This window comes from Paenibacillus sp. SSG-1 (genome assembly GCF_002224835.1).
Taxonomy (GTDB): Bacteria; Bacillota; Bacilli; order Paenibacillales; family Paenibacillaceae; genus Paenibacillus_AQ; species Paenibacillus_AQ favisporus.
The window spans coordinates 7,040,384-7,098,054 of sequence record NZ_MBRK01000001.1 but is presented as its reverse complement, the minus strand read 5'-3'; the positions used below and the strand labels follow the sequence as shown (position 1 = coordinate 7,098,054).

Sequence of the window (57,671 nt, the reverse complement as noted above, 5' to 3'; positions counted from 1 at the left end):
GATTCGTTTAGCCCTCGTTTCGGGCTTCTTGGCGCTCTGGACCCGGAATAAGACGGCGTATTTGTTGCGGCTGTCCAGCGTCGCAAAAAAGGCTGCCGCATCCGGATGCTCCTCGAACTTCCGCTCCAGATCCTCGGGAATTTGCGACCGGCTCTGGGATGCATAGGCCTGCTCCCACTGGCCTTTTTGTTTGGCTTCCTCGATCGCCGCAAGACCGGCCGGCTTCATCCGGCCTTCTGTGACAAGGCGCTCCGCCTTCTCCTTGTTGATCTTGGACCAGATGCTCCTCGGTCCGCGCGGGCCGAACCGCTGAATCCAATACGTCTCGTCCCAGGACTCCTTGCGGCTGTCGATCCAGCCGTAGCAGAGTGCAATCTCTAATGCTTCGTCATACGTGATGGATGGGATGCCGGATCCCTTCTTGGCCATCTGCAGCCGAATGCCGCGTGAATCGGCATGATGCGCTTCGAGCCACTCCTCCCATGCCTGCTGACTCTCAAAAAAGATCACGGGCAGTTCTTCCCGCCCTTCTCCTGTTTTACTGGACATAAGTCGGTCTGCTCCTCCTTTAATCAGGAATGTGCCGAACGCCTGCTTCCCTGTTTATTTCCACGCCCGCGGATGCGTATCCTGGACCATATCGAGGTCCGCAGCGGCCGCATTGGCCTCGACCTGCTCCGGGCTCTTGCAGCCCGGGATCACGCAGTCCACGGCGGGGTTCTGCAGACACCATGCCAAGGCCCACTGGGCCATGCCCACGCCTTCGGGCACCTCGGTCCGCTGGATTTCCTCCACCTCGCGGAGGCGGGCATCGATGTTGTCGCGCTCATGCCGTTTGCGCACGTTATCCTGGAACACGGCGCCGGGCTTGTACTTGCCGCTTAGATAACCGCTGGCCAGCGGCACTCTCGCAAGGACGCCCAGATCCTGCTCGGTGCAGGACGGAAAGACACGCTCTTCCGGTTTCCGGTCGAGCCGGTTGTACACGACCTGAATCGCTTTGGCGTTCAGCTCCGTCGCCCGGGAAGTCTGCTCCAGGTTATCGTTGCTGCCGATGGAAATGCCGAGGTTGCGGATTTTCCCGGCCTGCACCTGCTTGTCCAGCAGTGTCCACAGATCGTCGTTGTGAAATACTTCATCCGAGCCCGAGTGGAACTGGTACAGGTCGATATAGTCCGTTTGCAGCGCTTTCAAGGATTCATCCAACTGGACGAGAACTTCATCTGCAGACCAGGCGTTTTCCCAATGATCATGCCAGCGGTGGCCGAATTTCGAAGCCACAACCCAGTCCTCGCGGCGGTCCCGCTTCAGAAAGTTTCCGATGAGGCTCTCGGACAGGTGATGCGGACCATAGCATTCCGCCGTGTCGATCAGGTTGATGCCCAAATCCTTCGCCTTATGCAAAATGGCGTCTGCCTCCTGCTGGTTAAAGTCCTTCCCCCAGTCTCCCCCGAACTGCCATGTTCCTACACCGACCACCGATACCTTCAATTCCGTTTTTCCAAGCCGTCTGTATTTCATTCTCAAGCCACCTCTCCTGTGAATGGGTTTGCATTTTTAGCGCTGCACAGCTTCCGCCGGGCGATACACACGTTATTTTTGAAAAACGATGCTGTAATACTTGTCTGACCACGGCTGTCTGCTGAGCACCTTGAGGCCAAGCTCCTCTCCCATGCGGGCCATGTCCGATGAGGAGATGCGGTGATCCGACGGCGGTTCGCTGTCCGGATAAGCCCATTCCACGCAGAGCGCCTTGCCTCCTTTTTTGAGAACGCGCTGCACTTCCTTCAATCCCTGCTCATGCGGCTCGGCAATATGCAGGACGAGGGACAGGATCATCACGTCCACGCTTTCTTCCTCTAGCGGAATCTGTTCTGCCGTTCCCTGAATCAGCCGAATATTCGTAACGCCCCGCTCTTCCGAACGGGTCTTCAGCATGTCCAGCATCTGCGGATGGGTATCCAGCGCATAGACCGTTCCGGAAGTTCGTGCCGCCGCCGGAAACGTGAAGTAACCGCTGCCTGCCCCCACATCCAGCAGGTCTTCGTGCCCGGACAACTCCAGCAGGTCCAGCAGCTTCTCCGGGGGAAGCTTCTCCAGGCGTTCCGGGCTCTCCAGCCGCGCGATCAGCGTCGGGTCGTACTCTTCTGCAGCCACTTGCTCATCCTCCTTGTCGGATATCCCCATATGAGATATCACCCTTATTTTCTTCATCCTACCATTATCAGCCATAGAGACACAATCGCCTAGCGGTGCATGCCCCGGAGAAAGCTCCCGATCCCAAGCCTTCCTCCTGTGCAGGCCTCAAGCAAGGCGTCCAAGGGATGGGTAACGACGGTATGGATGCTCAGGCCGGGGAAATGAGATCGACTGAGAACGGCTGAAAAACTTCGGACCGGGCGGGTATTTCTAACGGGTAAAATTTTTGACGATGCAGACGATGCAGAGGATGCAGAGGATGCAAAGGATATAGAGAATGCAAAGGATATAGAGAATGCAAAGGATGCAGAGAATGCAAAGCAAAAAGGCAGCCTGTTCAGGCTGCCACTTGGAAGTTACTCCTGGTCTGCAAGTATATCCTGCGCTAATCCGGTTCTCTCTCCGAATGCTGTACCGAACCACCGGTTTCTGTACTTTGCCGCTCCGAGTCACCGGTTCCCGCATCCCCCTGCTCCGCACACGGGAAGCATTTCAACGACTGGTCCTCCAGCACCACGCCATTCAAAAAACCGTTCTCGCAATAAATGTCCCTGCCGCAATCGCGGCATTTGCCGATCCATTCGCGCATCGGGCAATCCCTCCTGACCCCGCGGATATTAACCGCGGCTGGTGTAATCCGTCTTTTCCAAGTGGAGCTAAGATCAGGTTACCTCGTTTGGAGTCCTTCACGCAACGGATATGCTGTGGATATACCATGGATATTCTGTGGATATGCTGTTATTTACTGTGGATATGATGTGGATATGTTGTGAAACACTTCGGAGGTGCGGAAGATTTTGCATCTACGATCCCCGAAATCCCCTTGTTTTCGCGACGTACGGCCGGCCGCTCGCCTCTTTTACAATTCTGCCGCCCCTTCTGCCCGATGCGATGTCCTTATGACATCGTCTGCCCTGCATCCACCGTGATGACCTGCCCGGTCAGCGAATCCTGTTCGACCACGGCACAGATCATATGGGCGATATCTTCAGGCGAAGAAATCCGGTTCAGCATCAAGGAGCCTGCCAGCTGCTCCATCTGCTGCTCGCGCCCGGCCCACCATCGGGTGGCCACCGCCCCCGGCGCGACACTGCTCACGCGAATCTCCGGGGCCAGCGCCCGGGCGAGCGAGCGGGTCAGTCCATGCACCGCGGCCTTGGACACGGCATACGGCAGCGAAGAGCCGCTGCCCGTAATGCCGGCGATGCTCCCCAGGTTGACGATAACGCCTTGTTTTTGCTTTTTCATCTCGGCAGCTGCCGCCCTGGCGCAGTAGAACATCCCTTTCACGTTGACCTGATAGAGCTCATCCCACGCCTCGTCGGTCACGGATTCCAGGTCATTCATGGCAATATACCGGGTAATGCTGGCGTTATTAATTAAAATATCGACCGAACCGAACTCCCTGGCGGCTCTGCCTACCATCGCCTGAACCTCTGCCTCTTTAGCTACATTGGCTTGGACCGCAACGGCTGTGCCGCCGCCCTCCTGAATGGTCCGAACCGTTTCCTCCGCGTCTTCCCGCGACCGGGAGTAATTGACGACCACGCGGGCTCCCCGCTTCGCCAGCTCAATGGATACCGCTCTCCCGATTCCGGTTCCCCCGCCTGTGACAATCGCTGTTTTATGCTGAATGTTCATGTGATCGCTCTCCTTTCAAATTCCTTAATTGGGTCATAAATTCATTGATGTCCTTCCGAAATCCATTCACGGGACCATCTGCGCGATGCCGTTGCCAAACGACCAGTTTTCCGCCGTATTTTCCGTTAAAATGATCATGACGTCCTGCGGCCGGATGCCCGCCGATTGCTGCAGCCTTTCCGCGATGGCGGCATACAGCGCCTTTTTCTTTGCGAGCGTCCGCCCCTCTTTCAGCGTAATCTGTATAAATATCTGTCCGTCGGACCGTTCTACGTTTAAGTAACTGCGGTCGTACAGCAGCTCCCCTGCCCCATGCCGGGTAATCACCTGAAAATAGTCGTCTTCCGGGACGTCGATCGTGTCCACCATCGCCTGATGAATGGAGCGGCTGATCACAGCCAGTTCTTCTTCCGAGGGCCCCTGCCCTACATCTATCCGCACAAATGGCATGTTCCATAACCTCCTGTAGCTTCCGTTTTCTTTCTGCTGGCAATGATATTGTAATCCCGGGGATCATATTTGTATAATTGAATTAAATAAACGATGAATTCAAAAATATTGAACTATACAGCAGGAGGCAAACATATCATGGACCTGAAAGCTGTCAAAACCTTTCACCGGATCGTCGCCCTTGGCGGCTTTAACCGGGCGGCCGAAGAATTGAATTACGCCCAATCCACCGTCACGATGCAAATCCAGAAGCTCGAGTCGGAGCTCGGCGTCCGGTTGATCGAACGGGGCAAAACCTTTCAGCTCACCGAAGCGGGCCGCCTTTTTCACGAGCAGAGCGCACATATCGTCAAGGATGTGGAGCAGCTGCAAGGCACCATGAAGGAGCTGCTGTCTGGGGAAGCAGGCCATCTCCGTCTTGGCGTCGTAGAGCCCATTGCCAGCTACCGGCTGCCGGCGATCCTCGCTTCTTTTCTGCGCGATTACCCCAATATTCGGGTATCCGTGACGATTGCCAGCTCGCCCCAGCTGAACGAACAGGTGCTGCGGGGAGATCTGGACATGACGATTTGTTCTCCTCCCCAGCTCGGTGCCGGGCTTTATTATGAACCGCTGCTGACCGAACATTTTGTCGTCCTCATGCCGGAGGATCATCCGCTGGCTTCCAGGGAGCTCGTCACGCCCGCCGATTTTAGAGGGCATCGCCTGCTGATTACGCAGGCCGACTGCCCTTACCGCCGGAAGCTTGAAATGATCATGCAGGAACCCGGAGGCCCGCCTATGGATGCGATGGAAATCGGCAGCATGGCTGCGCTGAAATTTTACGTGCAGAGCGGATTGGGCGCTGCCCTCGTGCCGCTGACCGTCCTGCAGCCTGCACCGGCCGGAACAGTAATCCGTCCCTTTAAAGGCAATGCCGTCAACATCACCTGCGGTTATGTATGCCGGTCGGCTGAATACCCGCCGCGCCTGGCCGCCTCCAGGCTCTATGAGGCTCTGCAGCGGGGGCTGCCGCAGGCAGAGGCGGAGGAACCCTCCGAGGCAACCCGGCGGAATGCATAGATTTGATCCATGACAACAATCGAGCCCACGCAAACAAGCCCATTTCCTCGAAATGGGCTTTTAACATGGAATATCCGCTTCAGTCCCCGTCCTCCTCCTCAAACAGCTCGCTCAGCACACGCTTCCGGTTTTCAAGAAAACGGCGGGTGATAATATAGTGCATCGTATCTTCATATTGAACCTCTTGGGGAGGATGAACGTCAAAATTGATGATATCCGCATCGGGATAGCCCAGCAGGATCGGCGAATGGGTCGCGATGATAAACTGGGCCTCTTTCTCCAAATCCTTGATCACCTTCAGCAGCGCCAGCTGCCGCGCTGGAGATAAGGCCGCTTCGGGCTCATCCAGCAGGTAAATAGCCTTTTTACCGAACCGGTGCTTGAACAGCGACAGAAAGGCCTCCCCCTGCGACTGCTCATGCAGAGATCGTCCCCCGTAATAACGTAAGCTGGCAGGCATGGTGTCCAGATGGCTGGCAAAATGGTAAAACGTCTCCGCACGCAGGAAAAACCCGTTCGTCACTTTGGGCATCCAGGACAACCGGATATGGTCGCCAAGCGCTGATTGGGAAGCATCCACCTCATACGCGTTGTTTCTGCTCCCGCCGGCCGTGTTGAATCCGCAACGGTCTGCGATTCCTTCCATCAGCGTGGATTTGCCCGACCCGTTTTCCCCGACAAAAAAGGTGACGTTTCCCCGAAACGAAAGGGACTCCAAATTCCGCAGCGCCGGGATGGAAAAGGGATACTCGTTCCCCTTGGTATGTTCATTGCGAAGAATGGTCAAGCTTCGTAAAAACATCGGTCTTCTCCCTTCATCATGGATCGTCCTACCCGATCTCCCGAATCACCTGCTCAATGCCGGACTCGATGTCCGGCTCCTTGACGCTGGACACATTCAGTTTGAGAAGCGGCTCTTTCACAAACGAATCAAGGTAACCTGCGTCTGCCGTTTCGACCCGAATGAACTTTTTCTGCAGCCGCTGAATCACCTGACGGGCACGGGCAGCATCCCCCAGCTTCAGATAGGTGTGGACACCCCGCTGCCGGGCCGGCTGGTAGGTAAAGTGAGACGATTGCGTACTTCCTGCATGCAACATGATCGTTTCATGCAGCAGGGCAGATCTTCGCCCATAGCAGCTGCGCATTTTTTTGCGGTGACGCTCAAACATGCCGCTCTTGAGGTACAGCTCCAGGGCCGCCTGGGAGAGCATCGAGCTGTCGATGTCCGACAGTTTTTTATATTGGTTGAAATCGTTCCGAAGCGCCTCCGGGAGCACGGCCACACCGATCCGCAGGCCCGGAAATATGATCTTGGAATAACTCTTTAAATAGACGACATGTGCGGAATCGTCGTACGCATAGATCGGGTCCTCTTTGGCATCCTGCTCCAGATCGGCCATGTAATCGTCCTCGATAACGTAAACGTCGTACTGGGCCGCCAGACGGGCGATAGCTTTCTTTTGCGACCGGTTATAGGATCCTCCCAGCGGATTGTGGAAGCGTGGCACCGTATAGAACCACTTGATCTCCCTGGTCTTAAACATCCGTTCCAGCTCATCCAGATCGATGCCGTCGCCCGACCGCCGGATCCCTTCTGCTTCCATGCCGTACGTCCTCAGGTACTCCATCAGCAGCGGATAACACGGCTGTTCCACCAAAACCCGGTGTCGGCCGTTCGGAAACGGAATACGCGCCAGCAGCCCCAGCGACTGCTGTACCCCGGACGTAATGAAGATACCGCGCTGATCGGTGAACACCTGGTAAGAGGCCAATTGGCGCTGCATCTCGCGGATCAAGGACGGCAGACCCTGAGGCGTGCCGTAAATGAACAAGTCGTTGCGGTACATATCGATCGCTTTATTGATACAATGCTGAAAATCCAGATACGGAAAAATATCCGGATCAGGCGCAGCCGCCGTAAAATCGATCCACCGGTTTCCCGGATTCTGCTTTTTTCCGGACCGCTTCATCACGTAATAACCGCTCTTGGGGGCGGCATAAATCAAATGCTTGTCCTGCAGCTCCTCCAGCGCGCGGATCACTGTGCTTTTGCTGCAATCATAGCGCTTTGACAGCTCCCGGATGGACGGCAGCCTGTCCCCCTCCTTATAGGCGTCACCCGAGATTTGCAGTTCCAAATCGTTGATCAGCTCGGCGTATTTATACATCGTAACGCCTCCTCCCCCGCTCTTTTGTACCGGTACAGATGATGATTATTGATATTGTAGCACAGCCGCGCCCCCCGTAAAATGAAACCATCAACAGGACCGGTCCATAAAGCGCGCGCAGTGATTAGGGAGGTCTGACTTTATGAATGCTTCTTCGAATAAAAAAGCGGTCGCGGCCGCGCTCATCAACGCTTTGATCATCGGATTGTCTTTTATTTTCGTCAAAATCGCGCTCAGCGTATCGGATCCGCTCGACACGCTTGCCCATCGCTTCACGCTGTCCTTTCTGGCGGCATCGCTGTTCGCCTTTCCCGGACGGGCCCGAATGAAGGAAGTCATGCCCCGGACAGCCGCGCTGCTTCCGCTGGCCCTTCTTTACCCTTCGCTGTTTTTTGCCTTACAGGCATTTGGGCTGCTCTACGCCTCGTCCTCGGTGGCCGGGATCGTCCAGGCGGTCGTGCCGGTGTTTACGATGATTCTGGCTGCGATCTTCCTCAAGGAGCACACGACGTTTGCCCAAAAAATGTTCACCCTGGTTTCGGTGGCCGGTGTTATTCTGATCTTCGCCGTGCCCGGGATCAGCATCTCCTCCGCCAGCCTTGGCGGTGTTCTGCTGATTCTCCTGTCCGCCCTGTCCATGGCGGGATATAATACAGGCGCCCGGAGGATGACGAAAACCTGGCGTCCAAAGGATATGACCTACATCATCACCTTCTTCGGCTTTGTGTTTTTCAACGCCATATCGGTGATTAAGCATGTAACTCAAGGAACGATCAGCCAGTATTTCACGCCGTTCCTGGAACCTAAATTTCTTCTGGCCGTGCTGTACCTTGGCGTGTTGTCCTCCCTGGTGACTTCGTTTCTGACCAACTATGCCCTGTCCCGCATGGAGGCCTCCCGCGTCAGCGTCTTCGGCAGCCTCTCCACCGTTGTGACGATCGCCGGCGGCGTGCTGCTGCTGAACGAGCGTCTGGACTGGTACCACTGGGTGGGAGCTGTCCTGATTATCGGCGGCGTAATGGGTGTGAACCTGAAGCGGCGACCGGGAGTGCGGGCGGATCAGAGCAAGGAGCTTGGGAGCTCCAAAGGATAATGTGTGTTGGGCTTTAACCTTAGTCAGCCACTTGGGCATGAAGGCAGTCCAAAACAAAACAGGCAGCACAGGAATCAAGGATCATGCGTGTCAGGCACTCTAACAGCAAAAAAACAGCTGCAATTTCCTGCAGCTGTTTTTCACACCCCAACTAATGATACATGCCTCCAGCTTCCCCTCAGCTTCTCCCTCAGCTGTCCCTACCAGTCGCGCCGCAGCGTAAACAGGTCCTTCAGCGCTTCGGTCGACAGCTCGGTAATCCAGCTTTCCGTGCTGGAAATGACATTATCGCTGAGCTGCTGCTTGCTCTCCAGCATCTCGTCGATCCGCTCCTCCAGCGTGCCGAGTGAAATGAACTTGTGCACCTGCACGTCCTTGGTCTGGCCCATCCGGTAGGCCCGGTCCGTTGCCTGGTTCTCCACCGCCGGGTTCCACCAGCGGTCGAAGTGGAAGACGTGGTTGGCCGCAGTCAGGTTCAGACCGACGCCCCCCGCCTTGATCGACAGGATGAACACACCCGGCTGCTCTGCTGCCGGCAGCGACTGTGACTGGAACTGTTCGATCATCCGGTCCCGCGCGGTTTTGGACGTGCTGCCGTTCAGATACAGCACCGGCTCCTGCAGCTCCTGCCCCAGCACCCGCTTAAGCATCTCGCCCATGCCGATATACTGCGTAAAAATCAGGCAGCGGTCGCCCTCTTCCCGCAGCTCCTTGACCATGGCCAGCAGCCGTTCCAGCTTGGCCGAGCGGCTGATAAGCCGTTCTGTGTCGAGCTGACCTCCTGAGGATTCAGCAGCTGTCCGTGCAGCAGCCTCATGCTCTGGCGCCTTTGCATCGGCTGAAGTTTCCGCAGCCAAGCCAACGGCATCAACTGTGCCAGCCGAAGCCCGTCGATCACTTATAGCCGCTTCGCTGCCCTCAGTCTCATGCTTTCCGGCAGTCTCCAGATTACCCGAAACTCCTGGAGCGTTTGAATCACTCAGCAGGACACTTGAGTCAGCCGCACCGTCCGTGCCTGCCGCTGCGCCCGCCGTGCCAGATCCCGCGGCAATATCCGCGGGATCCACAAAGTTGTCGACCGATTCCCCGGTCAGGAGCACCGGATGGTCGCAGACCTGCTTGAGCTGTGTCAGGGCCGACAGAATGGCCCCCTTCCGCTGAATGCCCTCCAGCTTCTGCACCCGGTTCATCAGGTCGTTGACCGTCTGATCGTAGAGGGCGCTCTGCTCGGCGGTCAGGTGGATATAGGTTTTCATCTCGTTTTTTTCCGGCAGCTCCAGCTGGATGTGCGGATCCTTCTTCTTCCGCCGCAGCATAAACGGCTTCACCAGCTTTTGCAGCTGCGCCGTCCGCTGCTCGTCCTGATCCCGCTCGATTGGCTGAATAAAGCGGACCTGGAAGCTGCGCAGGCTGCCCAAATATCCCGGGTTCATAAAATCGTACAGCGACCACAGCTCGGAAAGCCGGTTTTCGATCGGCGTTCCGGTCAGCGCGATCCGATGCCGGGCCGGGAAGCTGCGCACGGCGGCCGACTGCTTCGTCTGGGCGTTCTTGATGTTCTGCGCCTCGTCCAGGCACAGCGATTCCCAGGCGAACTCCTTCAGCAGGTCCTGGTCCAGCGTCGCGGTTGCGTACGAGGTCAGGACTACATCGGCCTCGCGTAGTTCTTCGCGGAGCGCCGCTTCTCCTGACCGGCGGCTGCCGTAATGCAGCAGCACCTTCAGCGAAGGCGCAAAGCGGCTGATCTCCTTCTGCCAGTTGCCCAGCACCGAGGTCGGGCAAATCAGCAGCGAAGGCAGGCGCCGTTCTCCGGATGCGTCCGCCGTCTCCTTCAGGTGCAGCAAATACGTGATAAACTGGATGGTTTTCCCCAGGCCCATATCGTCGGCAAGGCAGGCGCCCAGCCCAAACCGGCGCAGAAACGCCAGCCAGGAGAACCCGTCGTACTGGTAAGAACGCAGCTCGGCCTGCAGCCCGGATGGAACGTCCAGCTTCGGCCAGGCCGACTTCTGGCTGAGCTGGTTCATCAGCGTCAGAAGATGCTCGTTCAGCTCCACTTCGAGCTCGATCCGAGCCGCTTCATCCGGATCTTCGTCCGCCTCTTCTTCCTCGCCGTCCTCCCGCTTCCGGGCGCCGGCATCCTCGTCCTTCCGCTGGAGATGCAGATGCAGAACGTCCTGAAGGGACAAGCCCTGCGAGCTGTCGACTCCTTCCATCATCTGGCCGATCTGCTTGATCAGGCTGGGGTCGAGCGTAATCCATTCGCCGCGGAAGCGAACCAGCCGCTCGTTGCGGGCGACCAGCTCCTTGAATTCGTCCTCCGTAATCTGGAGGTCGCCAATCGACACACGCCAGTCAAACTGAATGATCGAGTCCAGGCCGAACAGTGAGCTGCCCTGCCCTTTGGCGGCGGCCTCCTCGCCCTCGCCGGCCTTGACCTTGGCCCGCAGCTTCGGCTTCCGCCGGCTGGCGGCTTCCCACCACGCGGGCAGCAGCACCTGCCAGCCCGCATCGAGCAGACGGCGGCTGTCCGCCGTCAAAAACTGCCACGCCGCCGCGTCGGACAGCGGCTGGCCCAGCACGTCGCTGCGCTCCGCAGCCCGCACGCTCGCCGGCAGGCTGGCGCGCAGATGCTCCGCCCACCCGGCGGAGCGCTCGCGGATGTGGGCCGTCCAGACGTCCGGCCACACGCCGGAAGCCTGTCCGTCCGCATCCAGACGGACAGGCACCAGCACCGACGGGTCCAGCTTGTCCTGCAGCACAAGCTGAAGGCGCCAGACGGGCTCGGCTTCGTCCGGCTCCAGCAGCTGCAGCACGGGCCGGAACGGCGCCGCGTCCGCTTTCCAGCCGATCGAGATGAGCCATGCCTGCTCGGTCAAGCCGGCGACGGCCCCCTCTCTCGCGAAGAGCATCGGGTACTCGCGGCGCAGGTCGGAAGCCGTCGCTTCCGTTCCATAGCATTCGCTGAATACCAGCGAAGAGAACGCGGCGCGCAGCCCCTCGGCGAACTCCGGTCCCAGGTCCCTGATCTCTTCCCGCGCTTCGGCATCCAGGCGGGATTCATCCCAGTTCCACTGAAGCTTGCCGGACTGAAACGCGGGCAGGCTCGGGTTGTACCGTTTTTCACGAACGCAGGTCATCAGCGCAGGAGCGAGCCGGATCAACGTCTCGGTCCCTTCGTCTCCCGCCCACTGGATGTGGGCAAGCAGGTCCAGCTGAGCGAAGAACGCGATGACGTACTCGGCCGGCAGAATGACCAGCTCGATGTCCTGCACCTGCTGAACGTCCAGCTGCGTACCGTACAAAGTCTCTTCATGCCAGGCGAACAGCCTATGCTTCAGGTCGATGCCGGGCACGGTTCGGCGCGTTGGCGTCGAGCCGTAGATGAGCGCGTCGCCGTACCCGCTGAGCCGGGTGTGGATCGTGATGGTGTCGGTGTATGGAATCATGGGATCAACTTTCCTTTCCGAAGCTCTTCCTGAAGCGCGCGCAGCCGGCTGTGGCGGCTGGAAAACACGATGATGAATTCTTCCCAGCGCTCCTCCCGCTTCAATTTTTTGTACAGCTTGGCCAGACGCTTGAGCAGCTTGACCGCGGCTTTGTAGCCGGAGCGGTTCTTCAGGAGGACATGCCGCTCCACGCCTTGATGGTAGAAGGGCAGCAGCAGCTCAGGCGCCTGCTTCTCGATCGGCGCAAGCACGCTGACCCGAAACTCCAGCGGGTCCTTGCCGGAGCTGAGCTGCACGTCCATCCACAAGCGCCATTTTTCGTGAGCCAGCAGGTTATCTTCATAAACTTCCTTGGAATACGGCAGCATCCCGGCGAGGGTATGCCACATGGACTCCTCCGCTTCGGGCACATGCCGGACAAAGGTATTCCAATAGGCGGCATATTCGTGCAGAGGCTCTTTCCGGTGATTGCTGAACAGAGGAGCCAGCCGCACCAGCCATTCCTGCAGGCGGGCCCAATCCTCCGAAGCGGACAGCTCGTCCAGAAAGGAGGTCAGGAAGCCGTGCGGGATGATGGAAGCCTTGTCCGCTGCCTGCAGCCAGGACCAGGCCTGCCGGTCTTCCCCCATCAGGAACGCAATACGGGCCTGGGCGAGCATCCACGGCAGCCGGGAGAGCGTATCGCCCAGCTCCTCTTCGACGCTTTGCAGTTTCCGCATCTCTTCCTCATGCATCCGGGTGTCTGTGACGTTCGGATGGATCCATTTCAGCCAGAACCGGTCATAAATATCGAACAGATAACCTTGCTGCCCCGTTTCCGTCAGCATTTGCCGGCGCAGGTAGTTCAGCGTCTTGGTCACGCGCGGCCACTGATCCGGCTCGGCGGCCAGATCGATCCCTTCGCCAAGCAGCTGCAGCATGCCTCCCCGCAGTTCATCCGCGGCCACCTGCACGTGGTACCCCAAAAATGCCGGAGACCGTCCGCCCGGCACAATTGGCTTGATCAGCTTGATCAGCATATACAGCCTGGCATGGAGCTGATACAGCTGCTCCATGGCCGGAGTCAGGTCCGGCTTGACGGCGTTGATCGCATGTATGGCGTTTCGGGCATAGTGCGAGTTCTGGCTCGTAAATTCCAGCGGAGTGATGCACAGCTTGAAGAAGGCATGCCATTCGGAGAGGCTCATCTCCGCCAAATGGGCCGCCTTCTCCCTTAAAGCATCCGCCGCACTTCCCCGCTGCACAGGCCCGAGGTCTTCTTCAGCTTCCGTCTCCGGCAGATGGTGCTGGAGCCTGACGGTCGTATGCGCATTGACAATCGCATGCACGGACCGGCCCTGCCGGCTGACATACTCCAGGAGGGCGGCGATGGAATGCTTGCATCGTTCCCCGACCGGGCAGCTGCAGCGGCTGTCCTGAACCGACTCGGGATTCAGGTGGACACGGTAAGCCTCCCCGCCCTTCACCACGGCCTCAATTTCGCCATCCCCGCCAATCGACAGCTCCGTCACCCGGCCCTGTTTATAATATTGAAATCCGCGTTTGATCGTCAGGTCGTTATAATACTCCGCAACGCTGCGGATCAGCTCTTGCCACTGTATATCGTTTATAGTTTGGTTCACACTCATGATTGTTCATCGTCTCCTGAGAGAGCGTTAGGAAAAAGCGTGAGGAACCCCCACGCTTTCCCTACAGCAGTTCGTTTCTTTTTTTCAAATACCGGTACAGCACGAAGCTGACCGCCGAGCAGATCAGGGCGCATAAGCCGATAAACGAATATCCGGCCTGCAGTCCCCGGACCAGGCCTTCAGGGGTGCCGGCACCAAAGATATGCTTTACGCCGCTCGTGATGGCGCCGATCAGATAATTGCCGATCACGCTGCCGACCCCCATCAGGGTGACGGTGAAGGTGATGGCCGTATCGCTTCCTTTCACGTAACGCTTGGCGATAACCGCCATAACAGTTGGATATATCGGAGCAATGCCGATGCCTGCGGCCGCGAACAGGAACGCGCCCCCTTCCCCGCTGACAATGGCAGCGAACGTGCACAGCCCCGAGAAGCCGGAGAGGATCATCAGCGACAGAATAAAGCCGATCCGGTCCGTTACCGGGCCCAGGAAAAGGCGTGCCAGTGAGAAACACAGGAAAAAGATCGAGAGCATGCCCGAAGCTGCGGTCTGGTCCCAGTGATAGCTTTTCTCCAGAAAATTCACCAGCCAACTGCCTACGGCCATTTCCGAAATGACCCCGAATGTCAGCAGCAGCACGATCATCCACAAAGCCCGGTCCTTGGTCAGCATCCACAGCGAGATCCGGTCCTCCTGGACGGTATCGTCGCCCGGAAACCGGCCGAGCAACGCCGGGATCATCGGAATCACCGCCAGCGCAAGCATCACCATATACATCTCACGCCAGCCGAGCGTCACGCCCAAGATCGAAACGGACATTAAACCTGAGGCGATCATCGGCGCCACGATCGAGCTGAGCCCGTAGAAAAAGTGAGACAGGTTCATCATCGTCCCGGTATTGCGCACGAAAATCCGCGCTCCCAGAATCGCCAGGCCGATTTCCAGCATGCCGTTGCCGATGTACATGAAAAAATAGGACGCCGAAAATAGAGTGTATGTTCGCGACAATAAGATGAAGACGCCCGAGAGAACCATCGATCCGAACGAGATCATGCTGACCCATTTGATCCCGATCTTGCGGGTAATATACCCTGTGAAGGAACAGGCCAGCAGATACCCGAGCGAATTGAGCGAGAGCAGGGTTCCAAGCTGCTGCTCATCGAGTCCGAAATCCGCCTGGATGCGGGGAATCGCCGGACCCTTGATATTTTCCGAAAACCCAAAAATGATGAACCCGATAAAAACGGTCGCCAGCTGCAGCATATAGTTGCGGCCGGCCGGCTTTGCCGTTTTCACGTCGTTCAATTCCGCCTGTGTCTGCAATGATAAATCTCCTTAATCATAAAGTGGATAGATTGAACTAAAGTTTTGCATTTGAACTTCCTGTTTTAACGGCCCGATACGGCCTATAACCTTCAATTTCTTTAGTTCATTCTATATGGATGAACGTTTTATAGCATTAAACCCATTTGGGGTAGGCATTCTCCAAATTCGCCCTGGACACCAGCCCCTTCTGCAGCATCGGGTGCGGCACGATCCGGTTATACGTTCTGATTTTGTCGTTAACCGCTTCGAGTTCAGCCCGAAGCTCGTGATCCGAGCGGGGATGGTCAGCCAGACGCTTCAAATCCGCGGCGATTTCCTTCCGCAGCTCAGCCCAAGGAGGCTGATAATTGTTTTTCTTCAAAATGCTGCTGAACACATCTTCGTCGTCGATCTTATGCGGCTTGCCTTTGCCCGGCAAATCGTCAAACCCGCCCCGCTTCGCAAAATCGTCAATAGCCGATTCCACCAGCCCGTACCGCGTGGACATGTTCTGGTAGCGGTCTTCCGCTTCGGCCTTTTCGTCCTGATCTTTCGCTTCTTTGTTCTGATCTTCCCGTTCCACCCCAGTCACCTCTCCTTATGCCAGGATCGCCGATCCGTTATTTGGAGCCTATCGCGTATCGTATAACCCCATTGTAGCATACCCCGGTCTTCCCTCAGCATGTCGTATTTCGAAAAGGCCGCAAATGATCTCCAGAGCTTTATAAATTCTTGATAATTGCCCCTTACCCTAACATTAACAACCAACAAGAGAGGAAGTTATTCATGAAAATAACATCTGTTCGCTCCGCGGCGGCATTCAGTGTAACTGTGCTGCTGCTTACCCTGCTGGCCAATCTGTCCGGAAGCATGAATCTCGTCGCCATCAGCCAGCTTGCTCCAATGATCACCGTGCTGCTGATGCTGATCTTTGTATCCGGAAGAAAAGATTCTCTCCGTTCATCGGGGCTCGGCACGTTTGGCGGTCTCCGCTGGTATTTTGCCGCCATCTTGTCCATCGTCCCGATTGGAATCGGGTTTCTTGCCGCGTGGGCTTTCGGGATCGTTCAACTTCCGTCAGCCGAATTCCTAAGCCAAGGCACCGCCCGCTTCACCGTTTCCGAATATGCCTGGTATATCACCAAAAGCTCCTGGGCTCCTCAGATGCTGATCAGCATGCTGATCTTTTCCTTCGGGGAAGAAATCGGCTGGCGCGGCTATCTGCAGCCCAAGCTGACCGAGGCTTACAGCATTCGAAAGTCCATTCTGATCACAGCCGCCGTGTGGGCCTGCTTCCACTATCCTTTTTATCTGAACCAATACAATACGGACGGGAATGTGTGGATCAACTTGGTGCTGTTTACCGTCATGATCTTTCCGTTATCCGTATTTATGGGCTGGGTCCGCTGGCGCAGCCGCAGTATCTGGCCGGTCGTTGTCATTCACATGGTCATCAATTTGTCTCGGAGCTGGCTGGAGCAGCTGTTCTTCGATAAAGCTTCGGGCTGGTCTTACGTGGCCGGGGAGAGCGGGGTCATTACCATTGCGGTATGGGCGGCCTGCGCGGCCGTAATCTGGATCAAGCTTGGAAAAAGCACCCGGGCTAAAAAAGCATCCGGTGAGCTGTCCGAGGTTAACGCGGGGTAATGCGGGACCCATTTTGCTGAAGTTTTTGTTGCGCTATTTCCTATACCTAAAAAACAACCGTCCTTTTTCGGACGGTTGTTTTCAGTATTAAACTGGCTTTTTCATCTTAAAAATTAAGCCTTTACCTCCCGACGCTTCCCCGCCTTCGCCCGGTACATGCGCCAACCCGTTAAGGCAGCGGCCACCAGGCAGATGCAGGCTGACGTGCTGAACACGGCGTGCATGCCGCTTAAGAAAATGTCGGGATGCCCCGGCACCAGCCCGGTCACCCGCCGGCCGGCGCGGAGGCTCATGACGTGGAACAAAATCGTCGTTGCGACAGTGATGCCGACGACCATGCCCACGTTCCGCACCAAGGAGTTGACGCTCCCGGCTGAGCCGAGCTGCGTGCGCGGCACTTGGGACATGACGAGCGAGTTGTTCGGCGACTGGAACAGGCCGCTGCCGATGCCGAGCATGGCGATCCACAGCCCGACGAGCACGAGACGGCTTCCTTCATGCAGCCAGGCCAAGCCGAATTGGGCGATCACCATCACGACCAAGCCGGCAAAGGTGAGAAGCTCCGAGCCGATTTTGTCCGACAAAGCGCCGCTCACCGGCGCCACGATGACCATGCAGATCGGGAAGAGCATCAGCAGGAAGCCGGCGGCAAACGGCGATAAATTCAGCATGTTCTGGGCGTAAAACGGCGCGATGATGTTGAAGCAGAAATTGGCCGTAAAGACGAGAAAGCCGCACAGAATGCTGATGGAGAAGAGCGGATTTTTAAACAGTGACAAATCCAGCAGCGCGTCCTTACGAACCGCTTCGGTGCGAAGGAAGATAACCAACGCCACCAGTGCGACGGCAAGAGCGAGCAGAATCCAGACGTTGCCGTATCCGGCCTGCTGGCCGAGCAGCAGTCCTGCGAACAAGGTGATGATAAATACCGCGAACAGCGAGCTTCCCGGCACGTCGATCTTGGCCTTGACCCGGATCAAATCCGCCGGCAGCACCTTCCACCCCATGATGATCGCGATCAAACCGATCGGTACGTTAACCCAGAAAATGTACTCCCACCCAAGCGATGAAATGATGATGCCGCCTAAGGAAGGCCCGGCAATGCTCCCGAGAGAAACGAACGTGCCGATCAACCCCAGCGCCCTCCCCCGCTCCTTCGCCGGAAAAATATCAGTCAAAATCCCTTGGCTGTTCGCCATGGTCATCGACGCTCCAAGCGCCTGAATGACCCGGGAGACGATCAGGAACGGCAGCGTTGTGCTGAACCCGCACAGCAGCGATCCGATAATGAAGATGATCGTGCCGATTTTAAAAATACGGATCTTGCCTGCGATATCGCCCAATTTTCCGAAGAAAAGAATGACCGCGCAGATCGCCATCAGGTACCCCGTCGTCACCCATTCGATCTGGGCGATCGGCAATCCCATCTGTTTGGACAGCACCGGCAGGGCGATGTTGACGATGCTTCCATCCAGTGTGGACATAAATGTAAATAAATTCAGAACAATGAGGATGATCCAGCGCTTCTTCTGGATATTCGCATCCTCTTGATACGTCCGCTGTATTGAACTCATGTGGTACCTCCTGCTCCTGTTCATCATTATTAGTTGCACGCGCAACTAATTGGCAGTAACAGTGTACCTTATATTAGTTGCGCTTGCAACCATTTTGAGATAAAATATTTGCTGAACTTGAGTTTATCGTTCCCGTTGTCCCTCCACTTCATGATGAAAGAAGGTGCCGATGTAATGCCAGACAAAGAACCGATTGGCAAGCTGATCTCTTACATCCATCGCCAGAACCAGAAAAGGCTCGCCAAGGAACTGGCTCCTTACGGCATCGGCGGCGGCGGACAGCACAGCTTCCTGAAGGCCATCCTGCATCAACCGGGAATTACGCAGGAACAGCTGACCCAGCAGTTGAAATTCGACAAGGCCACCACGGCCCGTTCCATTAAACAGCTGGAGGCGTCAGGTTATATCGAGCGCAAGCCGGACCCGGATGACCGGCGTTCCCAGCTGCTGTTTCCCACCTCCAAAGCCAAGGAAGTACAGCCTCAGCTGCATGCGATCCTGGATGAATCCAACCGGACTCTAGCCCGGTATCTGACCCCGGAGGAGCATGATCAGCTGATCTCGCTGCTGCACAAAGTCAGCTTGGCCCAAAAAGATGAATAAAGTAAAGGAGCCCCACGGGAATCGTGGAGCTCCTTTTTGATGCTTAAGGAAAGTATCCGCTTCGGAGAATTGGCTTCCTTATATCGCAAGCAATGCCTCCGCTAAATGCGGTTCAATCCGATATTACGAATGCTGTGATTGAGCCAGGTGCAGCCGGCTGTATATGCCGCCGGCGGCAATCAGCTCCTGGTGCATGCCCTCCTCGGCAATACCCTGTTCATTCACGACCATAATCCGGTCTGCGTTGCGGATCGTCGTCAGCCGGTGAGCGATGACCAGCGTCGTGCGCCCCTGCGACAGCTCGGTCAGCGCCTGCTGAATGGCGGCTTCCGTCTCGGTGTCGAGCGCGGATGTTGCCTCGTCCAGGATAAGGATCGGCGGGTTCTTCAGGAACATCCGGGCGATCGATAAGCGCTGCTTTTGTCCGCCCGACAGCTTCACGCCCCGCTCGCCGATGACCGTATCCATGCCCTCCGGCATGGAGCGGATCACTTCGGCCAGCGATGCGCGCTCCGCCGCCTTCCAAATTTCCTCATCGGTGGCATTCAAATTGCCGTATGCGATATTTTCCTTCACTGTCCCGGAGAACAGGAACACGTCCTGCTGCACGATGCCGATGTGCCGCCGCAGCGAATCCAGCTTGATGTCCCGGATATCGATGCCGTCGATCGTAATCCGTCCCCCATCCAGCTCATAGAAGCGCGGCAGCAGGCTGCAGATCGTCGTTTTCCCCGCTCCGGAAGGACCGACAAACGCGACGGTCTCCCCCGCCCGTATCGACAGATCGATGTTGTTCAGGATCGGTTTGGCCGGATCATAACCGAAGGTGACACCTTCGTAGCGGATATTGCCTACAACCCGATCCAATTCCACTGCATTCGGAGCGTCCGCAATATCCGGCTCGGTATCCATGATTTCCAAATACCGCCGAAAGCCCGCGATGCCTTTCGGGTAGCTTTCGATGACCGCATTGATCTTTTCGATCGGACGGAAAAAGACGTTGGACAGCAGCAGGAACGCCATGAACTCGCCCAGCTCGATCCGTCCGCTGAGGAAAAACCAGGCGCCGCACAGCATTACGAACACGGTGACGAGCCGCATCATCATGTAGGTGACCGACATGCTTTTCGCCATCGTCTTATAAGCCATCAGCTTGGTCTGGCGGAAGTTCTGGTTGTCGACGTCAAACAGCTTCTTCTCATGCTCCTCATTGGCAAAGGACTGCACGACGCGGATTCCGCCGACGTTGTCCTCGATCCGGGCGTTGAAATTCCCCACGTTCCCGAACAGCCGCCGGTACGTCGTGGTCATTCGGCCCCCGAAGTGAATGATCACCCAGGCCATGACCGGAATAATAATAAAGGTCAGCAGCGCCAGCTCCATGTTAATGGAAGCCATCAGCGCAAAGGAGCCGATCAGCGTCATGACCGCAATAAAGACATCCTCCGGCCCGTGGTGGGCCACCTCGCCGACGTCGTTCAGATCATTGGTGATCCGCCCGACCAAATGCCCGGTTTTATGATTGTCGAAGAAACGGAACGAGAGCTTCTGGATATGGTCGAACAGCTTTTTACGCATATCCGTTTCAATGTTGATGCCCAGCATATGACCCCAGTAGGTCACGATATACTGCAGTACCATATTGAGCCCGTAAATGGCCAGCAGCGCCAGACAGGCGACGACGATGATCGCCCAGTCCTTGCTGGGCAGCAGGTTATCGATAAAATGGCTGACGGCCAGCGGAAAGGCCAGCTCCAGCAGCCCGGCGAACACCGCGCACACGAAATCAAGGATAAACAGCCCCTTGTACGGCTTGTAGTACGCGAAAAACCTTCGAATCATGGATGTATCACACTTCCTTGTTGATATTTTACGGCTTGTGGGCCAGGATATTGATCAGTTTCCCAAAAGGATCCCGTACATAGAAACGGCGCACGCCCCACGGCTCATCCGCCGGACCGTATTCGATCTGAAAGCCCGCCTGCTTCATACGGTTCAGAGCTTCGTCGACGTCATCCACTTCGATGGACAGGTCCGGCACCGGGGTGCCCGAGCCCCCTTCCGATGCGACGCTGACCTGAACATCCATACGGGCATCGGTCCCATAGGTGGCGATCCATCCGTGGTCCATCCACTTCTCCAAACCGAGCACGTCCTCGTAAAAAGTACGGGCAGCCGCCAGATCCTCCGTATGAATGTTCGTGACAATCCGTTTTACTTTCATCTCCATTCCCCCTGTTCCTTTTACTTCCAAGTAACTATTCGACACTGGTCGGGAACCCCCTCCCTGTATGCCGAATTTCCTCTGCTCTGACCCACATCCGCAAGAATTCTGTATCATGGTTCGTTTAAATCTGACACCTTTTATCGTGATTTATGTAAATACTGACACAATTTTACCTTCCGCTAATGCTCGGATAACATGATGCCAACACTTCTCCCTCATCATAAAGAGGACAACATGCATTTTTCTAAGACCAGAGGGGGAGAACAACGACCATGATGAAAAAAACGATTTTGCTGGGCACGGCCCTGCTGCTTTCGGCTGCGCCGCTGTCGGCAGCCACGGCCAGCGCAGCTGCACCTGCGGGCAAAGCGCCCGCGTCCGGCATTCAAGCCAAGGCCAAGCAGGGCAGCTTTACCGGGGCTGCCGTGGAACGGGCCAAAGACGGTACGCTGACGCTGCACTGGCAGACCACCGCCAATCTGGGACCGGTTAAAGTTTACTGGAGCCAGAGTCCGGATAGCGGCTGGAAGGAGCTTGCCCGTACCTACGCCTCGTTTGGCGGCCTGCGAACGAAGGATCCGAATCCGGGCAGCCGGGTTTACTTTAAAGTGAAGGCGGCGAGCGGTGCCGCCATCACAACCGCCGAGCGTCTGCTGCCGCTCCAAGGCGCCACCAACTTCCGCGATCTCGGCGGCTACAAAACGGCGGACGGCAAAACGGTCAAGTGGGGCAAGCTGTTCCGCTCGGACGAGCTCGCCGGCCTCACGGCAAGCGATATCGCCTATTTGCAAAAGAGCGGCCTGAAGACGATCGTGGACTACCGCACGGACGAAGAAGTGAAATCCAAGCCCGATCCGGCGATTCCCGGCGCTGCCTATGTCCGCAACCCGGTCTTCGGCCAATCCGGCAGCGGCACTGACATCATGAGCTTCATGGCGAGCGGCGAATTCGACAAAATGGGCAAGCCCGGCGACGTGTTGACCGCCGCCAACCGCGACATGGTCGACTCCCCTTCGGCTTACGTGAAATTGTTCGACATGATGCTGGATCCGGCATCCGCGGCGCTCGTACAGCACTGCACCGCAGGTAAAGACCGCACCGGCCTCGGCTCGGCCTTGATGCTGCTTGCACTCGGCGTTCCGAAAGAAACCGTAGTCCAGGATTTCATGCTCAGCAACAAATACCGCGAAGCATACAACAAGGCGGCTGTGGACGCCATGGTGAAGCAGTTTAATTTGACGGACGAGAATGCGATTGAAGTCATCACAGCGTTAATGGACGTCCGCCCGGAATATATCAACGCTGCTTTCGACGAAATGGCCAAGAAATACGGCTCGATCCAGGGCTTCCTGGAAAAGGGCTTGGGGCTAAGCAAAGATGAGCAGGCAAAGCTGAAGCGGATGTATCTCGAATAGTCGCCTATCCCCGTTCTCCGGATGCGAACATAAAGACGACCTGTGTGGATGAAGCCATACAGGTCGTTCTTTTTTTAGAGATAAGAATGTGTAAACTTCCCCTATCATCCCCGACATATTTTGTCCAATGGTGGCGTATGGTACTGAACCTTCGTCGATTCGTTGAGACGGACAAACCGGAATCACGTATAATGGAGATAATTGGAATCAAGATGGAGGTTGAACGATGGGTTTGTTTTCTTTTATTAAAGGCCAATTTATCGAGGTTATTGAATGGACGGACAACACCAATGAAATCGTGCACCAGTTTCCGGTCTACGACAAAGCGATCAAAATGGGCGCGAGGCTGACGGTGCGGGAATCGCAGGCCGCGATTTTTCTGAACGAGGGCCAGATCGCCGATGTATTCGGCCCAGGCACGTATACCTTAAGCACGCAGAACATGCCGGTTCTGACGGCGTTAAAATCATGGAAATATGCATTCAATTCGCCGTTTAAGGCAGATGTGTATTTTGTAAACACACGTAACTTCACGGATCAGAAATGGGGAACGACCAACCCCATTATGATGCGGGATCCTGAATTCGGAGCTATCCGGATGCGGGGATTCGGCAGCTACGCGTTCCGCGTGCAGGACCCGGCTTTGTTTCTTAAGGAAATCTTCGGGACCCAGTCCTCATTCGGTTCGGATCAAATCGGCGGTTATCTCAAGTCGGTGATCGTGTCTGGTGTGAGCGACCTGATTGGCGAGGCCAAAATTCCGATCATGGATATTGCGGTGCAGTACGACGAGCTGAGCTCCGCCCTCCGGACCAAGCTGGAGCCGATTTTCAATGGCATGGGTCTGTCCCTGTCCGGATTTTTTATCGAAAACATCTCCTTGCCGGAAGAAGTCGAAAAAATGATCGACCGGAAGTCATCCATGAGCATTGCCGGCAATCTCGATCAGTACATGAAGTTTCAGGCCGCCGAATCGCTTCGCGATGCAGCCAACAATCCCGACAGCGGGCTTGCTGGCGCTGGGGCAAGCCTCGGGGCGGGCATGGCCATGGGGCAAATGTTCAATCAAGCGATGAAGCCTTCGGCGGATGCTGTGGAGCCCCAGCCTGCCGCTCCTGCCCATCCGGCGTCCCCCGTTGATACCGAGCCCTGCGCCCAATGCGGACACGGGCTCAAACCCTCCGAGAAATTTTGCCCGGAATGCGGTACGCCGCGGCCGGAGAAAAAATTTTGCACGGAGTGTGGGGGCAGCTTGAGCAGCACGATGAAGTTCTGTCCGAGCTGCGGCAATAAAGTGTAGAGGAGAGCGCTTATGTCCGTCGAAGCACCGATCCGCTTCCCCTGCTCGGGCTGCGGGGCGCAAATGATTTTTGATACCGAAACCCAGCAGATGAAATGCACGTATTGCGGAAGCCTGGCTCCCATTGAACAGCCCCGTTATCCGTCCGAGCCCACCGAATATGAGCTCGATTTTGCGGATGAACAAGACCAGGCCTTGAAAGACTGGGGGACCGAGCAGCAGGCGGTCCAATGCGAGAACTGCGGGGCCCAGATGCTCCTGCCTGCCGCGCAGACGGCGGCTCTATGCGCATTTTGCGGTTCCCCCAAGGTCCTGCCCCAAGGGGATCCGGACAGCATAAGGCCCGAATCCATCATCCCCTTTCACATCTCGAAGGATGAGGCGAACGCCCTGTTCCTGAAGTGGAAGAAGAAAAAATGGTTCGTGCCGGGCGCCTTCAAAAAGCAGCAGACCCGCTCGAATGTTTCCGGCATTTATGTCCCCTTCTGGACCTTTGATGCCCAAACCGATTCCGACTATTCGGCAGAGGTGGGTACCTATCATTACCGCACTGAGACGCGTACCCGAACGGTTGACGGGAAAACAGAGACGTACGAGGAGCAGGTTCGGTACACCGTGTGGCACTGGACATCCGGCTCGTACGATCGATTTTTCAACGATGTGCTTGTTCCTGCTTCCAAACAGCACGACACCCGCCTGATGGAGCAGTTTGACGATTTCAGCCTGGAGGACCTCCGACCCTACAAGCCTGAATATTTAAGCGGTTTTGTGGCCGAAAGGTATACCGTGCCCCTGCGTGAGGGTTGGAGCGACGCGGTATCCCGGATGGACGACAGCCTGGAAGATTCGATACGCCGGCAAATCGGCGGGGACGAACTGCGCAACCTCAGCATCGATACCCAATACTCCGAGCGGACCTACAAGCATATCCTGCTGCCGCTTTGGAATGCCTCTTACACGTACAAACAGAAGGTTTATCGCTATATGGTCAACGGAGAGACGGGCAGCATCAGCGGCAAGGTCCCGCGCAGCGGATGGAAAATTACGTTTTTCACCCTTTTCTGCGTGCTTGTGGCCGCCGCCATTATTTTGTATTTTTATCAATCCTAAGTGTGCCTGTTTGTCGGATTCATAACATTCGCTAATCATAAAATAGAATAAAAAAAGAGTTCAGCCTGGTTGCTGAGCTCTTTTTTTAGTTTCTCCGCGGCTTACGTCACATGTTCGAGCTTGCCTGGTTCTCGGTTGATCCCTGGATGTACCGCTCTCCCCACTGGCACATCACATCGATGACCGGCCGAAGGGATTGGCCCAGCTCGCTCAATTCGTAAACGACTTTCGGCGGGACCTGGTTGTATACCGTCCGGATGATGACCCCATCCTCCTCCAACTCTCTAAGCTGCTGAGTCAGCATTTTTTGCGTGATGCCCGGGGTCAACTTTTTCAGCTCGCTCGTTCGTTTCGCTCCATAGGTTAAATGGCATAAAATGAGCGTTTTCCATTTCCCCCCGATGACTTCCAGGGTCGCTTCTATAGGTATATTAAAAGCTTGCGGCATACTCGTTTTCATGGCACTTTTTCCCCCGATCAAAATAGGTACTTTTTGGTTCCTATATTACCTTTTGGTGAAAATGACACAAAAAAGTGCGTACTTCTGTTCCTCGATTATATGATACATAATCTCCTTGTGCCAATAAGGAAATCGGCAGACCCGATCGAGCCGGTTCCGAAAATGGATGATTATTCATAATGAGGAGGACATATCGAATGAAGGCAAACGGTCAAACGTCTCAAAGTTCCGGCAAGCTTTCCTGGGGCTTATTGTTCGTTTTGTGCGGCGCAATTTTTCTGGAAGGGATCGACGTGTCGATGATGGGCGTGGCTCTGCCCTCGATCCGTGCTGAACTGGGCATGTCGACCGGTTCGCTGCAATGGGTAGTCAGCGCCTATGTACTCGGGTATGGCGGCTTCATGCTGCTGGGAGGCCGGGCAGCCGACCTGTTCGGGCGCCGAAAAATGTTTCTGCTATGGCTCACGGTTTTCTTTGCTTTCTCCGGGTTAGGCGGATTATCGACCGAAGGCTGGATGCTGATCACCGCCCGGTTTGTTACAGGCATTAGTGCAGCGTTCATGACTCCGGCCGGCTTATCTATCATCACGACAAGCTTTGCGGAGGGGACTGCACGTAACAAGGCCTTACTCGTTTATGCCGGGACAGCGGCCGCCGGGTTTTCACTCGGTCTTGTGGTCGGCGGCATCTTAAGTGAGATTAACTGGCGTTGGGTTTTCTTTGGTCCGGTTCTATTGGCATTCGTGATTCTTCTAGCCGCGATTCGCCTCATACCGGCCTCTGGTCGGCCGGAGGCCTCCTCCAAAGGCTTCGATCTGGCCGGAGCAGTCAGCGTCACGGCGGCCATGCTGCTTCTGGTTTACGGTGTCGTGGAATCCTCCAACCTGGGCTGGAGCTGGACCGCCGGAATCCTGGCCTGCAGTGCCCTGCTTTTTGGTCTCTTCGCAACGATCGAACGACGCTCGGCTTCCCCCTTGGTACGCCTTGGCATATTTTCTGCCAGCTCACTCGTGCGCGCGAACCTGGGTGCCATGTTGTTTGCCGGCTCTTTTTTCGGGTTCCAATTCGTGACAGTGCTCTACCTCCAAGAACTGCGCGGCTGGTCATCTCTTGAAACGGGTCTTGCCCTGCTCGCCGTCGGTGTCGATTCCATACTCGCACCTACCCTGACCCCCAAGCTGGTAAACCGTTTCGGCAATATTCCGGTGATTTTCGGCGGGTTCTGCCTCGCTGCATTAGCCTACGCCCTTTTTCTTCCCATCGGTTTGGACTGGACCTATGCAGCGATGTTCCCGACGATGATCCTGACGGGCCTCGCCTTTTCGCTGACTTACGGACCTTTAACCATCGCCGCCACGGACGGAATAGCGGAAGAAGAGCAAGGGCTCGCCAGCGGTTTATTGAATACCTCCTTCCAATTTGGCGCCGCACTCGGTTTGGCGGTTGTGACCGCCGTGCAGATTGGCGCTACAGGTTTGGACAAATCCCCGCAAGCCCTGCTCGACGGCTATCGCACAGCGATGATGGTTCCGATTGCCGCTTCCCTTCTCGGGATTGGCATTACCGCCCTCGGCCTTCGTAAACGCTCAGCAGAAAAATATGTAAACAGCTAAAAATAACGGTCCGCCCTGCATCGCAGGATGGACCTCTCATTTGTCTGCTTATCTATGTAGTAACAGCTTAAATCCTCCCACTCGTATCTATCAATAAGCCTTTGTCAATATCTGTCATGGGGATTTCTTATATCTGCGGGGAATTCAGCTCCTTCACCTCTTCTTACACTGACTTCTAAAATGATATAAACGATAACTATGTCAAATATAGATAGACCGATATTGATCAAAATACAAAATGGATAATAAGATGTTCCTAATGTACTAATTTTACATATTGGGGGTATTTAAATTGGAAATCAAGCATGGCCAATTAACGACAAGTTGGGGAGCCCCGGTTGGAGATAACCAGAATTCCATGACCGCCGGCTCTCGAGGTCCAACACTCATTCAAGATGTCCATCTTCTTGAAAAGCTGGCCCATTTCAATCGTGAACGTGTCCCTGAGCGGGTTGTTCATGCCAAAGGTGCCGGTGCACACGGATATTTTGAAGTAACCCACGATGTGTCCTCATATACCAAAGCCGACTTTTTATCCGAGGTTGGTAAACGCACGCCCTTATTTATCCGCTTCTCGACGGTTGCAGGCGAACTTGGCTCTGCAGATACCGTGCGTGACCCTCGTGGATTTGCCGTCAAGTTTTACACCGCAGAAGGGAACTATGACTTAGTAGGAAATAACACGCCTGTCTTCTTCATAAGAGATGCCATTAAATTCCCGGATTTCATCCATACTCAGAAACGGCATCCTCAAACCCACCTTAAAAATCCAAACGCGGTATGGGATTTCTGGTCATTGTCTCCCGAGTCCTTGCATCAAGTATCCATCTTGATGTCTGATCGCGGTATCCCTGCTACTTTACGTCATATGCATGGTTATGGAAGCCATACGTTTAAGTGGGTCAATGCAGATGGACAAGGAGTTTGGGTAAAATACCATTTCAAAACGGAACAGGGTGTTAAAAATCTGGATGTCGAACTAGCTGCTAAACTGGCCGGCGAAAATCCGGATTATCACATTGAGGATTTGTTTCAAGCTATAGAAAAAGGAGACTTCCCCGCGTGGAAGTTGTATGTTCAAATCATGCCGCTGGAAGATGCGGATACTTATCGATTCGATCCATTCGATGTAACCAAAGTGTGGTCGCAAAAAGACTACCCTCTTATCGAGGTTGGACGTATGGTCCTCGATCGTAATCCCCAGAATTATTTCGCTGAAGTCGAACAAGCAACTTTCTCTCCTGGAGCCTTCGTACCCGGTATTGAAGCTTCTCCGGATAAAATGCTTCAAGGCCGTTTATTCGCCTATGCCGATGCACACCGCTATCGGGTTGGAACAAATCATAACACGCTTCCTATTAATAAACCCGTTACCGAAGTGAATAATAACCAGCGTGACGGTCAAATGCGTTATGATCGCAACGGAGGAAGTTCAATGTATTATGAACCGAATAGTTACAACGGGGCGACTGAGTCTGCAGCATACAAGACAGCTACGTTTGAGGTATCCGGTTCAGCCGACAGTGTCCCTTATGACCATCATGACCATTACACTCAACCTGGTGACTTGTATCGGTTACTTAGTGCAGAAGAACGCCGGCGCTTGGTAAATAATATTGTGAATGCCATGAAACCGGTTGAAAAGGATGAAATAAAACTTCGTCAAATCGCCCATTTTTATAAAGCCGATCCTGAATGGGGAAATGCGGTTGCTACGGGGCTTGGTTTAAGAGATATGGAGACTTTATCCTATTAAACAAAAAGCAGTTATCACAGCTAATCATAGCCTGTGTAACTGCTCTTTTTACGTTATCAAATGGGTGTTTCATTGCTTGATTGACTTCAATTCGCGCACTTGGATAGGTGGCAGGTTCTTTTCAATTTCAACGCGGCTGTCTTCATACCATGAAGGAAGCATGATGGCCTCGCCCAGATGATCCTCAGGCTCATCATTTGCGAAACCTGGCGGATCCGTCGCAATTTCAAACAAAATGCCGCCTTGTTCACGAAAATAGATCGCATGAAAATACTGCCGGTCAATAATCGGTGTAGGCTGTAAACCGCTGCTTTCCACATGGCTTCTCCAGGCATCATGGTCTTCAAAATCCTTGGCTCGCCACGCGATATGGTGAACGGTGCCGCTACCTGGGATCCCCCATTCCATGGGCTCCGCATTCACATCAATGAGGTTGCCGATGTCCCCTTCAGCCTTATAGCGAATAAAGTCGCCATCCTGCCCTACCCTTTCAAGACCTAAAACGTCCTCAAGTACCTGCATGGTCTTGGTGGATGCAACACTGTATAGCACGGCGCCCCCAAATCCTTTGATCGCCTTATCCGCCGGGATACCTCCGAATGACCATGTATTGAGCGCTCCGTCTTCCCGTTCAACAATTTCTAACTGCAGACCGTCAAGATCTAAAAATTCGATATAGTTTTCAGAAAAACGGGTGCTTTCCGTGAAGGAAATATCGAACGCCGTGAGGCGTGCTTTCCAAAAATCAATTGCGCCTATGGGTACTACGTACGTTGTTGTACCTACTTGTCCTCCTCCTATGCGGCCCTTGTGGGAAAGTTCGTGCGGGAAGAACGTCATTATCGTTCCGGGGCTGCCTTTTTCATTGCCGAAGTACAAATGGTACACCTCGGGTGCGTCAAAGTTAATTGTTTTTTTCACAAGACGAAGACCTAGAACTCCAGCATAAAAATCTACATTTCTCTGCGCGTCCTTCACGAAACAAGTAATATGATGGATGCCTGCCGTTTTCTTTATGATATTCCCCATCCTTCCCAGACTCCTTCTGTTAGGTATTTTCGATCCTGCTAATAACTGAAAAGTACTCCTGATTCAAATCATAGAGAAAAGAGCAGCAGCGAACCATTCCATTATTTCTATACTTGCATAGCGAATTTACTATATCTTTTGTCCGAAAAACCCATAACGCAAAAGGCCGAGGATTTTCCCAAGCCGTTGCGATGATTATAAGAAAAAGCTATATGAGACATAGAAATATCGATATTGATCGTGCGAACATCCGTTTATACGATTGTGTTACATATCCGGTTCTTGGAATTCAATATCTATAGAACTCCTTGACTGGAGAATGAATCTCGTAAAATACAAAGGAGAGTTTGGATGGGAGTACGTTTTTTAAAAATGGCTGTTATTTATATTGTTCTCGGTATTGGCATTGGAATCTACATGGGCGCAACATTGAATTTTGCATTGACTAGCGTTCATGCCCACACCAACCTTTTCGGATGGGCAACTTTGGCCCTTTGCGGATTTACTTATCTGCGCTTTCCCAAAGCCGCAGCGTCCCGTCTGGCCCAATGGCACTTTTGGTTGCAGGGCATAGGTTTGCCAATCATGTTAGTCTCTCTGTCCTTTATTGCAAACGGCTATGATCAGGAATGGTTATCAACGATTAAACGTATAGGTGAATCCGTTGCCGGAAGCGGCATTCTTGTTTTTGCTGTCAACGTGTTTTTAAATGTGAAGGAAACCAATGCAGCTGTAACAAAAGGGACGCCTGCAGAAGAAAGGGGAATCACGATTGATTAATCCAGCAAAGCAAGCGGCACCACGTTATAACCTTACGACCCTGATTCTATTCTGGTGCTCATTAATTGTCGTCTCATCCCTATATTTAACGATCCCCCTGTTTCCCTTATTTGAGGACGTATTCCAGATTTCATCTTCCAAAGCAGCTTGGGCAGGAAGCGCCTTTTCATTTGCTTTTGCCGGCGGAGGACTCCTGTTCGGGGGGCTTTCCGACCGCTACGGACGGAAAAGAATGATGATATCCGGATTATGCCTGCTCGCGGTATCAACCCCTTTTATTGGAACGGTCCATGAGTTTCAGTGGCTTATTGTGCTGAGGGTTATCCAAGGATTGGCAGCATCCATGTTTCCCCCTTCTGTGTTAGCCTACGCAATAGAGATGTTCCCAACGAAAAAAAGGGTAACGATCCTCGGATTTATAAGCACCGCCTTTTTGATGGCCAGTATCGTTGGACAGATCTATAGCAGCACCGTCATATTGGAACTAAGCTGGAGATATGTATTTTACATCCTTGGCATCGTGTATTTTATTTCGTTTTTTCTGATTACCTTATGCATACCCAAAGATATCATCCAGAAGCCGGAGGGCAATTTCTTTACTCCGTTAAAGCGCATTGGCGGTATTTTCAAGAAAAAAAGCCTGCCCTTCTGTTACATCATTTCCTCAACTCTCTTTATTGCACTCGTCGGTTTTTTCTCTACGCTTGGAAGTTATCTAAGCAGCGCTCCCTTCAGTCTGAGCCACCAGGAAATCTTATGGGTTCGCGCAGCCGGTATCATCGGCATGCTCGTTTCCCCGTTTGATGGAAAGCTCGTTGCTAGGTTTGGCGTAAAAAATGTACTATGTTGCGGTCTGATCTTGGCCGGTATTGGCCTAGGTCTGGTAGGCGCCTGGGAGAACCTTGCGTTTTTAATCTTGGCGAGTATTGTTTTTGCAGCTGGCATAGCTATGGCTCTTCCCGCCTTGTTGTCTCTAATAGGCACTTTAGCTGGAGAGTTACGGGCTAGCGCTCTTTCTTTCCATATGTTTATGCTATTTATCGGAGCCTCACTTGGCCCCATCGTCTCGGTTTATCTGACCGGCATCAAAGGTCATGTGTTCACTTTCGAGGTGTTGGCCGGATTACTGCTGCTAAGCACGATTGTCCCATTCTTCATTCGCTTGGAGAAAAAGGAAACCGCCGCCACCCCAATCCATCCGCCCAATCAAACTAACGTTGAGCATCATTGAAAAGATGGCTCCTGTTTTGATCGGGGCCGCTGATGAAATCTTCTAAATCAAAAGGTACAGTCCCCCATTTTCAATGAGGGGACTGTACCTTTTGTCTGACCTAGGATCGCCTTAGGTTTATTTACTTTTAGAAGACAAAGCAATCCAAGTCGCAGAAACCGCTGCCGTGATGATGGTTACACTTATGATGAAGATGGACCTGTTTAGGCGTATGGGCACCTGATCCACCACCTCCATATTCCGGCCCCTTGTAATAGCCGCCAAAGACATTATGCGGAGACCAGTCTGGGCTGGCTTTGGGAGCTGGAGGCGACAAAGACTGAAATTCGCTGGTACCGTAGACAATCTTACCACCTACGACGGTAAAGACAGATTCAATTTTTTTAATTGCTTCTTCCGAGACATGAAAGAAATTATCGGAAAGGATCGTAAAATCAGCATATTGACCCGGTTTGATCTGCCCTTTCACATCTTCTTCCTTTGAAAACCATGCATTCCCCGTCGTATACATCCGAAGCGCTTGGTGTCTCTCTACACGATTAGAAGCAGGATACAGGCTTAATCCTCCCAGTGTTTTGCCCGTCACTAGCCAATATAAGGCCACCCAAGGATTATAGCTTGCTACTCTGGTGGCATCCGTTCCCACACCAACGCGCAGTCCGGACTTCATCATCTTGGTTATCGGAGGAGCATTCTCCGCTGCTTTTGCCCCATATCTTTCGACAAAATATTCCCCCTGGAAAGCCATTCGGCTTTGAACCGCGATCGAACCTCCTAATTCGACGACCCGCTCCAAATCCTTCTCATGAATCGTTTCAGCATGATCCAAAATCCAGCGCAAGTCTTTGAACGGCACCTCTTTGTTGACGCGTTCAAAAACATCGAGAAAACGTGTTATGGATTCTCCATAAGTGGCATGAAGACGAAACGGCCAACGTTGTTGAACGAGATGTTGGGTAACTTCAAAGAGTTCATCTTCGAGTACAGCTGGAAGCTCCGGACGAGGCTCAACAAAATCCTCAAAGTCTGCTGCGCTGTACACAAGCATTTCACCTGCACCGTTATGACGATAATAAGAACTGCCCGTGTACGGCTGCGATGAAGCGGTCCATGCTTTAAAATCGTTTAATTCATTTTTGGGATGCTGGGTGAATAAATTATACGCCGTGCGAACCGTAATTTCTCCACGTCTATCCAGTTCCTCAAACACCTGATAGTCATCGGGATAGTTCTGAAAGCCCCCTCCAGCGTCGATCACGCTTGTCACACCAAATCGATTCAATTCCCTCATAAAGAGTCGGGTTGAATTCATTTGGTCCTCATAAGAAAGCTTTGGCCCTTTAGCTAAGGTGGCGTACAATATCGTTGCATTAGGCCTGGCGATGAGCATTCCTGTTGGATTGCCCCGGCTGTCCCTTTGGATTTCTCCGCCTGGCGGATTAGGCGTATCCTTCGTATACCCTATTACCCGTAAGGCAGCTTTATTCAAAAAGGCTTGGCGGTAAAGATTAAGGATAAAAACGGGGGTTTCCGGAGCAATTCGATTGATTTCATCCAGAGTTGGCATCCGGCGTTCGATGAATTGGAACTCCGTCCATCCGCCTACAACACGGACCCAATGAGGTGCTGGTGTACGATCAACCTGCTTTTTCAGCATTCGCAATGCATCCGCTACGGATGGGACTCCATCCCAGCGAAGTTCAAGGTTATAGTTGAGACCACCGCGAATGAGATGAATATGTGAATCGTTTAAGCCCGGTATCAACATTCGTTTGTTGGCGTTGACAACCTGCGTGGAGGATCCGACATATTTCATGATTTCGGCATCATCACCCACAGCCAGAAACTGGCCGTCCTTAACGGCAACTGCCGATGCGGTAGGATTTACATCGTCCATCGTTACGATGCTGGCATTGTGAATGACTAGACTGGCCTCAACATCTTTCGTTTTTCTAGACATGATTCCGCTCTCCTTTTAGATTGCATTATTTGTGGTTTAGCCATTGCTGGATCCACGGGATCAACCGCTGGCCTACAAACATTCCGGCGAGACCGAGCAGTCCTAAAAAAGGCGGTGCTGGCGACGGGATTTTAAGCGATTGAAAAACAACGCCAATGACAATACCTGCGGCAAGAGCTAAGGCCATAGAACCTATAGAACCTGTGCTCATAGTCAATACCTCCTTTAATACGAATTGTGATGTTCTTGCTAGACTGCCTTTATCCATAAGTCTAAAAGTCGACATTTTTACTAACAATATGGCTTTTTCTATAACAGCCATAGGAATTGCTTATGTATATTCCTTATAGAACTTTCGAAGTATATAGGATTTTCCTATGAAAAATATAGAAAACTGAAGATTGTTTGCACATTGGTATTTCCATAGACTGAATACATGCAGCAGAAACTCCAACGGATCGGGCCCTGTTGCAACCAAAATCTAGGAGGTAGGATCCTCTATGTTTAATGACAAGACAGATTTACTGACGGCTGAAAACTCTGCAATTATTCTTATTGACCATCAGCCTCAAATGATCTTTGGTGTTCAAAGCGCGGATCGTCAAACCATCATTAACAACACGGTTGGATTGGCCAAAACCGGGAAAGTTTTTAATGTGCCCACCATTCTTACAACGGTGGCTGCAGAATCATTCTCAGGCCCGATTCATCCGCAAATTCAAGAGGTATTTCCAGATCAGGTACCGATCGACCGTACAACAATGAACTCTTGGGAAGACGACAACCTGGTACAAGCCGTGAAGAAAACAGGCCGTAAAAAGCTGGTCATGGCAGCGCTCTGGACGGAGGTTTGCCTTGCCTTTCCTGTTATTGGAGCTATTAAAGACGGATACGAAGTGTACATTGTAACGGATGCTTCAGGCGGGACGACTGCGGAAGCGCATAACATGGCCGTTCAACGGATGATCCAAGCAGGGGCCATCCCGGTTACCTGGGTTTCTGTTATGCTTGAGTACCAACGCGATTGGGCTCGCCAGGAAACCTATGACGCCGTGATGTCGATCGCTAAGGAGCACACCGGTGCTTATGGCGCGGGCATTGTATATGCCCAATCGATGTTTGGCGGCCACGAGGGCGGGAGCCACAACTAATCATCATCATTAAAAAACAGAGGAGAATGAAACATGCCAAAATTATTAGTCGGAGAAGAAAATGGGCACCCTATTCAGTTGAATTTTGAGGATGTTGGCGCAGGCAAACCTGTCATTTTGATTCATGGTTGGCCACTGAGCGGACGCTCTTGGGAGAATCAGGTTCCGGCGCTCATCAATGCAGGTTACCGCGTGATTACCTATGACCGCCGTGGATTCGGGCAATCCTCCCAACCGTGGAACGGATATGACTATGATACGTTTGCAGCGGATCTTCATAAGCTTATCGAACAGCTGGACCTTAAGGATGTAACGCTGGTCGGATTCTCGATGGGTGGCGGAGAGGTAGCCCGTTACATCGGTACATACGGAACAAGCCGTGTCAAAAAAGCCGTGCTGGCCGCTGCGGTTCCACCGTTCTTTTACAAATCTGCCGAGCATCCGGAAGGTGGTCTGGATGAAGCCACGATTCAAGGCTTCCTAGACGGTTTGAAAAAAGACCGTGTCGCCTTCCTTGACGACTTCACTCACAATTTCTTTAAAGCAGGGGATCGAACCGATCTGGTTAGCGAATCTTTCCGCCATTACAACCTTGAAATTGCTTCTTCTGCTTCGCCAAAAGGGACGCTGGATTGTGTTGAGGCTTTCGGCCGGACGGATTTCCGTGGCGATTTGGCAAAATTTAATATCCCACTGCTTGTTATCCATGGGGATTCCGATGCAATTGTGTCGCTTGAAGTCAGCGGTCAACTTTCCCACGAAGCGGTTCCAGGTAGTCAGCTCGTCGTCATCGAAGGGGGACCTCATGGTCTAAACGCGACTCACCCTGAAGAATTCAATACAGCTTTAATTAACTTTCTGAATGCTGAATGATTGAAAGGTGTGAACTTGACCCATGAGAGGATGCTTTTTCACAAAAAAAAGACCCTCTTATGGGTCATTTGTGTTTTAGTCTTTCTCATCACTCGGTTTCAAACCGTCTCCGCTGGCTTCGAAATTCCAGCGCTGTGATGCCTTCGGTATCCTTGAATATTCTCGTAAAATGCTTCACATTTTCGAATCCAACCTGATCGCTGATTTCGTACACCTTCAAATCGGAGTGCACCAGAAGTTCCTTCGCCTTATCCAGCCTTAACCGGCGAACATAGTTCGAGAAGCTCTCACCGGTAAATTCTTGGAAGGCTTGGCTGAAATACGAGTAATTGAGTGAGAAATGGTTGGACACCACCGCCATGTTTAAATTGTCGGCATAATGCGTCTGCAGGTAGGTGAGTACTTTTTGCATCGTATTTTGTTCCGTTGGCACCTGCTCTTTCCGATCTTGGATGAACCGATCCAGACGATCGAGAAGCTGTTCGACCGATTTGTAATAATCCTCAAATCGATCGAAATTTCCGATGTGACCAACAGGAGCGTACTTCATTAATAGACCGAATACCTTAAAGCCGTAGATGCGGAACAACTTATCGAACAGCTCCTCGTTCAGCAGCTGACTAATACGTTCCAGATAGCCGATTTCACTGCTGCTAATGATGCGAACATCGAGGATTTGATCCAGAAGTTGTTTGATTTCATCCCCGCGTCCCATTCCAAGGAGATTCAATATCCGCCCAATCAACTCCATAGGGACGACATACCGCTCATTGCGATCACTTATGCCAGCGTAATCCAGCACATCGAGATCTGGAAGCAGAATCCCGTATTTCATAGTTTGCTTCGCCTGACTGTATGCCCACCTTATCTGCTCAATCCCTTGAACGGAATCACTAATCGCAATTCGCAGCTGTGTCTCATACTCACTTAACCCCCACTGTTCCGCCAACCGGTAGAACATATCGGGATTGCTTGCTATCATAATCGTTCCGCCTTTTCCATCACGCGTCAGCATCCAATTCATATGCCCTTGTAACAGCTCAGCGATTTGATTCCTGAAAGAAGCTGCATCCGTACTGCTTGCCTGTGAACTTCCACCACGTTGCGTAACCAAGCCCAGTGTATATCCGGCATCCAACCAGCTTAAGCCGGCCTGCTTCAGCTTGTTCGGTGTGATCGCATCATCCACATCCTTCTGGGTTAAATGCAGGGTAACCAGCTCGGCAGCAAAAAGGCTGGCATCTTCGCCCGCCTGGTCTGCTCGCTCTTCTCTTTTCTTTATATCCAGCATTAATCGCTCCAGGACGGCAAACAGCTCCTCCCGAATCACAGGCTTTACGAGATAATCCTTCACAGCAAAGCGGATCCCTTTCTGCGCATATACGAAGTCATTATAGCCAGACAGCAGTACAACCTCGGGTTTAACCGGATGGTCTTGCAGTTGGTCAAGCAGTTCGATCCCATCCATAATGGGCATTCGGATATCCGTAAACATAATATCCGCAGGCTCCTGGCGCAGCAGCTCCAGCGCCTCTTCTCCATTCTCGGCAAATCGATATTTAAACAGATCAGGGAACTGCCTGTCAATGACTGATTGCAAGCCCCTCCGAATGATCTTCTCGTCGTCGACGATCAGCAAGCTAATCATAGATGTCCTATCCCCCTCCCATGACCCGGTACGGCAAAGTCATGATCATGCGTGTATAGCTTCCTTCCTGACTTTCGATCCGAATCCCATATTCCACCCCATAGCTCATCACTAAACGTTGGTCCACATTCCGCAGACCGATTCCATTACCGTCCTCGTTCTCCTTACGAACGAATAATTGCCGGACCTCCTGATAAGCATGCTCTTCCATTCGCAACATTTGATTCAACAAGCCCAGCGTTTCATCCGGTATGCCGCGGCCGCTGTCCGTAATCTCTATGACACAAGCTTGACCACGCCGGACGGCAGAGATCGTAATGAGAAGATTTCCGTCCTTGGAATGCATGCGGCTCATCCCATGCTTGATTGCATTCTCGACTACGGGCTGCAGCGACATTTTAAGCGATTCCTGCTTGAGGCATTCCGGTTCAATAGACAATTGGAGATCAAGTCTGCCATCATAACGGATGTTCATGACGGATACATAATGCTGGACCTGCTGGATCTCATCGCTGAGCATCACGTGATCCTGCCTCCATTCCATCGAATACCGCATCATACCACCTAACGAGGTCATGATGTCCGATATAAGATACTGCCCTTCAATCTCCGCCAGCATCTTGACGTTCTCCAGCGTATTGTAGAGGAAATGGGAATCGATCTGGTTCTTCAGCGCCCGAAGCTCAGCTTCTTTGCCTGCCGCCTGCCGAGCTGCCTGGTCTTGAATGAGCTCGTTAATTTTCAGAATGAGCTTACGGTAATGAAAGCCCAGCTCTCCTACCTCATCGGTACCGGTAATCGGCGGCAGCTCGACGTTGAAGTTGCCGTTTCTCACCTGCTGCATCGATTCCCTTAATGCCTTAAGCCTGCGCAAAATGATCGCTTGCATCGAGTAAGACAGCAGAACGAGAAATGCCGCCAGTAATGAAACGAGCACGATATAACGAACCCTCGAATGGTTAATGCCTTCCATGGTTTCCTCAAGACTAGCCATATTGACCAGATGTACGTCAATCGATGGGATGTAGCTCTGTAAAGCCAAGTAGGAATGTCCATTAACCTTGAACCGCACCGTCTCGTAATCCGTATGGCTCGTCAGCTTTATGCTGCTTATCAATTCCTCCGCGCCGTTCTGCTTGAACACGGACGAATCCTTTAAGCTGAAAACTTGTCCGTTCCTTGCGACTACGATCAGCTGGGAGTTTTTATCTTGTACACTGCTGAACGTTTGGGAGAAGAAATCGGATAACTGCATCGATATCTCTAGAATCCCGTTATGGGTAGTATTGTCCGGATACTTGAATTCCTGTAAGTACGTCATGAAGGGCTCGTTCGGCATTTGTTCGGAAGGCATACCGGTGAGGCCGACGTTCTCCTGTATCTCCCACCAGGGTAAACCGCCTTGCTTCATCACGTCATCATGCCAAGGCTTGCTCTGAATGCGCGATTCCTGCAGGATAACCGGCCAAATCTCATTCACATAGCGGTTATCCGTGAATAGCCGGACATTCGCGATTCGCGGATTGTTAAACAGAAAATATTGAAAGCTGTTGACCACGTCCTTCTTTATATGAAGAACTTGCGCCGTATCCTGGAATTGTTCGATTTGCAGATAATTATTCATTTCCCGATTGGATAACGCAAGCTGACCCGTCCATCCCATCAGCTCTACGTTATTCTCAATGTTGATCTTCTCTACTTCCAGCACATTCTTATTGTTCTCCAACAATTCCTTCATTGCCTTGGCGGACTCTTCATTAAGCGTATACCAAGAGAATAAAACAACCGGTATAAAAATAACGAATATAAAGGACAAAATCAGTTTGACTTGAAGCGAAAGGTTAAACGTAAATGCACGTATCTTCAATAACCAACGGATTGCCGCGAATCCCATTCCCTATTTCACATCCTGCTGCTTCCTCTATCGAACTATTGATTAAGCGACGACTTCAGCTTCTGTACATTTCGTTCATAAGCCGCCTGGCGGCTTGCTGCGATGGCTTCATACTCGGGATCCTCGGTAGTGGCTTTCATGAATTCGGCGAACAGTCGGTCGAATTCGGCATTCGATTTCGACATCAGCAGCTTCGGCAGCGTCTCCGCCCAGAGCCGCGTATTTTTGCCTACCGCAATTCCTTCCTTCGTTGTCGGGTCCGGGTCCAGGTTTTCGAACTCACTTGTGCTAACCGTCTTGCCCCTAGTCCAATCGGCAATTTGTTTGGAAGGCTCGGCATCCATCCCCGTCATCCATGCTAGATTCATGTTCGTATCCATTAGCATCCAGTACATATAAGAACCGCCATATTTGCTATCGAACGCTTGGCGATCGGTATTAAGCAGTTGCATGACCTCCGGCAGGAACTGATCTTTGCCGTCAATCGTATCGTAGGTAACGCCCTTCTCTCCTAAGAACAGGTCCTTGTTTCCCTCTTCGCTGAGCAAATAGCTGAGGAAGGCGATGGCCCTCTTCTTGTCTTTGACGTTCTTCGAGATGAGCGTCACGGTCCAACCGGAGATGCCGTTTCCTGCAAGGGTTGGCGCATCATGCGCATCGTTCGCCGGACCGTCAATCGCGATATAGACCTTATTCGGGTCCTTCTGATACAGCGCCTGATTAATCTCTGAAAAATCGGACCACTGATACAGCATGGCAAAATAACGCCCTTGCGATATTTTTTCGTCCTTTTCCACTCGTTTCTCATCAAGAAAAACATCTGTCGGCATCAGTCCGTCCTCATTCGCTTGGCGAAACATCTTCAGCCATTTCAAATAGGTCGGGTCGCTACGACGGTCGTACAATTTGCCGTTTTTCTGCTTCGGAATGGCTAGGAAGTTCTGAAGATAATCTTCCAGCGAATAGTTGCCGGTTTCCGTAAATTCATGAAGGCCAATCGGGATGAGCGGCTTGCCGTCTACTTCCGGAAACTTTTCCTTCGCAGCCTTCAGCGCGCCGAGAAACCCTTCCGGCGTGCTCATATCCGGCTCCCCGAGGGCTTCATACATGTCTTTCCGAACAACGAAGGTCTGATTAGACGTAAAAAGCTTGCCGTATTTTTGATAATCCGCAGGTGATGAAGATGCATTCGGGTAGCTGTACACATTCCCGTCAGCCTGTGTGTACCAGTTAAGCTTCTCTGGGTCAGCAGCTTTAAAGAAATAAGGATCGTATTGTTCCGCCAGCTCGTTTAATGGAAGCACCATATCTCCATTGATCATCTTCTGTACGGAATCCTCGTAGGAGCCTAGCGTGATGAAGTCAGGGAGCGACCTTGCTGACATCATCGTGTTGAGCTTCTCCCCGGCGTCTCCAGCAGGCACAATAAAGTTCAAACTGACACCCGTTTTCTTCGTTATATAATCGGAAACGACGTTGCCCCCCCACTTACCGGTGAACCAATCGAAATTGATATACCAGTCAAACGTTATTGGTGTCGTATCCAGCTTCCAAGCGGGCTCATTTGGAGATAGCTTCATTTGAGAAGCATCTGCCTTTTTAAGACTGTCGTTGAAAATCGTATCATCAGCAGCGCCCTTGCTCGATGTGTCCGTGCTCCCGGAACAAGACGCCAAAGTCCAACACATCATCAGAGCCAGTAACAGCATTGCCGGTTTACGCATTTTCCCCATTCAAAAATTCCCCTTCGGCCTTTAATATCCCATCATTTAATATATTTCCACAAAAACAGACAATTGCCGTTCAGAATCCTTAATGTATTGCTAGTATAAAGGTTATAGCAGGCAAAGGAAAGAGTCTAACCGGATAAGCAGGGTTACTATATTTGGGATATTTCCTATACCGACTAACGCGAATAAGCGAGCAAGACAGGAAATATTCCTTCGTCTAGGCTCGCATTCATTAGCTATGATGTTGTAGTTCCCTTATCTATGATTCCAGAAAAAAATCGATACATTTCTGAACAGAAGGATTATGGTGATGATCCTTTTTAAAAATAAGCTTCATCTCACGTACAGGCGTTAGATCTACGAAACGAATCATTTTCAGATGCTGCCCAGAAAATGTTTCAATTAATGAAACAGGCAAAATAGCTACCCCCAACTTTTGCAGTACCATAGAAAGAAGAATAGCCGTCGAAGTGGACTCAAATTTCGATTGTAAAGATTTGTTCATTTTCTCGCTGAATGTATGAAGATGCTCGATTAAACTTTTATCGCCAACAAATAAGGAAGATTCTAAATTTTCTAGCTCTTGAAAAGAAATAAAGGTTCGATCTGCCCATGGATGATCCGCATAAACGACCAATGCTTGTTCTTCTTTATACAGGTGCATCGCATGAATTTCTTTGTTTGGATCATATTTGTCGGCAATGCCAATATCGATACGACGATTCAATAATTGCTGTGATGTATTTTCTGTACTGGCAAATTTTAATGTAATGTCAGGATACTGTTCATGGAATTTCAAAAAACGGGGGATTAAACCATAAAAGTCCACTGGAGAAATGCCTATCGAAAGTTGATTTGCCCGAGCATAACGTAATTCATGAGTTTCTTTCTTCGATTCTTCAATGAGCCTCATGACGGAAAGAGCTTTCTCGTAAAGTATTTCCCCGTCAGCTGTAATCTTTACACCTCTGCCAACTCTCTGAAACAAAGGGGTTCCAACTTCTACCTCTAAAAAGCGGATTTGTTGGCTTAAAGTAGGTTGAGAAATCATTAACACTTCTGCAGCCTTAGTAAAGCTTCCTGCTTTGCAGATTTGAATGAAACATTCTAATTGCCTGAACATGGAAGATTCACCTCAACCTCTCTTACATAGGAATCCATCTCTTGAATGAATAGACGTGCCATGGGCCTCATCGTAACGGAATGAAGATATACAAGAGATATATCCCAACGGGGTATATGGCCTTCTAATTTGACAATACGCAAAGAATCATCCCTGAGGCTCTCAAGCAAAGATATGGGTATAATAGCTGCTCCAAGTCCATGACGAACCCAGTGAATCAATACTGAAGTGGAGGACGTTTCTATGCTCGACTTCAAGGCAAACCCACTAGAGAAACAATACATATCAAGCAATGATTTGTTTTGTTCTCGGAACATGATCGAGTTCATTTGCTTCAAAAATCGAAAAGGAATCGAAGATTTATTAGCCAAAGCATGTTCGGAGTGAATCAATAGCGCCATTTCTTGTCTATACAAATGAGTCGAAATGAGCGAAGTATCCGAAACTGGATATGCAGTGATCCCAATGTCCACCCTTTGCTCCAAAACCTTATTTTCGACATCCTCTGCATCGATAATTTTTAATAAAATATTCGGGTACTTTTGATGAAATCTCATGAAGTAAGGAGCAAGATATTCAATTTCAGCAGGACAACATCCAATAGAAATGGTTTCTCTGGATTTGTTGATTCGGCCAACGATTTCATTTCGCGCTTCTTCAAGAAGATTCATAATGGCATTGCCCTTATTCAAGAGAATTTTTCCCGCTTCCGTTACCTCAACTCCTCTACTTACCCGATCGAACAATTGAATATTATACTCATCTTCCAAAACCCGAATTTGCTGACTTAGTGTAGGCTGAGTCACACCTAATTCTTCTTTAGCTTTGGTCAAACTTCCAGATTTGCAAACTTGAATAAAATATTCAAGCTGACGTAATTCCACAATGTATCCCCCCTTTGTTAATTTGTTCTTCGGTTCTTAACCTGGCGATTTTCCGGACACCGTCCTTGCTGATCAGTACTCTTACTTATTGCTTACCGTATGAAGTGCTCATCCGCTGGTGGTCATGAGCGTGATCGTGGTAATTGCTGAACTTCTCTGTAATAAACATTATATGAAGGAAACTATCATGTAATATATCCGCTACATTTCAGGTGAAGGTTACTAGATTTTAGGGTTGGTGGCCGGGGAACCCCGAAAGGTATAATAAAATCTTAGGCTGGCCGTAAGCCCAGTTTAGGGCTCTTAAGAGGATCATTTGGTGTCAATGGCACACCGTTTCCTTCGAAAGCGTTAAAAGCCCCTTGAGAGGTAACATAGGCCCTGAGATAGCCTCCGAAACACAGTGTTTTTTACTTTATATCCTTGATTTCCTTGAAACAACAAAGGAGCCCTGTTTAATACTCCGGGCTCCTTTGTACTTAGTTAAGAAGTTACAACCAATATCATTCCGTTACTTTTATTACTTTTGTTGGCCACAGCACAAAAGCTACACCAAATCGGCGCTCTTGGACCTTGAGCTTAAATCAGCCTGTCTATGGCGAGTTGTCACACTCTCTAAAACAACTAATGGCTTCGCCCCCAACAAGGGACGAAGCCATTAACTTTGCTTTGTTCAGCTATAATCTTAAGATGTCGAGACACCAACTCTATTGCACAAATACTGGTGTAACGGCTCAACAATAATGTCTAGCACTCACTTTAATGTCACCAGACAGAAATTGTCGGTCGTCGTGTCGACAATCCTTTTACTCCCCTTACTCCACCGTTACGCTTTTCGCCAAATTCCGCGGCTTGTCGACGTCGTTGCCTCTGGCAAGCGATGCGTAGTAGGACAGCAGCTGCAGCGGCACAACCGACAGAGCCGGCGTCAGCAGCGGCAGCGTCTTCGGAATCGCAAACGCCTGGTCTACCGACTTCAGCAAACCTGCGACATTTTCTTCATGGGTAATCGCCATGATGTCCGCGCCGCGTGCATTCACTTCCTTGATGTTGCTGACCGTTTTCTCCAGAACGGCTTCCTGGGTTGCCAGGGCAATAACCGGAATGCCTTCCTCGATCAGCGCCAGCGTACCGTGCTTCAGTTCACCCGCAGCGTACGCTTCAGAGTGAATATAAGAGATTTCTTTCAATTTCAGCGAGCCTTCTTGCGCTACCGCGTAGTCCAGTCCGCGACCGATAAAGAATAAGTGCTCATGCTTGGAAATATGCTCTGCATAGGCTTTAATGGCATCCGGCTTGGCCAGCATGCTCTCCACCTGCTCCGGCAGAGCCTGCATAGCAGCTACGATCTGAGCCACCGCTTCCGGCGTCTGCGTGCCGCGAACCTCGGCGAGGTAGAGCGCCAGCAGATAGAACGCGATCAGCTGCGACGTATACGCCTTAGTGGACGCTACGGCAATTTCCGGGCCGGCCAGCGTCACGATGACGTCGTCGGCGTCACGGGCGATCGAGCTGCCCACCACATTGGTGATGGCCAGTACGTGTGCTCCGTTCGCTCTGGCTTCACGCATCGCAGCGAGCGTATCCGCCGTTTCACCGGATTGGCTGACAACGATGACCAGCGTTTCCGGCGTTACGATTGGAGAGCGGTAACGGTATTCCGACGCTACGTCCGTCTCTACCGGAATGCGTACCAGCGATTCAATCGCGCTGCGTCCCACGAGACCTGCATGGTATGCTGTACCGCAGGCAATGATTTGAATGTTGCGGATATTTTTGATCTGATCGGCCGTCAGCTTCAGCTCTGGCAGAACTACCTTTTTACCCGACTCGTCGATCCGTCCGCGCATCGTGTCGCGATAAGCTTTCGGCTGCTCGTGGATTTCTTTCAGCATGAAGTGCTCAAAGCCGCCTTTTTCCGCCGTCACTGCATCCCAGTCGACATGAATCATTTCCCGAGAAATAAAATTCCCCTCAATGGTCATCAATTCGACAGAATCCTGCGTCAATACGGCCATCTCACCGTCATTCAAAATATATACTTTACGCGTATATTGAAGAATTGCCGGAATATCCGATCCGATGAAGTTCTCTCCTTCGCCAATCCCGATAATCAGCGGGCTTGCTTGACGCACAGCCACGAGTTTATCCGGTTCGTACTCGGTCAATACACCGAGGGCAAAGGCGCCGCGCATATAACCGATGGCCTTCTGAACCGCTTTGACGATATCGCCGTCGTATTCGCGGGCAATCAGATGGGAAATCACCTCCGTATCAGTTTCCGACACGAAATGATGTCCCTGGCTGATCAGCTCATCCTTCAGCTCCAGATAATTTTCGACAATGCCGTTATGCACGACCGAAAATTTATGGCTGTTGTCCGTATGCGGATGAGAGTTTACGTCCGATGGCTTGCCATGAGTAGCCCAGCGCGTATGCCCGATGCCGGCACTTCCCACCAGCGGTGTCCCTTCCAGCTTGGACTCCAGATTAGCCAAACGTCCTTGAGCCTTGGCAATTTGCAATCCCTGGTTGGTGAACACGGCAATACCCGCAGAATCGTACCCGCGGTACTCCAGCTTCTTCAGACCCTCGATCAATACCGCTTGCGTATCCTTTTTACCAATATATCCGACAATACCACACATAGTTAATATCCTCCGTTCACTTCTTCAAATTGGGTTTTAGAAGCGTACGGGAGCATAAAGGTGCAGCATGGTGCCAGAATGTACAGGAAAACGAACATTGTATTCAGTTATACAAGGTGCATTCACGAATGTACATCCTAGCATCGCCGCATCTCTTATGCGCTTGCCCGCACACTCATGAAAAATGATCACTATTTTCTAACACCCACTGGAAACGTTGTGTGAACGGTCGCCCGTTCATTTTCCGTTTCGAGTTTACGGCTGTGGTGTATCACCGGGAGGTCCCCGCCGAACATTTCGAACACCTCCACCTCGTCAACTTGATGCTGCCGTGAATCCGAAGCGTCGTGCTCCTTCAGATTCTTCCCCGCGCAAGCCCAAGTTCTGGCGCTATTGTTGCTAACCTCACGACCCTCGCTTTCTGTTTCGTAATGACATTTACTAATTATATTCATGTCATCTCCGTTTTGCAATCGGGCTGATAGCCCCAAATCGGAGTCCCCGTTATATACCCTGTAAAAAAGCCGATGAAACCGCAATTCTAGTCTCACCGGCCTATGGCATTTATGCTTTATTTTATAGAAAAAGCCAACATTTACCTGTTATACTAGTTCCCGTTTCACCACATCGACGATTTGGGAGACATACTGATCCAGGTCCTCCTTATTAGGACCTTCAGCCATGACGCGGATCAGCGATTCCGTGCCTGAAGGACGAACCAAGACCCGGCCGTTATCCCCAAGGATCCCCTCAACGGCTTGAATAGCATCCTTAATAGCTGCATTGCCTTCATACTTGCTCTTGTCCTCTACCCGTACGTTTACCAACACCTGAGGGTACTTGCGCATCATCGTTCTCAGCTCGCTCAGCTTCTTGCCCGAAGCCTGGATCGTATCCACCAGCTGGATCGCGGTCAGAATGCCGTCACCGGTCGTATTGTAGTCCAGGAAAATAACGTGGCCGGACTGCTCTCCGCCCAAGTTATAGCCGCCTTTACGCATTTCCTCCATCACATAGCGGTCGCCGACAGCCGTTTTGGCCGTTTTCAGCTCCAGCTTCTCGGTCGCCTTATAAAAACCGATGTTGCTCATGACGGTCGATACGATCGTGCCGTTGTTCAGCTTACCCTGCTTGTTCATAGCGTCACCGCAGATACAGAGGATGAAATCGCCGTCGACTTCCTCGCCCTGATCGTCAATCGCGATCAAACGGTCCGCGTCTCCATCAAAGGCAAGACCCAGGTCGGCTTTGGCCTTCAGCACTTCTTCTTTCAGCTTTTCCGGGTGGGTGGATCCGCAGTGGTCGTTGATGTTCAACCCGTTCGGCTCGGTGCCGATCGTAACCACCTCTGCGCCAAGTTCCTCAAACAGCTTAGGAGCCAGCTCGTAAGCGGCGCCGTTGGCACAGTCGAGTACGATCTTCAGCCCGTCAAAGCTGTGGGAAATCGTCGTTTTCAAATACTCCAAATATTTATATTTCGATTCATTATCGACAATAACATTGCCCAGATCCTTGCCAATCGGACGCGGAAGCGTATCTTCGGCTGCGTCCATCAACTCTTCGATTTTCAGTTCGGTCTCGTCGGACAGCTTGAAGCCATCCCCGCCGAAGAACTTAATGCCGTTATCTTCGACCGGATTGTGGGAAGCCGAAATCATAACGCCGGCGTCCGCCTTTAACAACCGTGTAATATACGCCACTGCTGGCGTAGATACAACACCTACACGGATAACATGCGCCCCGATGGACAGCAGACCCGCAACCAGTGCCGATTCCAGCATAACTCCCGAAATCCGGGTATCCATACCAATGACAACCGTAGGTTTCTCCACGTCCCCGGTCAACACATAACCGCCGCAGCGTCCAATGCTGTAAGCCATTTCGGCCGTCAGTTCTTTATTGGCAACACCGCGTACTCCATCAGTTCCAAAATATTTCCCCATAATTGATCTCCTTTTTGAGTGCATCTCTAGTTACTATATGAGTTCGTTCAGATCAGGGTGAGCCGGTATCTGTCTGTGGCTCCTGCCCTTCCGGCGGCGTGGTGTCACCCGCCGTTCCATTGTTGTCTGTCTCATCCACGTTCGTCGAATCCGTCTCGGAACCTGAATTGCCGCCTGTTCCTTTATTGCCGTTGTCGGTCGTTCCCTTGCTGTTATCTTCAGGCTTCGAGTCCGGCTGGGTCGACGTTGCTGCAGCATTATCTTTGATCTCTATGGTCGCCGTTAGCGCATTTCCCTGATCCACCCGCGAAACATAGCGTGGGAGGACCACCTGCAGGTTCACCTGATGCGTACCGGGCTTCAGGTTACCAACGCTGGCGATGAGCTGAATGTCATCCTTTGTCAGGCTGTTCAGCAGTCCAGGAGCGCCGCTCAGCTTAAGCGACATGGTGCCGCTTGCCGGGCTCTTGATCGCGGCCTGCACGTCAGAGCCGGCCCCGCTGATCTTAATCGGAATGTCGTCAATCACCCGCTGAGAGTTGGACACCGTGGTGATTTCAACCTCCATAGAGCTCGGCTCGATTTTCTCAAAACCCTGCGGCGGCGTCAAGTCCACAGGAAGTACCATTGTTCCCGCTTCCTTGATCTGCCCCAAATCCACATCGACGTCATTATAGGACTTTATTCCCGCAAGCGCATCTTGAGAACCGTACAGCTTCACGGTAGTCACGCTTGGCTGAGCCTTGGAAATCACGAGGCCGTCAGGCAGTTGGCCGGAATAGTGCAGTTCGATCGGCACCTCTTTGTAGGGCGGCGTAATCGGTACGACCACGGAGATGGTTGACGGCTCAATTACCGCCCCCTCAATTTCCTTCCCCTGCTTGTCCAACGCGGTCAGCTTCACCCGCTTTTCCTTAATCGTTGCGTCTTCTCCATCAATGGATACCGATCCTTGAATCTTATCGACCCTTTTCAGGTCGCTTTCAGGCAGCGTAACAGACACTGTAGCCGGTTCCATCGTAATGCTGCCCATCTGATATCCGGCTGCCGGCTCCCCGCTCGTCACGATCGATACAGGGAAAGAGGATGTATCCCTCTTTTCAATATTGACAGTCACGGTTGACGGCTGAACGTTGACCACCTCAATTCCCGAAGGAACGTCTACGGTCAGCGGCAGCGTGCTGGTGCCTACTTTGGCTTTGCTCAGGTCCAGCCTTACTTTATAATCTTCCGAGTACATCGAGAGCAGGTCCGACTTTTTTCCTTTGACCTCAAGCTGAACCTGATCCGTGTCCATGGCGCTCAGAATATACTTCTTCTCATCCAGTCCAAAAGCCTGTACCTTCACATTATCAATGATCCGTGAATCAATTTTAGCGGTTGGAGTAGGCGTCACATCGTTCAAATGAACCATGCTCCAGAGCAAAATACTTACGGCAAGCGCCAGCACTTTCGAAATATTGTTGTTATTGATCCACTTATTCATGATTATCATTCCCCTTCCGCTTCCAGAAAACAGGACGTTTTTCTTTCGCAGAGGAATTTGGACGGAGCTCTTCATACAGTTTCGATATTAAGGATTCTTCTTTAATATCACGAACGACCTGACCGTTAATGGCCAACGATATTTGTCCGGTTTCCTCCGATACGACGATGGACACCGCATCCCCTACTTCACTGATCCCGATGGCCGCCCGGTGCCGGGTGCCCAGCTCCTTGCTGATAAAAGGATTCTCGGACAGCGGCAAATAGCAGGCGGCAGCGGCGATCTGCTGGTTCTGAATGATCACGGCACCGTCATGGAGAGGTGTATTCGGTATAAAAATGTTAATGAGCAGCTGGGAGCTCACCATGGACTGCATAGGAATCCCGGACTCCGTATATTCATTGAGACCTGTCTCCCGTTCAAATACGATTAACGCTCCGATCTTTCTGCGCGCCAAATAGTTCACGGCCTTAATGACTTCGCCGATCAGCTTATTGAGCTGTTCATCTTCCGCCGATGAGCGGCCAAACAGCTTGCCCCGCCCCAACTGCTCCAGCGCCCTCCGAAGCTCCGGTTGGAAGATGATAAAGATCGCCAAAATGCCAAAGTTAAATATCTGGTTCATAAGCCATTTAAGGGTGTACAGATCAAACCATGTACTGAGCGCCCAGATGATGACCAGGAACAAAATCCCTTTCAACAGCTGAACCGCCCGGGTCCCCCTGACAAGCAAAATGACCTGATAAATGATATATGTAACGATGGCGATGTCAATGATATCTTTAATGGACTCTTTCCACGTTAAGTCCGCAAAATAACTCATACTTAGGCCCCCATACTCCCCTTCATGATGATGGGTCTCTATGTCATTTAATTTCCCCTATATTACCTAGGTTATAACGTACACCTTCAGGTTGCAAGCGGCCGCGGTTTCAAATTGGAATCATTTATAAATATTGCCAACAAAAAAGACGCCCGCTTTGTCCCAAAGAGGCGCCAATATCCACAAATATCAAGATTTACTAACGATAGGCGACATCAGAGAACATGTTTGTGATTTTATACCATATCCAGTCCATCGCCTGATCAATGCTCTTCACCTGACCCGAAATATGGGCGGTTGAGGCTTGGTACAGCGATCCATCGATGACCGTCAAATTACCTTGGACGTCACCATAGATCTGAGTCTTTCCATTTTCTACCGTCAAATTGCCCGCAATACTCTTGCCTTCAGGCACGATGACCGTGTTCCCTTCAATGACAACTTGATCCAGATCACTGCCTTTAACCACCAGTTGGGTATCCTGATCCCAGAAGCTCACGGTACTAAACAGCATCACTAAGACAAATATAGCCGCGGCTGTAATGGCCGGATGTCTCTTGACCCATGTAAGCCATAGCTGCTGCTTCTTCTGCTTCGGGAGAGAATTCATGATCCGCTCAGTCAGCTCAAGAGATGCAGACGGCGTATGATGCGTCAGCGAGTACATCAGCATATCCGTCTGTTCCAGCTCTTTAAACTGCATCCGACAGTCAGGGCAGGACAGCATATGGGTCTTAAGCTCCAACTGCTGCTCCTTGGACAAGTCGTCATCTAAATAATCATGCATTAAAGAGACGGCTAATTTGCAATCCATTCTGAGCCAATCCTTTCATTAATATGAATGTATTCAATCTCCCCGGTTCAGGGGCACAGGTCAGTTTCATTTGTAATACGTACAGGTTCTGAAGAAGTTTCAAAACCGAAGCTCGTTTTCTATAATTTGGGCTCTAATTTTTTGCGCAAAAATTCGCGACCCCGGTGCACCCTCGTTTTAATCGTTGTTACGGGCATTCCCAGCACATCGCTGATTTCCTGCAAGGACAAATCCTGCAAATACCGGAGGACCATGACCGACTTATACTTCGCCGGAAGGCTCTCGATCGCTTCGTAAATGATCTGCTGCGTCTCCGAGATCAGCGTCTCGCTCTCAGGCGTCCGGTTATCGCTTGGAATCATCGAATACCCGTCCATACCTTCCTGGTCGTTCATCTCAGCATCAAGGGAATAGGTCGGTTTCCTTTTCCTCAGCCGGTCGATGCATAGATTGGTTCCGATGCGGTAAATCCATGTGGAGAATTTCTGATTCTGGTCATACCTGTCCAAATTTTTATATACGCGTAAAAAAGTCTCCTGAACGACGTCCTCCGCTTCGTGGCGGTTGTTCAGCATCCTGTAAGCCAAATGATAAATTTTGTCCTTGTACAGTTCCACAATTTCGGCAAACGCCCGCTGGTCTCCTTTCAGAGCCAGTTTTGTCAGCCGGTTTTCTATATTTTCCATCAAGATTCCCCCAGACTTGCTGATGGGTACGACAACAATTTATTTTTCCATTCAAATCGTAAATGAAGTCTCTCTAAAAAGCAAGACAAGCCGTATAACAGAACAATAGGAAAGCCGCAGCACCTGGGGTTCAGGCACTGAGCTTTCCTATTCTGGCTTCAGGGATGCTTATTGAAGTAATCGTATCATCAGCCTGTGTTCCGGAGTCCCGAGGCAATGCCGTTGATCGTGAGCAGAACCTCACGCAGCAATTCTGCATTATCCTCATCCTGTTCGCGCAGTCCGCGGAGCTCGCTGAGCAGCTGTACCTGCAAATAGCTGAGCGGATCCACATAAGGATTGCGGAGGCGGATCGATTCCTGAATGACAGGCACATTATCCAGAATTTCTTTTTGTCCTGTAATTTTCAAAATCAGCTCTGATGTCAGCTTGAACTCTTCCTCAATCAGTCCGAAGATACGGCGGCGTGCCTCATCGTTGCGGGCCATGCCGGCGTATTCCTTGGCAATGACCATATCCGCCTTGGCGATCGCCATTTGAAGGGAATCGATCAATGAAGTGAAGAAGGAGAACTTTTCGTACATCTCCTGCATCACCTTCAGATTCTCTTCCTTGTTCTGATAGAAGCTCTGAAGGCCTGTACCCGCGGCGTACCATGCAGGAAGCAGGTAGCGGCTTTGGGTCCACGAGAACACCCACGGAATGGCGCGCAGATCTTCAAAACGGTCGGTATTCTTCCGCTTGGAAGGACGCGAACCGATGTTCAGCTCTCCGACTTCAGGAAGCGGCGTGGATTCCTTGAAGAATGACAGGAAATCCGGATCACGGAAGATCAGATCCTGGTACTTGTTCCGGGAAACTTCGGACATCTCGCGCACGATCTCATCCCATTGGGCTTCGTTTACGTCATCCTCTTCCGGCGAACGCGCGTTGATTGCTGCCGTCACCAGCGCCGATGTTGCCTGTTCCAAACTGCGGTAAGCAATGCCCTTCAGCGAATAGCGCGAGGAAATGACCTCACCCTGCTCGGTGATCTTGATGCCTCCTCCGATGGTAGAAGCCGGCTGAGCCAGAATGCTGCGGTTCAGCGGCATGCCGCCGCGACCCAACGATCCGCCGCGTCCGTGGAAAAATTTCAGCTTGATGCCGAACTCGCTGGCAACTGCCGTCAGCTCTTTCAGAGCAACCCGCAGTTCCCAGTTGGCTGTAACCGCGCCGCCGTCCTTGTTGCTGTCGGAGTAACCCAGCATAATTTCCTGAAGGTCGTTCCGGGCCGTAATGCTCTGACGATAAATCGGCAGTTTGAAAAGCCGTCTCATAATTTCCGGAGCGGCGTGCAGGTCCTCTATGGTCTCGAACAACGGAACCGCCTGCAATGTACATTCTACGGTACCGTCCGGAACTTGCCGGAACAGCCCGACTTCTTTGGCGAAGACCATGACTTCCATGATGTCACTGGCTCCTTCAGCCATACTGATCAGGTAGCTGGTAATGCAATCCTTGCCGTAATCCTGCTGTGCTTCCTTGACTACCCGGAATACATCCAGGCACTCTTTAGTACTTGGGCTGTAGTCCTGATATACCGACGAGATCGGTCTCGGCTCGCTCAGCAGCTTCGTGAGCAGCTCAATCTTCTCCTCTTCGGAAAGCGCAGCATAGTCCGGCGTAATATTGCTCTTCTCCAGGACCTCTTTCATCGCATTCTCATGTTCCTGGCTGTGCTGACGGATGTCCAGCGCCGCCGTATGGAACCCAAACAGTTCCACCTGACGAATCAGCTTCTTGATATAAGTATCTGCTACATAGTCCGCAAAATGGAAGCGAAGACTGCGGTCAATAATGCTCAGGTCTTCGATAAACTCCGCTGGCGAAGCGTAGGACTCGGCTGTTCCTTTTTTACTGTCGTCCAGAACATTCGCAATTTTCTCCATCATGTAAACCAGTTTGATACGGTATGGTTCCTTCGCATTGTTCCAAATATCCCTTTTTGTAACGGTTACATTTGCACGGTCCCGTTCAATGGAATCCTGAAGTTCCTTGGAAACTTCTACTATGGAAGTGCTGAAGCTCAAATACTGCATATATTCAACTAAAATACGCTGATATTCCCGAATAGCCAGCTTGCGCTGCATACGAAGCGTCTGCGAAGTGATCTCGGCCGTCACAGATGGGTTACCGTCACGGTCGCCGCCGATCCATGAGCCGAATTTCAGGTACGTAGGCACGTGCCAGAGGTGTCCCGGATAATACTTGGTCAAGCAGCGTTCCAATTCCTGATAGACGTCAGGCAGAACGTGGAACAGCGTCTCATGGAAGTAATACATTCCGTTCCGGACCTCATCCAGTACCGTAGGCTTACGGGCTCTAAGCTCATCCGTCTGCCACAGCGTAATGACTTCGTTCAGCAGCTTCTCCCGAAGCTGTTCGCGCTCGCGGAACGTAAGAGTCGGATTGTCCAGCAGCATGACATCTTCGGAAATCCGTTTATGAATATCCAGAATCGCTCTGCGCATGGCTTCCGTCGGATGGGCGGTCATTACCAGTTCCAAGGACAGGCTCTCAATAATGTCCTGAACTTCTTCGACCGTAAAGTTCCGCTCTTTCAGTTCCTTGATGGCCATCTCGATCGAATCGGGCTGAACACTTTCTCCAGCAGAGCGCTCATAGTCCCGTTTTCTGCGGATCCGATGATTTTGCTCGGCGATATTCACAAGCTGGAAGTAAATCGCAAAAGCGCGAATCACCTGATGGCGAATATCCGGCTCAAGGGTTTCAACCATCTTTTTGAATTCTTCATACAATTCAGGCAAAAAAACAGAACGTAAAGATTTGCTTGTTTCACGGATCTTCTCAACGATATCTAAGAGTTCATTGCCCCCTTGATGGACAAGCACTTCCCCGAGTATGTTCCCCAAGAATCGCACGTCACGCCGCAGCAAGTTGTTTGAATTGCTTTTGTTCGCGGTTACCGTAAGTTCAGTCATGCTACTCCTCCCGTCTCTATCCCGTCTGTATTGCTTTCTCTTTGTTCATACTTTCTTAACATCATACAATAAATCACATCGAAAATCTGCACTTTTATTAAATAAAGCGCAGATTTTCGCGTAAAAACACGATGTAAAATATGTATTTTCATTCAGTCATGCCTAATTCCTGACATATGGTTTAACAGATGTTGTGGATAATACAGCGGTTTTCATTCTAAATAAAATACCGCATTGAGTTTATTTATGCATAGCCCAGACGCTTCAACCACTATTTACCACATAACTTAACTCATTAAACAAATCATCCCGTTAATATTTAACATGAGGTTAGTTTAACGGAAAATCTCTTTGGACCTTTTCATTACAGCAGCTGATTTAACTATGCTCTCTTGTTAACATAACTGGTAGTTCATTGATCAACATAGAACACATATTAAGGAATCTTGGGCATACCAAATATTAGATTGTTTTTAGCTTGCCTTAGCTAGGTATATTAAAGATTTTTAAAAATGCAATTGTGTGATTGTTAACCCTCCAATCAAAAGGGCTAGAGGGGCTAATAAGGCGGTTATAGAGGCAATCAGGTAAACCCCTCAGAGAGCTAACCTTGTAATCGTGCGTAACAGCCCTTTGAAGGCATCTAAAATTTATTAGCGTGTGCCTTCGGCCCGCCATAGAGGTAGATGTTGACGCGCGTCCTGAGCGGGTTCCTTCATTGGTGCCGGCACGGACGGTCGTACCACGCTGCGTAGGTTTTCTCCCACACAACCACTCCAAACAAAAAAAACGCCTTTCGGCGTTATGTTTTATGTAGGGAGCGGGTGATGGGAATACTCAACATCTCGATTAAATAAGCGGACCTTCGGCCCGCCATTGAGGTGGATGTTGAGCGTTCCTTCAGTGACGCCAGCGCGGACGGTCGTACCCACGCTGCGTGGGTTCTCTCCCACACAACCGCTCTAAACAAAAAAACGCCTTTCGGCGTTATGTTTTATGTATGGAGCGGGTGATGGGAATACTCAACATCTCGATTAAATAAGCGTGCCTTCGGCCCGCCACAGAGGTAGATGTTGACGCGCGTCCTGAGCGGGTTCCTTCAGTGAAGCCGGCACGGACGGTCGTACCCACGCTGCGTACGTTCTCTCCCACACAACCGCTCTAAACAAAAAAACGCCTTTCGGCGTTATGTTTTTATGTATGGAGCGGGTGATGGGAATCGAACCCACGCTATCAGCTTGGAAGGCTGAAGTTCTACCATTGAACTACACCCGCAGATCTCCGTGCAAGCCTTGAAACAATCATGACTTGCACGAAGCTGTGCATGCGTATCGGGATGACACGATTCGAACATGCGACCCCCTGGTCCCAAACCAGGTGCTCTACCAAGCTGAGCTACATCCCGATATCTATTGTAAAACAGTTAAATGGCGCGCCCTAAGAGATTCGAACTCCTGACCTTTTGATTCGTAGTCAAACGCTCTATCCAGCTGAGCTAAGGGCGCATATGGAGCGGACGACGGGAATCGAACCCGCGACCCTCGCCTTGGCAAGGCGATGCTCTACCGCTGAGCCACGTCCGCATTAAACAAAGTGGTGCGCGTGGAGGGACTTGAACCCCCACGTCAAAGACGCTAGATCCTAAGTCTAGTGCGTCTGCCAATTCCGCCACACGCGCAAAACCTGTAAATAAAACTGGTGAGCCATGAAGGACTCGAACCTTCGACACCCTGATTAAAAGTCAGGTGCTCTACCAACTGAGCTAATGGCTCTCACTGGCTGGGGATATAGGATTCGAACCTATGCATGACGGAGTCAAAGTCCGTTGCCTTACCGCTTGGCTAATCCCCAAAGTTACGAATAACTATAGTCTGCCCAATTTCAAGTATTTCATATCATGAATGGTGGAGGCTGAGGGGATCGAACCCCCGACCCTCTGCTTGTAAGGCAGATGCTCTCCCAGCTGAGCTAAGCCTCCATGCAAACTATGTATCCATTAAAACACACGATGACCCGTCCGGATCTTTCCTTCGTTTAAAGGCAGCAAAGCTTGTCCCAACGAAAGTACATCCGACAGACCTTATGTGGAACAAAACAAGAAAGTGACCCGTATGGGATTCGAACCCATGTTACCTCCGTGAAAGGGAGGTGTCTTAACCCCTTGACCAACGGGCCACAATTATGGAGCTCTCAACCGGGATCGAACCGGTGACCTCATCCTTACCATGGATGCACTCTACCTACTGAGCTATGAGAGCAAATGGCTCCCCGAACAGGACTCGAACCTGTGACAACTCGATTAACAGTCGAGTGCTCTACCAACTGAGCTATCAGGGAATATACCGCTTGGCAACGTCCTACTCTCCCAGGACCCTTCGGTCCAAGTACCATCGGCGCTGGAGGGCTTAACGGTCGTGTTCGGGATGGGTACGCGTGGAACCCCTCCGCTATCGCCACCAAACGTTCAAGTGTTTGATCACTTGAAAACTAGATACGAAACGAATCTACATTTTATATTTTTTGGATAAGCCCTCGACCGATTAGTATTGGTCAGCTCCATGCATTGCTGCACTTCCACCTCCAACCTATCTACCTCGTCGTCTACAAGGGGTCTTACATACTGGGAAATCTCATCTTGAGGGGGGCTTCACGCTTAGATGCTTTCAGCGCTTATCCCGTCCGTACGTAGCTACCCAGCCATGCTCCTGGCGGAACAACTGGTGCACCAGCGGTACGTCCATCCCGGTCCTCTCGTACTAAGGACAGCTCCTCTCAAATTTCCTACGCCCACGACAGATAGGGACCGAACTGTCTCACGACGTTCTGAACCCAGCTCGCGTACCGCTTTAATGGGCGAACAGCCCAACCCTTGGGACCTACTTCAGCCCCAGGATGCGATGAGCCGACATCGAGGTGCCAAACCTCCCCGTCGATGTGGACTCTTGGGGGAGATAAGCCTGTTATCCCCAGGGTAGCTTTTATCCGTTGAGCGATGGCCCTTCCATGCGGTACCACCGGATCACTAAGCCCGACTTTCGTCCCTGCTCGACTTGTAGGTCTCGCAGTCAAGCTCCCTTCTGCCTTTGCACTCTTCGAATGATTTCCAACCATTCTGAGGGAACCTTGGGGCGCCTCCGTTACTCTTTAGGAGGCGACCGCCCCAGTCAAACTGCCCACCTGACACTGTCCCCATACCGGATTACGGTACCAGGTTAGAACCTAGATACGATCAGGGTGGTATCCCAACGGCGCCTCCACCCAAGCTGGCGCTCAGGTTTCA

The 57,671-nt window shown here is 51.8% G+C and carries 44 protein-coding genes, 11 tRNA genes and 2 rRNA genes (2 of these 57 running past the window's edge); 13 read left to right on the top strand and 44 right to left on the bottom strand.

What is annotated here, in order from left to right:
* The 6 genes from BCV73_RS32345 to BCV73_RS32320 form a co-directional block, all read right to left on the bottom strand.
* Positions 1 to 549 carry the 5' portion of a YdeI/OmpD-associated family protein gene (locus BCV73_RS32345; protein WP_089549829.1) on the bottom strand. Its footprint begins 48 nt before the window's first position, so only the first 549 of its 597 coding nucleotides appear in the window; the start codon lies at positions 547 to 549; its stop codon lies beyond the left edge, outside the window.
* Positions 550 to 603: 54 nt separating this feature from the next.
* A complete protein-coding gene (locus tag BCV73_RS32340) occupies positions 604 to 1,521 on the bottom strand; it encodes an aldo/keto reductase (RefSeq protein WP_076176177.1) in 918 nt (305 codons plus the stop codon).
* 72 nt (positions 1,522 to 1,593) lie between these two features.
* Positions 1,594 to 2,157: a class I SAM-dependent methyltransferase gene (locus BCV73_RS32335; RefSeq protein WP_167372937.1), complete on the bottom strand. Its 564-nt coding sequence runs from the start codon at positions 2,155 to 2,157 to the stop codon at positions 1,594 to 1,596.
* 427 nt (positions 2,158 to 2,584) lie between these two features.
* Complete coding sequence (locus BCV73_RS32330; protein WP_076176181.1) at positions 2,585 to 2,788, bottom strand: hypothetical protein; 204 nt, start codon at positions 2,786 to 2,788, stop codon at positions 2,585 to 2,587.
* Between the two features lie 308 nt (positions 2,789 to 3,096).
* The gene (locus BCV73_RS32325; protein WP_089549828.1) at positions 3,097 to 3,840 is read right to left on the bottom strand and encodes an SDR family NAD(P)-dependent oxidoreductase; all 744 of its coding nucleotides are present in this window, start codon (positions 3,838 to 3,840) and stop codon (positions 3,097 to 3,099) included.
* Positions 3,841 to 3,906: 66 nt separating this feature from the next.
* Positions 3,907 to 4,290: a tautomerase family protein gene (locus BCV73_RS32320; protein ID WP_089549827.1), complete on the bottom strand. Its 384-nt coding sequence runs from the start codon at positions 4,288 to 4,290 to the stop codon at positions 3,907 to 3,909.
* A gap of 138 nt (positions 4,291 to 4,428) precedes the next feature.
* Between BCV73_RS32320 and BCV73_RS32315 the strand changes: the two genes are divergently transcribed.
* Positions 4,429 to 5,352: a LysR family transcriptional regulator gene (locus BCV73_RS32315; RefSeq protein ID WP_089549826.1), complete on the top strand. Its 924-nt coding sequence runs from the start codon at positions 4,429 to 4,431 to the stop codon at positions 5,350 to 5,352.
* A 79-nt stretch (positions 5,353 to 5,431) separates the two neighbouring features.
* Here BCV73_RS32315 and BCV73_RS32310 read toward each other — a convergent pair whose 3' ends face one another.
* Both BCV73_RS32310 and BCV73_RS32305 read right to left on the bottom strand, forming a co-directional pair.
* Complete coding sequence (locus tag BCV73_RS32310) at positions 5,432 to 6,154, bottom strand: AAA family ATPase (protein WP_089549825.1); 723 nt, start codon at positions 6,152 to 6,154, stop codon at positions 5,432 to 5,434.
* Positions 6,155 to 6,182: 28 nt separating this feature from the next.
* Positions 6,183 to 7,523 (bottom strand): aminotransferase-like domain-containing protein, encoded by a 1,341-nt coding sequence (locus BCV73_RS32305; RefSeq protein WP_089549824.1) that lies wholly within the window; start codon positions 7,521 to 7,523, stop codon positions 6,183 to 6,185.
* 142 nt (positions 7,524 to 7,665) lie between these two features.
* Between BCV73_RS32305 and BCV73_RS32300 the strand changes: the two genes are divergently transcribed.
* Complete coding sequence (locus tag BCV73_RS32300) at positions 7,666 to 8,616, top strand: DMT family transporter (protein WP_089549823.1); 951 nt, start codon at positions 7,666 to 7,668, stop codon at positions 8,614 to 8,616.
* Between the two features lie 200 nt (positions 8,617 to 8,816).
* Here BCV73_RS32300 and BCV73_RS32290 read toward each other — a convergent pair whose 3' ends face one another.
* The 4 genes from BCV73_RS32290 to BCV73_RS32275 form a co-directional block, all read right to left on the bottom strand.
* The gene (locus BCV73_RS32290; RefSeq protein WP_256993075.1) at positions 8,817 to 12,065 is read right to left on the bottom strand and encodes a DEAD/DEAH box helicase; all 3,249 of its coding nucleotides are present in this window, start codon (positions 12,063 to 12,065) and stop codon (positions 8,817 to 8,819) included.
* Entirely contained in the window at positions 12,062 to 13,693 is a 1,632-nt protein-coding gene (locus tag BCV73_RS32285; RefSeq protein ID WP_089549822.1) for an SWIM zinc finger family protein, read from the bottom strand. Before BCV73_RS32285 ends, BCV73_RS32290 begins: the two co-directional genes overlap by 4 nt.
* Before the next feature lie 61 nt (positions 13,694 to 13,754).
* Positions 13,755 to 14,957 carry an MFS transporter gene (locus BCV73_RS32280; protein ID WP_089550492.1) on the bottom strand — a complete coding sequence of 401 codons (1,203 nt, stop codon included), beginning with the start codon at positions 14,955 to 14,957 and terminating at the stop codon, positions 13,755 to 13,757.
* 196 nt (positions 14,958 to 15,153) lie between these two features.
* Positions 15,154 to 15,582 (bottom strand): DnaJ family domain-containing protein, encoded by a 429-nt coding sequence (locus BCV73_RS32275; RefSeq protein WP_256993074.1) that lies wholly within the window; start codon positions 15,580 to 15,582, stop codon positions 15,154 to 15,156.
* Between the two features lie 203 nt (positions 15,583 to 15,785).
* Between BCV73_RS32275 and BCV73_RS32270 the strand changes: the two genes are divergently transcribed.
* Positions 15,786 to 16,646, top strand: a complete 861-nt coding sequence (locus BCV73_RS32270) for a CPBP family intramembrane glutamic endopeptidase (protein WP_089549821.1) — start codon at positions 15,786 to 15,788, stop codon at positions 16,644 to 16,646.
* Positions 16,647 to 16,759: 113 nt separating this feature from the next.
* On the opposite strand, the gene BCV73_RS32265 is transcribed toward BCV73_RS32270, so the two are convergent.
* On the bottom strand, positions 16,760 to 18,220 hold the full coding sequence (locus BCV73_RS32265; protein WP_076176203.1) for an MFS transporter: 1,461 nt from the start codon (positions 18,218 to 18,220) through the stop codon (positions 16,760 to 16,762).
* A 174-nt stretch (positions 18,221 to 18,394) separates the two neighbouring features.
* On the opposite strand from BCV73_RS32265, the gene BCV73_RS32260 reads away from it, so the two are divergent.
* Positions 18,395 to 18,823, top strand: coding sequence for a MarR family winged helix-turn-helix transcriptional regulator (locus BCV73_RS32260; RefSeq protein WP_089549820.1), 429 nt, complete (start codon positions 18,395 to 18,397; stop codon positions 18,821 to 18,823).
* A gap of 123 nt (positions 18,824 to 18,946) precedes the next feature.
* Here BCV73_RS32260 and BCV73_RS32255 read toward each other — a convergent pair whose 3' ends face one another.
* Entirely contained in the window at positions 18,947 to 20,665 is a 1,719-nt protein-coding gene (locus BCV73_RS32255; RefSeq protein ID WP_089549819.1) for an ABC transporter ATP-binding protein, read from the bottom strand.
* A 28-nt stretch (positions 20,666 to 20,693) separates the two neighbouring features.
* Positions 20,694 to 21,047, bottom strand: a complete 354-nt coding sequence (locus tag BCV73_RS32250; protein ID WP_089549818.1) for a VOC family protein — start codon at positions 21,045 to 21,047, stop codon at positions 20,694 to 20,696.
* A 275-nt stretch (positions 21,048 to 21,322) separates the two neighbouring features.
* Between BCV73_RS32250 and BCV73_RS32245 the strand changes: the two genes are divergently transcribed.
* From BCV73_RS32245 to BCV73_RS32235, 3 genes are all read left to right on the top strand, one after another.
* Positions 21,323 to 22,465, top strand: a complete 1,143-nt coding sequence (locus BCV73_RS32245; RefSeq protein ID WP_256993073.1) for a tyrosine-protein phosphatase — start codon at positions 21,323 to 21,325, stop codon at positions 22,463 to 22,465.
* A 226-nt stretch (positions 22,466 to 22,691) separates the two neighbouring features.
* Positions 22,692 to 23,765, top strand: coding sequence for an SPFH domain-containing protein (locus BCV73_RS32240; RefSeq protein ID WP_076176211.1), 1,074 nt, complete (start codon positions 22,692 to 22,694; stop codon positions 23,763 to 23,765).
* Between the two features lie 12 nt (positions 23,766 to 23,777).
* Positions 23,778 to 24,875 carry a TFIIB-type zinc ribbon-containing protein gene (locus tag BCV73_RS32235; RefSeq protein WP_089549817.1) on the top strand — a complete coding sequence of 366 codons (1,098 nt, stop codon included), beginning with the start codon at positions 23,778 to 23,780 and terminating at the stop codon, positions 24,873 to 24,875.
* Positions 24,876 to 24,981: 106 nt separating this feature from the next.
* Here BCV73_RS32235 and BCV73_RS32230 read toward each other — a convergent pair whose 3' ends face one another.
* Positions 24,982 to 25,335 (bottom strand): winged helix-turn-helix transcriptional regulator, encoded by a 354-nt coding sequence (locus BCV73_RS32230; RefSeq protein ID WP_076176215.1) that lies wholly within the window; start codon positions 25,333 to 25,335, stop codon positions 24,982 to 24,984.
* A 197-nt stretch (positions 25,336 to 25,532) separates the two neighbouring features.
* Here BCV73_RS32230 and BCV73_RS32225 point away from each other — a divergent pair, with 197 nt between their 5' ends.
* Together BCV73_RS32225 and katA are read left to right on the top strand one after the other, a co-directional pair.
* Positions 25,533 to 26,948 (top strand): MFS transporter, encoded by a 1,416-nt coding sequence (locus BCV73_RS32225; RefSeq protein ID WP_089549816.1) that lies wholly within the window; start codon positions 25,533 to 25,535, stop codon positions 26,946 to 26,948.
* A gap of 298 nt (positions 26,949 to 27,246) precedes the next feature.
* Positions 27,247 to 28,704, top strand: a complete 1,458-nt coding sequence (katA, locus tag BCV73_RS32220; RefSeq protein ID WP_218828238.1) for a catalase KatA — start codon at positions 27,247 to 27,249, stop codon at positions 28,702 to 28,704.
* Positions 28,705 to 28,773: 69 nt separating this feature from the next.
* Here the strand turns inward: katA and BCV73_RS32215 are convergent, their stop codons facing one another.
* The gene (locus BCV73_RS32215) at positions 28,774 to 29,733 is read right to left on the bottom strand and encodes a ring-cleaving dioxygenase (protein ID WP_089549814.1); all 960 of its coding nucleotides are present in this window, start codon (positions 29,731 to 29,733) and stop codon (positions 28,774 to 28,776) included.
* A gap of 351 nt (positions 29,734 to 30,084) precedes the next feature.
* Between BCV73_RS32215 and BCV73_RS32210 the strand changes: the two genes are divergently transcribed.
* Together BCV73_RS32210 and BCV73_RS32205 are read left to right on the top strand one after the other, a co-directional pair.
* A complete protein-coding gene (locus BCV73_RS32210) occupies positions 30,085 to 30,513 on the top strand; it encodes a hypothetical protein (protein ID WP_089549813.1) in 429 nt (142 codons plus the stop codon).
* Entirely contained in the window at positions 30,506 to 31,744 is a 1,239-nt protein-coding gene (locus tag BCV73_RS32205) for an MFS transporter (protein ID WP_076176223.1), read from the top strand. Before BCV73_RS32210 ends, BCV73_RS32205 begins: the two co-directional genes overlap by 8 nt.
* 127 nt (positions 31,745 to 31,871) lie before the next feature.
* Here BCV73_RS32205 and BCV73_RS32200 read toward each other — a convergent pair whose 3' ends face one another.
* The gene (locus BCV73_RS32200) at positions 31,872 to 33,704 is read right to left on the bottom strand and encodes an amidohydrolase (protein ID WP_089549812.1); all 1,833 of its coding nucleotides are present in this window, start codon (positions 33,702 to 33,704) and stop codon (positions 31,872 to 31,874) included.
* A gap of 25 nt (positions 33,705 to 33,729) precedes the next feature.
* Positions 33,730 to 33,915, bottom strand: coding sequence for a XapX domain-containing protein (locus BCV73_RS32195; RefSeq protein ID WP_076176227.1), 186 nt, complete (start codon positions 33,913 to 33,915; stop codon positions 33,730 to 33,732).
* 289 nt (positions 33,916 to 34,204) lie between these two features.
* Between BCV73_RS32195 and BCV73_RS32190 the strand changes: the two genes are divergently transcribed.
* Entirely contained in the window at positions 34,205 to 34,855 is a 651-nt protein-coding gene (locus BCV73_RS32190) for a hydrolase (RefSeq protein ID WP_076176229.1), read from the top strand.
* A 33-nt stretch (positions 34,856 to 34,888) separates the two neighbouring features.
* Entirely contained in the window at positions 34,889 to 35,728 is an 840-nt protein-coding gene (locus BCV73_RS32185) for an alpha/beta fold hydrolase (RefSeq protein ID WP_089549811.1), read from the top strand.
* A gap of 88 nt (positions 35,729 to 35,816) precedes the next feature.
* Here the strand turns inward: BCV73_RS32185 and BCV73_RS32180 are convergent, their stop codons facing one another.
* The 25 genes from BCV73_RS32180 to BCV73_RS32055 all read right to left on the bottom strand — a co-directional run.
* Positions 35,817 to 37,376 carry a response regulator gene (locus tag BCV73_RS32180; RefSeq protein WP_089549810.1) on the bottom strand — a complete coding sequence of 520 codons (1,560 nt, stop codon included), beginning with the start codon at positions 37,374 to 37,376 and terminating at the stop codon, positions 35,817 to 35,819.
* A 7-nt stretch (positions 37,377 to 37,383) separates the two neighbouring features.
* Positions 37,384 to 39,270, bottom strand: a complete 1,887-nt coding sequence (locus tag BCV73_RS32175; protein ID WP_089549809.1) for a sensor histidine kinase — start codon at positions 39,268 to 39,270, stop codon at positions 37,384 to 37,386.
* Between the two features lie 35 nt (positions 39,271 to 39,305).
* Entirely contained in the window at positions 39,306 to 41,003 is a 1,698-nt protein-coding gene (locus BCV73_RS32170; protein WP_433617567.1) for a type 2 periplasmic-binding domain-containing protein, read from the bottom strand.
* A 256-nt stretch (positions 41,004 to 41,259) separates the two neighbouring features.
* A complete protein-coding gene (locus tag BCV73_RS32165; protein ID WP_089549808.1) occupies positions 41,260 to 42,123 on the bottom strand; it encodes a LysR family transcriptional regulator in 864 nt (287 codons plus the stop codon).
* Entirely contained in the window at positions 42,108 to 43,007 is a 900-nt protein-coding gene (locus BCV73_RS32160; RefSeq protein ID WP_089549807.1) for a LysR family transcriptional regulator, read from the bottom strand. Before BCV73_RS32160 ends, BCV73_RS32165 begins: the two co-directional genes overlap by 16 nt.
* An 815-nt stretch (positions 43,008 to 43,822) precedes the next feature.
* Positions 43,823 to 45,655 (bottom strand): glutamine--fructose-6-phosphate transaminase (isomerizing), encoded by a 1,833-nt coding sequence (glmS, locus tag BCV73_RS32155; RefSeq protein WP_089549806.1) that lies wholly within the window; start codon positions 45,653 to 45,655, stop codon positions 43,823 to 43,825.
* Between the two features lie 602 nt (positions 45,656 to 46,257).
* Entirely contained in the window at positions 46,258 to 47,598 is a 1,341-nt protein-coding gene (glmM, locus tag BCV73_RS32145; RefSeq protein WP_089549804.1) for a phosphoglucosamine mutase, read from the bottom strand.
* A gap of 52 nt (positions 47,599 to 47,650) precedes the next feature.
* The gene (locus BCV73_RS32140; protein WP_076176249.1) at positions 47,651 to 49,084 is read right to left on the bottom strand and encodes a CdaR family protein; all 1,434 of its coding nucleotides are present in this window, start codon (positions 49,082 to 49,084) and stop codon (positions 47,651 to 47,653) included.
* A complete protein-coding gene (cdaA, locus tag BCV73_RS32135; RefSeq protein ID WP_076176252.1) occupies positions 49,077 to 49,907 on the bottom strand; it encodes a diadenylate cyclase CdaA in 831 nt (276 codons plus the stop codon). Before cdaA ends, BCV73_RS32140 begins: the two co-directional genes overlap by 8 nt.
* A gap of 199 nt (positions 49,908 to 50,106) precedes the next feature.
* Positions 50,107 to 50,721, bottom strand: a complete 615-nt coding sequence (locus tag BCV73_RS32130) for a zf-HC2 domain-containing protein (RefSeq protein WP_076176254.1) — start codon at positions 50,719 to 50,721, stop codon at positions 50,107 to 50,109.
* Between the two features lie 119 nt (positions 50,722 to 50,840).
* Entirely contained in the window at positions 50,841 to 51,407 is a 567-nt protein-coding gene (gene sigW / locus BCV73_RS32125; RefSeq protein ID WP_076176256.1) for an RNA polymerase sigma factor SigW, read from the bottom strand.
* Positions 51,408 to 51,595: 188 nt separating this feature from the next.
* Positions 51,596 to 54,391, bottom strand: coding sequence for a phosphoenolpyruvate carboxylase (gene ppc, locus BCV73_RS32120; protein WP_089549803.1), 2,796 nt, complete (start codon positions 54,389 to 54,391; stop codon positions 51,596 to 51,598).
* 1,201 nt (positions 54,392 to 55,592) lie between these two features.
* A tRNA-Gly gene (locus tag BCV73_RS32115) sits at positions 55,593 to 55,666 on the bottom strand.
* A gap of 56 nt (positions 55,667 to 55,722) precedes the next feature.
* A tRNA-Pro gene (locus BCV73_RS32110) sits at positions 55,723 to 55,796 on the bottom strand.
* 23 nt (positions 55,797 to 55,819) lie between these two features.
* Positions 55,820 to 55,896, bottom strand: a tRNA-Arg gene (locus BCV73_RS32105).
* A 3-nt stretch (positions 55,897 to 55,899) separates the two neighbouring features.
* Positions 55,900 to 55,974 (bottom strand) — tRNA-Gly (locus tag BCV73_RS32100).
* 11 nt (positions 55,975 to 55,985) lie between these two features.
* A tRNA-Leu gene (locus BCV73_RS32095) sits at positions 55,986 to 56,069 on the bottom strand.
* Between the two features lie 18 nt (positions 56,070 to 56,087).
* Positions 56,088 to 56,163, bottom strand: a tRNA-Lys gene (locus BCV73_RS32090).
* A 4-nt stretch (positions 56,164 to 56,167) separates the two neighbouring features.
* Positions 56,168 to 56,242: transfer RNA gene (locus tag BCV73_RS32085), tRNA-Gln, on the bottom strand.
* A 51-nt stretch (positions 56,243 to 56,293) separates the two neighbouring features.
* Positions 56,294 to 56,369 (bottom strand) — tRNA-Val (locus BCV73_RS32080).
* 125 nt (positions 56,370 to 56,494) lie between these two features.
* A tRNA-Glu gene (locus BCV73_RS32075) sits at positions 56,495 to 56,566 on the bottom strand.
* A 7-nt stretch (positions 56,567 to 56,573) separates the two neighbouring features.
* A tRNA-Thr gene (locus BCV73_RS32070) sits at positions 56,574 to 56,649 on the bottom strand.
* Between the two features lie 3 nt (positions 56,650 to 56,652).
* Positions 56,653 to 56,728 (bottom strand) — tRNA-Asn (locus BCV73_RS32065).
* 7 nt (positions 56,729 to 56,735) lie between these two features.
* Positions 56,736 to 56,852 (bottom strand): 5S ribosomal RNA (rrf, locus tag BCV73_RS32060).
* Positions 56,853 to 56,911: 59 nt separating this feature from the next.
* Positions 56,912 to 57,671: ribosomal RNA gene (locus BCV73_RS32055) — 23S ribosomal RNA — on the bottom strand; it runs 1,935 nt beyond the window's last position.

Bases quoted from the DNA above. Each gene is read 5' to 3' on its own strand.
- BCV73_RS32340 (WP_076176177.1), bottom strand. From the start codon at position 1,521: ATGAAATACAGACGGCTTGGAAAAACGGAATTGAAGGTATCGGTGGTC.
- BCV73_RS32330 (WP_076176181.1), bottom strand. From the start codon at position 2,788: ATGCGCGAATGGATCGGCAAATGCCGCGATTGCGGCAGGGACATTTAT.
- BCV73_RS32325 (WP_089549828.1), bottom strand. From the start codon at position 3,840: ATGAACATTCAGCATAAAACAGCGATTGTCACAGGCGGGGGAACCGGA.
- BCV73_RS32320 (WP_089549827.1), bottom strand. From the start codon at position 4,290: ATGCCATTTGTGCGGATAGATGTAGGGCAGGGGCCCTCGGAAGAAGAA.
- BCV73_RS32315 (WP_089549826.1), top strand. From the start codon at position 4,429: ATGGACCTGAAAGCTGTCAAAACCTTTCACCGGATCGTCGCCCTTGGC.
- BCV73_RS32310 (WP_089549825.1), bottom strand. From the start codon at position 6,154: ATGTTTTTACGAAGCTTGACCATTCTTCGCAATGAACATACCAAGGGG.
- BCV73_RS32305 (WP_089549824.1), bottom strand. From the start codon at position 7,523: ATGTATAAATACGCCGAGCTGATCAACGATTTGGAACTGCAAATCTCG.
- BCV73_RS32300 (WP_089549823.1), top strand. From the start codon at position 7,666: ATGAATGCTTCTTCGAATAAAAAAGCGGTCGCGGCCGCGCTCATCAAC.
- BCV73_RS32290 (WP_256993075.1), bottom strand. From the start codon at position 12,065: ATGATTCCATACACCGACACCATCACGATCCACACCCGGCTCAGCGGG.
- BCV73_RS32285 (WP_089549822.1), bottom strand. From the start codon at position 13,693: ATGAGTGTGAACCAAACTATAAACGATATACAGTGGCAAGAGCTGATC.
- BCV73_RS32280 (WP_089550492.1), bottom strand. From the start codon at position 14,957: ATGCTGCAGCTGGCGACCGTTTTTATCGGGTTCATCATTTTTGGGTTT.
- BCV73_RS32270 (WP_089549821.1), top strand. From the start codon at position 15,786: ATGAAAATAACATCTGTTCGCTCCGCGGCGGCATTCAGTGTAACTGTG.
- BCV73_RS32265 (WP_076176203.1), bottom strand. From the start codon at position 18,220: ATGAGTTCAATACAGCGGACGTATCAAGAGGATGCGAATATCCAGAAG.
- BCV73_RS32260 (WP_089549820.1), top strand. From the start codon at position 18,395: ATGCCAGACAAAGAACCGATTGGCAAGCTGATCTCTTACATCCATCGC.
- BCV73_RS32255 (WP_089549819.1), bottom strand. From the start codon at position 20,665: ATGATTCGAAGGTTTTTCGCGTACTACAAGCCGTACAAGGGGCTGTTT.
- BCV73_RS32250 (WP_089549818.1), bottom strand. From the start codon at position 21,047: ATGAAAGTAAAACGGATTGTCACGAACATTCATACGGAGGATCTGGCG.
- BCV73_RS32245 (WP_256993073.1), top strand. From the start codon at position 21,323: ATGATGAAAAAAACGATTTTGCTGGGCACGGCCCTGCTGCTTTCGGCT.
- BCV73_RS32240 (WP_076176211.1), top strand. From the start codon at position 22,692: ATGGGTTTGTTTTCTTTTATTAAAGGCCAATTTATCGAGGTTATTGAA.
- BCV73_RS32235 (WP_089549817.1), top strand. From the start codon at position 23,778: ATGTCCGTCGAAGCACCGATCCGCTTCCCCTGCTCGGGCTGCGGGGCG.
- BCV73_RS32230 (WP_076176215.1), bottom strand. From the start codon at position 25,335: ATGAAAACGAGTATGCCGCAAGCTTTTAATATACCTATAGAAGCGACC.
- BCV73_RS32225 (WP_089549816.1), top strand. From the start codon at position 25,533: ATGAAGGCAAACGGTCAAACGTCTCAAAGTTCCGGCAAGCTTTCCTGG.
- BCV73_RS32215 (WP_089549814.1), bottom strand. From the start codon at position 29,733: ATGGGGAATATCATAAAGAAAACGGCAGGCATCCATCATATTACTTGT.
- BCV73_RS32210 (WP_089549813.1), top strand. From the start codon at position 30,085: ATGGGAGTACGTTTTTTAAAAATGGCTGTTATTTATATTGTTCTCGGT.
- BCV73_RS32200 (WP_089549812.1), bottom strand. From the start codon at position 33,704: ATGTCTAGAAAAACGAAAGATGTTGAGGCCAGTCTAGTCATTCACAAT.
- BCV73_RS32195 (WP_076176227.1), bottom strand. From the start codon at position 33,915: ATGAGCACAGGTTCTATAGGTTCTATGGCCTTAGCTCTTGCCGCAGGT.
- BCV73_RS32190 (WP_076176229.1), top strand. From the start codon at position 34,205: ATGTTTAATGACAAGACAGATTTACTGACGGCTGAAAACTCTGCAATT.
- BCV73_RS32185 (WP_089549811.1), top strand. From the start codon at position 34,889: ATGCCAAAATTATTAGTCGGAGAAGAAAATGGGCACCCTATTCAGTTG.
- BCV73_RS32180 (WP_089549810.1), bottom strand. From the start codon at position 37,376: ATGATTAGCTTGCTGATCGTCGACGACGAGAAGATCATTCGGAGGGGC.
- BCV73_RS32175 (WP_089549809.1), bottom strand. From the start codon at position 39,270: ATGGGATTCGCGGCAATCCGTTGGTTATTGAAGATACGTGCATTTACG.
- BCV73_RS32170 (WP_433617567.1), bottom strand. From the start codon at position 41,003: ATGGGGAAAATGCGTAAACCGGCAATGCTGTTACTGGCTCTGATGATG.
- BCV73_RS32165 (WP_089549808.1), bottom strand. From the start codon at position 42,123: ATGTTCAGGCAATTAGAATGTTTCATTCAAATCTGCAAAGCAGGAAGC.
- glmS (WP_089549806.1), bottom strand. From the start codon at position 45,655: ATGTGTGGTATTGTCGGATATATTGGTAAAAAGGATACGCAAGCGGTA.
- glmM (WP_089549804.1), bottom strand. From the start codon at position 47,598: ATGGGGAAATATTTTGGAACTGATGGAGTACGCGGTGTTGCCAATAAA.
- BCV73_RS32140 (WP_076176249.1), bottom strand. From the start codon at position 49,084: ATGAATAAGTGGATCAATAACAACAATATTTCGAAAGTGCTGGCGCTT.
- cdaA (WP_076176252.1), bottom strand. From the start codon at position 49,907: ATGAGTTATTTTGCGGACTTAACGTGGAAAGAGTCCATTAAAGATATC.
- BCV73_RS32130 (WP_076176254.1), bottom strand. From the start codon at position 50,721: ATGGATTGCAAATTAGCCGTCTCTTTAATGCATGATTATTTAGATGAC.
- sigW (WP_076176256.1), bottom strand. From the start codon at position 51,407: ATGGAAAATATAGAAAACCGGCTGACAAAACTGGCTCTGAAAGGAGAC.
- ppc (WP_089549803.1), bottom strand. From the start codon at position 54,391: ATGACTGAACTTACGGTAACCGCGAACAAAAGCAATTCAAACAACTTG.